53 protein-coding genes, 1 tRNA gene and 1 pseudogene (2 of these 55 running past the window's edge) are annotated in these 57,205 nt (G+C 58.0%); 26 read left to right on the top strand and 29 right to left on the bottom strand.

The genetic code is table 11. The features are described from left to right. The 4 genes from QKB66_RS00815 to QKB66_RS00800 all read right to left on the bottom strand — a co-directional run. Positions 1-417 carry the 5' portion of an N-acetyltransferase family protein gene (locus tag QKB66_RS00815; RefSeq protein WP_311518096.1) on the bottom strand. It extends 144 nt beyond the left edge of the window, so 417 of the gene's 561 nt are visible here — the first part of the coding sequence; the start codon lies at positions 415-417; its stop codon lies off the left edge, out of view. Positions 418-504: 87 nt separating this feature from the next. After that, positions 505-1,863 carry a PhoH family protein gene (locus tag QKB66_RS00810; protein ID WP_061921615.1) on the bottom strand — a complete coding sequence of 453 codons (1,359 nt, stop codon included), beginning with the start codon at positions 1,861-1,863 and terminating at the stop codon, positions 505-507. A gap of 215 nt (positions 1,864-2,078) precedes the next feature. Continuing rightward, positions 2,079-2,741, bottom strand: a complete 663-nt coding sequence (locus tag QKB66_RS00805) for a hypothetical protein (RefSeq protein ID WP_311518094.1) — start codon at positions 2,739-2,741, stop codon at positions 2,079-2,081. Between the two features lie 129 nt (positions 2,742-2,870). Further along, a complete protein-coding gene (locus QKB66_RS00800; protein WP_414252472.1) occupies positions 2,871-3,665 on the bottom strand; it encodes a LysR family transcriptional regulator substrate-binding protein in 795 nt (264 codons plus the stop codon). 101 nt (positions 3,666-3,766) lie between these two features. Here QKB66_RS00800 and QKB66_RS00795 point away from each other — a divergent pair, with 101 nt between their 5' ends. Further along, the gene (locus tag QKB66_RS00795; RefSeq protein WP_399530803.1) at positions 3,767-4,153 is read left to right on the top strand and encodes a DUF5997 family protein; all 387 of its coding nucleotides are present in this window, start codon (positions 3,767-3,769) and stop codon (positions 4,151-4,153) included. A gap of 45 nt (positions 4,154-4,198) precedes the next feature. Here QKB66_RS00795 and QKB66_RS00790 read toward each other — a convergent pair whose 3' ends face one another. Genes QKB66_RS00790 through glyA form a run of 3 tightly spaced genes read right to left on the bottom strand, consistent with a single transcriptional unit; the run spans position 4,199 to position 8,171 of the window. Next, positions 4,199-4,882, bottom strand: coding sequence for an aminotransferase class IV (locus QKB66_RS00790; RefSeq protein ID WP_311518091.1), 684 nt, complete (start codon positions 4,880-4,882; stop codon positions 4,199-4,201). After that, the gene (locus QKB66_RS00785; RefSeq protein ID WP_414252471.1) at positions 4,869-6,821 is read right to left on the bottom strand and encodes a chorismate-binding protein; all 1,953 of its coding nucleotides are present in this window, start codon (positions 6,819-6,821) and stop codon (positions 4,869-4,871) included. Before QKB66_RS00785 ends, QKB66_RS00790 begins: the two co-directional genes overlap by 14 nt. 48 nt (positions 6,822-6,869) lie before the next feature. Then, complete coding sequence (gene glyA / locus QKB66_RS00780) at positions 6,870-8,171, bottom strand: serine hydroxymethyltransferase (protein WP_414252470.1); 1,302 nt, start codon at positions 8,169-8,171, stop codon at positions 6,870-6,872. Between the two features lie 148 nt (positions 8,172-8,319). Here glyA and coaA point away from each other — a divergent pair, with 148 nt between their 5' ends. Beyond that, positions 8,320-9,246, top strand: a complete 927-nt coding sequence (coaA, locus tag QKB66_RS00775) for a type I pantothenate kinase (RefSeq protein ID WP_070518093.1) — start codon at positions 8,320-8,322, stop codon at positions 9,244-9,246. A 33-nt stretch (positions 9,247-9,279) separates the two neighbouring features. Here coaA and QKB66_RS00770 read toward each other — a convergent pair whose 3' ends face one another. Genes QKB66_RS00770 through mca form a run of 3 tightly spaced genes read right to left on the bottom strand, consistent with a single transcriptional unit; the run spans position 9,280 to position 11,312 of the window. After that, positions 9,280-10,050 (bottom strand): isoprenyl transferase, encoded by a 771-nt coding sequence (locus QKB66_RS00770; protein ID WP_062035523.1) that lies wholly within the window; start codon positions 10,048-10,050, stop codon positions 9,280-9,282. A 49-nt stretch (positions 10,051-10,099) separates the two neighbouring features. Further along, positions 10,100-10,414, bottom strand: a complete 315-nt coding sequence (locus QKB66_RS00765; protein ID WP_061921590.1) for a hypothetical protein — start codon at positions 10,412-10,414, stop codon at positions 10,100-10,102. Positions 10,415-10,418: 4 nt separating this feature from the next. Then, positions 10,419-11,312: a mycothiol conjugate amidase Mca gene (gene mca / locus QKB66_RS00760; RefSeq protein ID WP_414252469.1), complete on the bottom strand. Its 894-nt coding sequence runs from the start codon at positions 11,310-11,312 to the stop codon at positions 10,419-10,421. Positions 11,313-11,406: 94 nt separating this feature from the next. Here mca and QKB66_RS00755 point away from each other — a divergent pair, with 94 nt between their 5' ends. From QKB66_RS00755 to QKB66_RS00745, 3 genes are all read left to right on the top strand, one after another. Continuing rightward, positions 11,407-11,892, top strand: coding sequence for a DUF4307 domain-containing protein (locus tag QKB66_RS00755; RefSeq protein WP_062035526.1), 486 nt, complete (start codon positions 11,407-11,409; stop codon positions 11,890-11,892). Positions 11,893-12,270: 378 nt separating this feature from the next. Continuing rightward, positions 12,271-12,792, top strand: a complete 522-nt coding sequence (gene greA, locus QKB66_RS00750) for a transcription elongation factor GreA (RefSeq protein ID WP_061921580.1) — start codon at positions 12,271-12,273, stop codon at positions 12,790-12,792. A 43-nt stretch (positions 12,793-12,835) separates the two neighbouring features. Next, positions 12,836-13,156 (top strand): hypothetical protein, encoded by a 321-nt coding sequence (locus QKB66_RS00745; protein WP_061921577.1) that lies wholly within the window; start codon positions 12,836-12,838, stop codon positions 13,154-13,156. 103 nt (positions 13,157-13,259) lie between these two features. Here the strand turns inward: QKB66_RS00745 and QKB66_RS00740 are convergent, their stop codons facing one another. The 4 genes from QKB66_RS00740 to QKB66_RS00725 all read right to left on the bottom strand — a co-directional run bounded on the left by QKB66_RS00740 (position 13,260) and on the right by QKB66_RS00725 (position 17,707). Then, positions 13,260-14,903, bottom strand: a complete 1,644-nt coding sequence (locus QKB66_RS00740) for a hypothetical protein (RefSeq protein WP_414252468.1) — start codon at positions 14,901-14,903, stop codon at positions 13,260-13,262. A 241-nt stretch (positions 14,904-15,144) separates the two neighbouring features. Next, on the bottom strand, positions 15,145-15,873 hold the full coding sequence (locus QKB66_RS00735; RefSeq protein WP_414252467.1) for a DUF3558 family protein: 729 nt from the start codon (positions 15,871-15,873) through the stop codon (positions 15,145-15,147). A 399-nt stretch (positions 15,874-16,272) separates the two neighbouring features. Beyond that, a complete protein-coding gene (locus QKB66_RS00730) occupies positions 16,273-17,100 on the bottom strand; it encodes a Bax inhibitor-1/YccA family membrane protein (protein WP_248090920.1) in 828 nt (275 codons plus the stop codon). A gap of 232 nt (positions 17,101-17,332) precedes the next feature. After that, the gene (locus QKB66_RS00725) at positions 17,333-17,707 is read right to left on the bottom strand and encodes a PH domain-containing protein (protein ID WP_311518084.1); all 375 of its coding nucleotides are present in this window, start codon (positions 17,705-17,707) and stop codon (positions 17,333-17,335) included. 571 nt (positions 17,708-18,278) lie between these two features. On the opposite strand from QKB66_RS00725, the gene QKB66_RS00720 reads away from it, so the two are divergent. Further along, a complete protein-coding gene (locus QKB66_RS00720; RefSeq protein ID WP_061921560.1) occupies positions 18,279-18,560 on the top strand; it encodes a hypothetical protein in 282 nt (93 codons plus the stop codon). Positions 18,561-18,857: 297 nt separating this feature from the next. Here the strand turns inward: QKB66_RS00720 and QKB66_RS00715 are convergent. The 6 genes from QKB66_RS00715 to QKB66_RS00690 form a co-directional block, all read right to left on the bottom strand. Beyond that, positions 18,858-18,931 (bottom strand) — tRNA-Leu (locus tag QKB66_RS00715). A gap of 69 nt (positions 18,932-19,000) precedes the next feature. Then, entirely contained in the window at positions 19,001-19,957 is a 957-nt protein-coding gene (locus QKB66_RS00710; protein ID WP_284841358.1) for a Ppx/GppA phosphatase family protein, read from the bottom strand. 40 nt (positions 19,958-19,997) lie between these two features. After that, positions 19,998-20,546, bottom strand: a complete 549-nt coding sequence (locus tag QKB66_RS00705; RefSeq protein ID WP_062035532.1) for a DUF501 domain-containing protein — start codon at positions 20,544-20,546, stop codon at positions 19,998-20,000. 93 nt (positions 20,547-20,639) lie between these two features. Next, positions 20,640-21,233 (bottom strand): septum formation initiator family protein, encoded by a 594-nt coding sequence (locus QKB66_RS00700; RefSeq protein WP_414252466.1) that lies wholly within the window; start codon positions 21,231-21,233, stop codon positions 20,640-20,642. Between the two features lie 176 nt (positions 21,234-21,409). After that, positions 21,410-22,687, bottom strand: coding sequence for a phosphopyruvate hydratase (eno, locus tag QKB66_RS00695; RefSeq protein ID WP_061921551.1), 1,278 nt, complete (start codon positions 22,685-22,687; stop codon positions 21,410-21,412). Between the two features lie 142 nt (positions 22,688-22,829). Next, complete coding sequence (locus QKB66_RS00690) at positions 22,830-23,621, bottom strand: hypothetical protein (RefSeq protein WP_248090935.1); 792 nt, start codon at positions 23,619-23,621, stop codon at positions 22,830-22,832. A gap of 202 nt (positions 23,622-23,823) precedes the next feature. On the opposite strand from QKB66_RS00690, the gene QKB66_RS00685 reads away from it, so the two are divergent. Further along, positions 23,824-24,267 (top strand): hypothetical protein, encoded by a 444-nt coding sequence (locus tag QKB66_RS00685; RefSeq protein WP_248090938.1) that lies wholly within the window; start codon positions 23,824-23,826, stop codon positions 24,265-24,267. Positions 24,268-24,289: 22 nt separating this feature from the next. On the opposite strand, the gene QKB66_RS00680 is transcribed toward QKB66_RS00685, so the two are convergent. Further along, entirely contained in the window at positions 24,290-24,916 is a 627-nt protein-coding gene (locus QKB66_RS00680; protein WP_311518080.1) for a MazG nucleotide pyrophosphohydrolase domain-containing protein, read from the bottom strand. 82 nt (positions 24,917-24,998) lie between these two features. On the opposite strand from QKB66_RS00680, the gene QKB66_RS00675 reads away from it, so the two are divergent. From QKB66_RS00675 to efeB, 4 genes are all read left to right on the top strand, one after another. Then, positions 24,999-26,498 carry an amino acid permease gene (locus QKB66_RS00675; RefSeq protein ID WP_248090944.1) on the top strand — a complete coding sequence of 500 codons (1,500 nt, stop codon included), beginning with the start codon at positions 24,999-25,001 and terminating at the stop codon, positions 26,496-26,498. 166 nt (positions 26,499-26,664) lie between these two features. Beyond that, on the top strand, positions 26,665-27,516 hold the full coding sequence (efeU, locus tag QKB66_RS00670) for an iron uptake transporter permease EfeU (protein WP_414252465.1): 852 nt from the start codon (positions 26,665-26,667) through the stop codon (positions 27,514-27,516). 53 nt (positions 27,517-27,569) lie between these two features. Next, positions 27,570-28,700, top strand: coding sequence for an iron uptake system protein EfeO (efeO, locus tag QKB66_RS00665; protein ID WP_248090950.1), 1,131 nt, complete (start codon positions 27,570-27,572; stop codon positions 28,698-28,700). Further along, positions 28,700-29,935, top strand: a complete 1,236-nt coding sequence (gene efeB, locus QKB66_RS00660; RefSeq protein ID WP_248090953.1) for an iron uptake transporter deferrochelatase/peroxidase subunit — start codon at positions 28,700-28,702, stop codon at positions 29,933-29,935. Before efeO ends, efeB begins: the two co-directional genes overlap by 1 nt. Positions 29,936-29,973: 38 nt before the next feature. On the opposite strand, the pseudogene QKB66_RS00655 reads toward efeB, so the two are convergent. From QKB66_RS00655 to QKB66_RS00640, 4 genes and pseudogenes are all read right to left on the bottom strand, one after another. Further along, positions 29,974-30,999 (bottom strand): annotated as a pseudogene (locus tag QKB66_RS00655) (zinc-dependent alcohol dehydrogenase). A 275-nt stretch (positions 31,000-31,274) separates the two neighbouring features. Continuing rightward, positions 31,275-31,463: a hypothetical protein gene (locus QKB66_RS00650; RefSeq protein ID WP_248090957.1), complete on the bottom strand. Its 189-nt coding sequence runs from the start codon at positions 31,461-31,463 to the stop codon at positions 31,275-31,277. Between the two features lie 414 nt (positions 31,464-31,877). Then, entirely contained in the window at positions 31,878-35,528 is a 3,651-nt protein-coding gene (gene mfd, locus QKB66_RS00645) for a transcription-repair coupling factor (protein WP_311518138.1), read from the bottom strand. 12 nt (positions 35,529-35,540) lie between these two features. Beyond that, positions 35,541-36,149, bottom strand: a complete 609-nt coding sequence (locus tag QKB66_RS00640; RefSeq protein WP_311518079.1) for a TetR/AcrR family transcriptional regulator — start codon at positions 36,147-36,149, stop codon at positions 35,541-35,543. Positions 36,150-36,964: 815 nt separating this feature from the next. Here QKB66_RS00640 and QKB66_RS00635 point away from each other — a divergent pair. Next, on the top strand, positions 36,965-37,303 hold the full coding sequence (locus QKB66_RS00635; RefSeq protein WP_248090960.1) for a hypothetical protein: 339 nt from the start codon (positions 36,965-36,967) through the stop codon (positions 37,301-37,303). Between the two features lie 36 nt (positions 37,304-37,339). On the opposite strand, the gene QKB66_RS00630 is transcribed toward QKB66_RS00635, so the two are convergent. Next, positions 37,340-38,974, bottom strand: coding sequence for a multicopper oxidase family protein (locus QKB66_RS00630; RefSeq protein ID WP_248090963.1), 1,635 nt, complete (start codon positions 38,972-38,974; stop codon positions 37,340-37,342). 79 nt (positions 38,975-39,053) lie between these two features. Here QKB66_RS00630 and QKB66_RS00625 point away from each other — a divergent pair, with 79 nt between their 5' ends. The 9 genes from QKB66_RS00625 (at position 39,054) to ppk2 (ending at position 48,239) form a co-directional block, all read left to right on the top strand. Next, positions 39,054-40,298: an MFS transporter gene (locus QKB66_RS00625; RefSeq protein WP_248090966.1), complete on the top strand. Its 1,245-nt coding sequence runs from the start codon at positions 39,054-39,056 to the stop codon at positions 40,296-40,298. Positions 40,299-40,418: 120 nt separating this feature from the next. Then, complete coding sequence (gene glmU, locus QKB66_RS00620) at positions 40,419-41,864, top strand: bifunctional UDP-N-acetylglucosamine diphosphorylase/glucosamine-1-phosphate N-acetyltransferase GlmU (protein ID WP_414252464.1); 1,446 nt, start codon at positions 40,419-40,421, stop codon at positions 41,862-41,864. Between the two features lie 15 nt (positions 41,865-41,879). Next, positions 41,880-42,854 (top strand): ribose-phosphate diphosphokinase, encoded by a 975-nt coding sequence (locus QKB66_RS00615; protein ID WP_414252463.1) that lies wholly within the window; start codon positions 41,880-41,882, stop codon positions 42,852-42,854. A 237-nt stretch (positions 42,855-43,091) separates the two neighbouring features. Next, positions 43,092-43,334 carry a TM2 domain-containing protein gene (locus tag QKB66_RS00610; protein ID WP_061921517.1) on the top strand — a complete coding sequence of 81 codons (243 nt, stop codon included), beginning with the start codon at positions 43,092-43,094 and terminating at the stop codon, positions 43,332-43,334. Between the two features lie 480 nt (positions 43,335-43,814). Next, entirely contained in the window at positions 43,815-44,453 is a 639-nt protein-coding gene (locus QKB66_RS00605) for a 50S ribosomal protein L25/general stress protein Ctc (protein ID WP_311518419.1), read from the top strand. 121 nt (positions 44,454-44,574) lie between these two features. Then, positions 44,575-45,114, top strand: a complete 540-nt coding sequence (gene pth, locus QKB66_RS00600; RefSeq protein ID WP_311518418.1) for an aminoacyl-tRNA hydrolase — start codon at positions 44,575-44,577, stop codon at positions 45,112-45,114. Between the two features lie 102 nt (positions 45,115-45,216). Next, entirely contained in the window at positions 45,217-46,287 is a 1,071-nt protein-coding gene (locus tag QKB66_RS00595) for an HNH endonuclease signature motif containing protein (RefSeq protein ID WP_414252462.1), read from the top strand. A 108-nt stretch (positions 46,288-46,395) separates the two neighbouring features. Next, complete coding sequence (locus QKB66_RS00590; RefSeq protein WP_414252461.1) at positions 46,396-47,262, top strand: fumarylacetoacetate hydrolase family protein; 867 nt, start codon at positions 46,396-46,398, stop codon at positions 47,260-47,262. A 71-nt stretch (positions 47,263-47,333) separates the two neighbouring features. Beyond that, the gene (gene ppk2, locus QKB66_RS00585; protein WP_414252460.1) at positions 47,334-48,239 is read left to right on the top strand and encodes a polyphosphate kinase 2; all 906 of its coding nucleotides are present in this window, start codon (positions 47,334-47,336) and stop codon (positions 48,237-48,239) included. Positions 48,240-48,279: 40 nt separating this feature from the next. On the opposite strand, the gene QKB66_RS00580 is transcribed toward ppk2, so the two are convergent. From QKB66_RS00580 to QKB66_RS00570, 3 genes are all read right to left on the bottom strand, one after another. Next, positions 48,280-49,542, bottom strand: coding sequence for a glycosyltransferase 87 family protein (locus tag QKB66_RS00580; protein ID WP_248090991.1), 1,263 nt, complete (start codon positions 49,540-49,542; stop codon positions 48,280-48,282). A 172-nt stretch (positions 49,543-49,714) separates the two neighbouring features. Then, positions 49,715-51,193, bottom strand: coding sequence for a glyceraldehyde-3-phosphate dehydrogenase (locus QKB66_RS00575; RefSeq protein ID WP_179294291.1), 1,479 nt, complete (start codon positions 51,191-51,193; stop codon positions 49,715-49,717). 36 nt (positions 51,194-51,229) lie between these two features. Beyond that, positions 51,230-52,222 carry a nitronate monooxygenase gene (locus QKB66_RS00570; RefSeq protein WP_414252459.1) on the bottom strand — a complete coding sequence of 331 codons (993 nt, stop codon included), beginning with the start codon at positions 52,220-52,222 and terminating at the stop codon, positions 51,230-51,232. A gap of 65 nt (positions 52,223-52,287) precedes the next feature. Between QKB66_RS00570 and pth (QKB66_RS00565) the strand changes: the two genes are divergently transcribed. The 5 genes from pth (QKB66_RS00565) to kdpA form a co-directional block, all read left to right on the top strand. Then, complete coding sequence (gene pth / locus QKB66_RS00565) at positions 52,288-53,001, top strand: aminoacyl-tRNA hydrolase (RefSeq protein ID WP_414252458.1); 714 nt, start codon at positions 52,288-52,290, stop codon at positions 52,999-53,001. A gap of 38 nt (positions 53,002-53,039) precedes the next feature. Further along, complete coding sequence (locus QKB66_RS00560; RefSeq protein WP_414252457.1) at positions 53,040-53,870, top strand: SDR family NAD(P)-dependent oxidoreductase; 831 nt, start codon at positions 53,040-53,042, stop codon at positions 53,868-53,870. Positions 53,871-53,922: 52 nt separating this feature from the next. Next, positions 53,923-55,563, top strand: a complete 1,641-nt coding sequence (locus tag QKB66_RS00555; protein WP_239240035.1) for a peptide chain release factor 3 — start codon at positions 53,923-53,925, stop codon at positions 55,561-55,563. Between the two features lie 159 nt (positions 55,564-55,722). Next, a complete protein-coding gene (locus QKB66_RS00550) occupies positions 55,723-55,815 on the top strand; it encodes a potassium-transporting ATPase subunit F (protein ID WP_399531010.1) in 93 nt (30 codons plus the stop codon). Further along, positions 55,812-57,205, top strand: the 5' portion of a protein-coding gene (gene kdpA / locus QKB66_RS00545; protein WP_414252456.1) for a potassium-transporting ATPase subunit KdpA. 259 nt of this gene lie beyond the right edge of the window; only the first 1,394 of its 1,653 coding nucleotides appear in the window; it begins with the start codon at positions 55,812-55,814; its stop codon lies off the right edge, out of view. Before QKB66_RS00550 ends, kdpA begins: the two co-directional genes overlap by 4 nt.

Here is a 57,205-nt window from a genome sequence, read left to right as displayed (position 1 = left end):
CTTATGCAGGCCTGCGGAACCCTGGTTTTCTGGGAAGATCCACGCGTGGATTGCCCATTTGTGGAGGTCCTTGCAGGTTTCGATGAGCTTATCGAGCAGGGCACCGGCGATGCCACGGCCTTGAGCCTCCGCGCTGATGTAGATGGAATCTTCCACCACACCATGGAAGACTGAGCGGGAGGAAATCTGCGCTGCAGAAACCCAGCCCAATACCTTGGAATCATCGTCTTCCTCAACCGCAACGAAGACCGAGGACATGATCTTTGCACGGGTAAACTGCTCCAGCGTCAAAGAACGCGTTTCATACGTGGCGTGACCGGTGTTTAGGCCGTCTTCATAAATTGTCCGCATCTGGGGATAGTCGGCCGTGACAAAAGGTCGAATCTTAAAGTTCTTCGCGGGTTTGTTTTCTGCCATGTGATTCATTATTACAAGACAACAACCTGTACGGCTATATAAACCGGAAGAAGTTAGCTAGCCGCGATCGAGGAAGACGGTTTAACCTTAAGCCTCGCTTTCGAGTAAGTCCGTGACAAGCTCGGCGATTGCGGAACGCTCTGAGCGCTGGAGGGTCACGTGTGCAAATAGCTCATGCCCTTTGAGCTTTTCAATGACAGCCTGCACACCGTCATGGCGGCCCACGCGCAGATTGTCACGCTGGGCGACGTCGTGCGTCAACACCACGCGCGAGCCCTTGCCCAACCGAGACAGGACGGTGAGCAAGACGTTGCGCTCAAGCGACTGCGCTTCATCGACGATGACGAAGGAATCATGCAAGCTCCGACCACGGATGTGGGTCAGTGGCAGAACCTCAAGGAGGCCGCGGTCATGGACTTCCTCCATGACGTTGTCAGAGACAAGGCCTTCGAGGGTATCGAAGACGGCCTGGGCCCACGGATTCATCTTCTCGGACTCGCTACCTGGAAGGTATCCCAGCGACTGCCCACCCACTGCATACATAGGGCGGAAAACCACGATGCGGCGGTGCTCACCGCGCTCCAGGACCGCTTCAAGGCCCGCGCACAGCGCCAGCGCAGACTTACCAGTGCCGGCACGGCCGCCCAGAGACATGATGCCCACGGAGGGATCTGACAAAAGGTCAAGTGCCACGCGCTGCTCCGCGGAGCGGCCCTGCAGTCCAAACGCGTTGACGTCACCGCGTACGAGCTGGATGGTGCCCTCCGCCGTCATGCGGCCAAGCGCGGACTGCCCTGCCGCGTCCAGCTTGATGCCGCAGTGAACTGGAAGCTCTTCGATAGCAGTGCCATCTTCAGTCAGTACGCCGTCTACCATGACTTCCCCATCACGGTAGAGAGCATCGATGACTTCAGCAGAAGTATGAACCACAGCCATGCCGGTATAACCGGTAAGAACTACGTCCTGCGCGTGATACTCGTCGGCTTGCAAGCCAACTGCACCAGCCTTGACACGCAGTGGGACATCCTTTGTCACAAGCACGGTGTCTTTGCCCTCGTGCGCCAGGTTGAGTGCGCAAGCGAGAATGCGGTGGTCACCTTCGGGCCCCCGGAAGGAAGATGGCAGCAAAGACTGATCCTGATGATTTAGCTCAACGCGTAAGGTTCCGCCCTCAACGTTGACCGGAACTGCCTGGTCTAGACCGTCGTATGCACCACGCAGGTCCTCCAAAAAGCGAAGAGCTTGGCGGGCGAACCAGCCAAGCTCAGGGTGATGACGTTTTCCTTCCAATTCGGAGATGACGACGATGGGAAGGATGACCTCGTGCTCTGCGAACTTGCGCAGGGCCCATGGGTCAGAAAGGAGGACGGAGGTATCAATAACGTAGGTCTTGGTGGCCACTGCACTGGGGCTCATAGGCTCGGTCAGAACAGAAGGATTGGACATGATTGCGGGGTTCTCCCTTTAGATCGTGTTGCTTGATCTCTTCCCAAGCTAAGCGCCAAAGGTTGAAATTACATGGGTGAAAGATGAACATTGCGAAAACGCAAGGTTCATACCAGCCAAAAGCTCGTGAATTGGTACTGCAACCATGAGGACCACCAGTGATCACAAAAGCCGGCTAGGTAGAAACCTAGCCGGCTTTATTAAATTAGCGAGATTTACTCAACGGTAGCCTCGTACTTACCGGACTCACCCTTCATCCACTTGATGGTGCCGTTGGTGAACTCCTGAACCCAGCCGTTACCTTCAGCCTGCTCTGGAGCGGTAGGCAGGCCAACCTTGTTTGCCAGGCCGCCCTCGCTCTTCCAGGTCTCAGCGATCTTGCCGATGATTGGTTGTGCGCCGGACTCCTCGTTGAAGGCAATCAGCTTGTCCTCAGCGAAGGTAGCCAGGGAACCATTCTCGGAGTTTTCTACATCCTGAACGTCGCCCCACTCAGCGGACTTCTCATCGATTGCGGAAGCCAGAGCGGCCGGAACCTCAACCTCGCCAGCCGGGGTGTTGATCTTCTTCATCTCACCGGAAGCTGCGCCGTCCTTGGAATCATCGGAGCTCATCTTGTCGGAAGCATCAGCGGAAGTATCGCCGGCCTTGTCCTTGGCATCGTTGGCAGCGTCGCCAGCCTTGTCGGTAGCCTCGCCAGCCTTATCCTTGGCGTCATTAGCTGCGTCGCCGGCCTTGTCGGTTGCCTGGCTTGCTGCGTCCTTTGCGGCATCGCCAGCCTTGTTTGCTGCATCCTCAGCGTCGGAGCAAGCAACAACTGCCAGGGATAGGGAAGCTGCGGTCAGGCCAGCGGCGAGACGACGGGAAATCTTGTTCATGATTAGTAATCCTTTTCTAAAAATGTCAATTGCTTCTGCTGCTTCTGCCTTGCGGCAACTCAATCAACGCTATACACGGATCACTCACAGCAGCCACCCAGTTTTCAACAATTTAGGCGGAAAATATCCTTATTTGCGTCGTTTTCCCCGCTGAGAGGATTTCTTACTTTTTGGTAACGGTTTGGTTTTTCGGCCTTGATCAGCCCGCTTGTTACCGGACCGTGACCTAGAACTTGTCGTTTTCTGGGCACTTTGCTGGCCTTTTCCTTGGCCACCTTGGCCCTTGGCCGCGGCTTCCCGGCGCGCTTGCTTCGCCTTAGTTTTCTCGCGGGCGCTAAGCTTCACGGCAGTACCGCGGGAGGAGTTTTTGGTTCGTCCTTTAGCTACCCCGACGAATGCTTGGATGTCCTCGCCGTCGCGGTCCTTACGCCAGACCAAAGCAATGGCAGTGCGCGCCACTGTCGGATCGTTGAACGCCAAAGGCACTACTTGCTTTTTGCTGAGCACCTTCAGCAATGGGCGCGGGGCAATGACAATACCGACGTTGGCGCCCACCACCTGAAGACCTGTACGCACTGCTTCGACGTCGACCTTGGCGTCGTCGCCAATGCGGTAGTTCAGATGCTCCTCAGAAACGTCGAAGGGCTCAATCTCTTCGCCTACTTCCGCATAAACAGAATCCTTGGGAACAGCAATTCCCGGGGCTTCTTCATATAGACGCACTAGATGGAAGGAATCATCGATGCGCGGATCCGCGCCCTCTGCGGGGATTCGGGTCAAGGCAAGATCGGCTTCGCCTCCTAGCAAAGATGCAAAAGCATCATCAGCGTCTAAAGTGACTAGCTCCCCATAATCCGGGTTGGAGCGGTATCGTTCAAACCATTTTCCTGGTTCGGTGCCCGTGGCAAAAACTAGTCGCAGCATGCAGCCAATAGTACTGTCTTGCTTGCTCAGTACTAGTTCCTGCACTTTATGGGCAGTGACACCTACCCTGCCGTGCTGCTACCGTAGGGAGAGTGAATGAGATGAATAAACAGCCTTCTGGCACCGCGATGCGTGCGCAAACCGCAGCGAAGAAGCTCGGCATCTACTTGCCCGCTACCCCGGAGGAATTCCAGAACTCCGCTGTCAGCCATGCAGAGCTACGCGAGCTGCAAGACAACCCACCACAGTGGTTGGTCGACCTGCGCCTGAACGGCCCACACCCACGCCCCGTCGTGGCACAGAAGCTCGGTATCTCCGTTACTTCTCTAAAAAAGAACGAATTTGACCGCCCGATGACCACTCCAGAGATCAAGGAACTCTTGGCAGAAATGCCGGAGTGGCTGTCTGCTGCGCGCAAGGCACATGCCGAAAACCGTGACGGCAATGGGCAGCCTGCTTCTGAAGACTCTCCTGCTAACGAGTCTTAAATCTTAAGGCCCTAGCGCCAACGCAGAACCAAGGGCTAAGAAAATCTAGGAATAGTCTTCTGCCAGTGGCACGGCGGACTGCCACAACTGTTCGTTGAGCTCCGCAGCGCTTTGACTTTGTTTGCCCAATGCTGGGTGCTCTGCTCCGGCAAGCGTTTCACCGCCGATGAGCCACTTCGTTACCGGCGTCCAACCATGCAGTGCACTGGCACACCAGGCTGGCAGCTGAGAAGCTTCCTCCACTGAAAGTTCCACTCGGCGCGGTTGATCAATAAGCCCCGCCTCGACGGTGGCGCGCACGGTGGTCGAGAGCAGAACTGAACCATGTGGGCCCATCACGAGACCCTTCTCATCTTTGAACACGATTGCCGCATTTGCGGCCTCATGGACAACCCCACGGGCCGAATGCAAAACCGCATCATCCGCACCATGGTCGCGAGCCTTTTGTCTTAGCTCCGCGAGCTTAGGCAAATCCGGGCCTTTAAGCAATGGATGCTCCCGCGGATCCACAGTCTCTGGAACCCACAACGTCGAGTGGGTGCGCAGGGCTGGGGCTAGACGCCATTCCACAGCATTTTCTGTAATTCGCGGAAACCATTGCCCCTCCTGCGGGATTTCGCCGAGTACTGGATAACCATCGCCGAAACGTTTGCGGTGGAGGTCGGGGCGGATAGCGCGCCCTTCACGGACCAGAAAAGAATCCACCAGGCAGCAATCAACGTGATTCATCTAAGGTCTCCGAGCTTTCAGCATGTGGTTCCTTCCGCGCGTGAAGATCGCTTGGAGTCATGCCCAATTGATTAAACAGCGGGCGCGCTTTGACCATGGTTTCTTCCCACTCCGCGGAAGGCTCGCTTACAGCCAGCACTGCCCCGCCCACACCGTAATAAGCGCCGCGTTCGTTGCTGACCACTGAGCGAATCACCATGGAAAAATCCGCCGTACCGGTCAGCGAAAGGTAGCCAAAGGCGCCAGAGTAGACGCCGCGCCAGCTGTCCTCAAGCTCGTCAATTATCTGCATCGTGCGTTCTTTAGGCGCGCCGGTCATGGAACCGCCGGGAAACGCGGCCTCAATCGCATCTATGGGGCTAGACTGCTGCTTCAGGCGCCCGGTTACCTCACACATGAGTTGATGCACCGTGGAATAAGAGTGCACCTGAAAACCATGAGGCACTCGCACATCGTCGCAGGCGCGGGCTATGTCGTGGCGGACCATGTCCACCACCATGAGCAGTTCCGACGTGGTCTTTTCGCCCCGGAGACTGCGCGCATTCGCCGCATCTATTTCTGGGTCCGTATCGCGCGGGCTCGTTCCTTTAATTGGCGTCGAGGAAACGTTTCGCCATGCGTCAATGCTTAAGAATTGCTCCGGCGACGTCGATAGCAGCGCGTTGCCGGCAAACCCCAGGAAGCCGGTGCGCTTGCTCGGATTAGCCGCGCGCAGTTGGAGGAAGGTCGCCAAGGGATTTGGCACAGGTTCCAACTCAATGCGATTGGTCAGACACACCTCATAGGACTCGCCGCGCACCATATAGTCCTGAGCGGCAGCGATACGATCTAGATATTCTTGTTCGCCGTGGACCAGCCGGCCGGAGCTTTGCCACGGAGCTTGCGGTGCTGAATCCATGGCGAGCTTAAGCTGCCACTTACAGTCGTCGGCGAAGCTTAAGAGGTGAGTTCTGCGCTGTTCATGGTCCACCACTATCGCCCGGTCGCAGAAAATAAACTCTGCGTCTGGCCCCGGTGGCCTATGTCTTTGGGACTGGGCGAAGCGCTGCTTTTCGACGCCGACTTCATAGCCGAGGTAGCCCACCCACCCTAGGGCGAAGTCGCAACCGGGAATCGGAGCTCCAACGCGCGCGGGGAGAACGTGGCGTTCATACTCGCGTTTAGCCACTTCGAAGAAGTCTTTGCCCGGCTGGCAGTTATAGCGAAGATGCCGGGACCTGTGACCAGAGTCATCGCCAAGAATGCTAAAGCGGCCTAAGTCGAGCCAAAAGGCGTTTCCGGTCAGCGCACGAGCTGCATCTTCGAGTGAGACTTCTTTCTCCACAGTGCGTACGCAGAAATACTGCTGTGCGTAATAGCGTCTGGCAAGGCCGAGGAAATTCTCGATGAGCTGCGGGCCGGAATCGGTAAGCAGTGACTCCGGGTGGAATTGCACGCCCCACTGGGGTTTTGTCCGGTGCGCGATGGCCATTGTGAGCGTCGTGCCAAAAGTGTCGGCGCAGGTGGCGGTCACATCGAAGCATTCAGGAACACGGTGGGCTACCAGCGAGTGGTAACGCACCACGCGATGTGGGCTGGCAAGGGCTTCGAAGAGCCCAGAGCCATCGTGGTCTACTTCGGTAACAATACCGTGTGCCGGGGCGGAAGCCAGGCCCACTTCCCCACCTTCAAGGTGCACCATAGCTTGCATGCCAAGGCACACGCCGAGGATTGGGCCGGTGAATTCACGCAGCACATTGGCACTAATTCCCAAGTCGGCTGGATTGGCCGGGCTACCAGGCCCGGGCGAGATGATAGCGGCGTCGTAAAGCGCCAGATCAATGCGAGCCCACGGGATGTCATTCGGGACAACCGTGGGCTCACACCCGGTTACCCGCCGAACGTAGTCCACGAGATTGAAGGTAAAAGAATCGTGGTTATCTACGATCAGCAGGTTCATAACCGGAATTTTATAGGCGGCAGATGCGCGGGGTAGCGCTTGGCTGCCTTAGACCATCTTCCAATCCTCAAGACCGTCGTAGAGCGGGTACTGCTCAGCGATCTTGGAAACGCGACCGCGCAGGGACTCAACATCAGCGTTCTTGCCCTGTGCGAGTGCGGTACCGATGATGTCAGCGACCTCCTCGAAGGCTGCTGCATCGAGACCGCGGGTGGCCAGCGCAGGGGTTCCGATACGCAGGCCGGAGGTGACCATCGGTGGGCGTGGATCGTTCGGCACAGCGTTGCGGTTGACAGTGATGCCAACCTCGTGCAGCAGATCCTCAGCCTGCTGGCCATCGAGCTCAGAGTTGCGCAGATCTGCCAGAACCAGGTGGACATCGGTGCCGCCGGTCAGCACGTCAACGCCGGCTGACTTGGCATCGGATGCGGCCAGGCGCTCAGCAAGGATGCGTGCGCCCTCGAGGGTGCGCTCCTGACGGTTCTTGAACTCCTCCGAAGCTGCAATCTTCAAAGCGATTGCCTTTGCAGCGATGACGTGCATCAGAGGGCCGCCCTGCTGACCTGGGAAGACGCTGGAGTTGAGCTTCTTAGCGTAGTCCTGCTTCGCCAGGATGAGGCCGGAGCGTGGGCCGCCCAGGGTCTTGTGAACCGTGGTGGAAACGACGTCAGCGTGCGGTACTGGAGAAGGATGCAGACCAGCAGCAACCAGACCTGCAAAGTGAGCCATATCGACCCACAGCTTTGCGCCGACCTCGTCCGCGATGGAGCGGAAAGCAGCGAAGTCGAGAGTACGTGGGTACGCGGACCAACCGGCGATGATGACCTTCGGCTGCTCCTTGATAGCCTGCTCACGCAGCTTATCCATGTCGATACGCATGGTCTCCGGGTCGACCTCGTAGGCCGCGACGTCGTAAAGCTTGCCGGAGAAGTTCAGCTTCATGCCGTGGGTGAGGTGGCCGCCGTGCGCCAGGGACAGTCCCAGAATTTTGTCGCCCGGCTCGGCGAGGCTGGACAGTACCGCAGCGTTAGCCTGAGCGCCGGAGTGTGGCTGCACGTTGGCGAAGTCAGCACCGAAGAGGCTCTTGGCACGCTCACGTGCCAGATCTTCGATGACATCAACGTGCTCGCAGCCACCGTAGTAACGGCGGCCCGGGTAGCCCTCTGCGTACTTGTTGGTCAGAACGGAGCCCTGCGCCTGCAGAACGGCACGCGGAACAAAGTTCTCAGAGGCGATCATCTCGAGAGTCTCGCGCTGACGGGCGATTTCGCCGTTGATGGCGTTAAATACGTCCGGATCCAGCTCGCGCATCTCCTGATAGCGCACGTCTGCGGAATTATTGGCAGTCATGGAAGCGTTGATTCCCTTCTCGGTTGCTTAACTGGTCGTTTCAAACCTGCCCTACATATTAACTGCCACGCCCCCACGCGGGGGACGAAAGTACCATTTCATCCCCCAAGGTTTTCGCCAGGAAGAAATAAGGTGCGACAATGTGGCCATGGCGCGCGCAACCGATTCCAGTCCATACCTTGACTTCGACCGTGAAACCTGGCGCCAAAGGCGCTTGTCGATGCCCCAGGTTCTCACCGCTGCAGAAGTCGAGGCGCTTCGTGGTATCGGTGATCGCATCGACCTAGACGAGGTCGCTGACGTTTACTTGCCATTATCGCGTCTTATCCATCTGCAGGTAGCAGCCCGCCAAGAGCTCACGGCTGCTACGGAGGAATTCCTGGGAAACAGCGCAAACCACGTGCCCTTCGTCATCGGTGTCGCAGGCTCCGTTGCGGTAGGTAAGTCCACCACTGCCCGCGTTCTACAGCTGCTTCTGCAGCGCTGGGAGACCCACCCAAAAGTAGATCTAGTGACCACTGACGGATTCTTGTATCCGGCAAAGGTGCTCCATGAGCGCGGATTGATGCAGCGCAAAGGTTTTCCGGAATCCTACGACCGGCGCAAACTCATGCGTTTTGTCACCGACGTGAAATCAGGCAAAGCGGAAGTCAAAGCGCCGGTCTATTCGCATATTTCCTACGACATCCTGCCTGACGAGCATCAGGTGGTGCAAAGGCCCGACATCCTTATCCTAGAGGGCCTCAACGTCCTCCAGACTGGGCCTACCCTAATGGTCTCTGACCTTTTCGACTTCTCGGTCTACGTCGATGCGCGCGTCGATGACATTGAGCATTGGTACATCGAGCGCTTCCTGCAACTGCGGCATACCGCTTTCCGTGAGCCGGGCGCGCACTTTGCTGCCTATGCAGAGATGAACGATACGGAGGCCCGCGCGCAGGCTCGCGAGATTTGGCAGTCCATCAACCTGCCCAACTTGGTGGAAAACATTTTGCCCACCAAGCCGCGCGCTTCCCTGGTTTTGCGCAAGGGTTCCCACCACTTGGTGGAAAAGGTACGCATGCGCAAGCTCTAGTAAACGGGGGTTTCTAGGCGCGCAGATGAGGCCCTATTTGCCGAAGCGACGCGAACGCTGGGAGTAATCCCGCAGCGCGCGCAGGAAATCCACGCGGCGGAAAGCCGGCCAATAGGTATCGGTGAACCAGATTTCGGAATACGCCGCCTGCCACAGCAAGAAGCCGGAAAGGCGCTGCTCACCAGAGGTACGGATGACAAGATCTGGGTCCGGAAGGCCCTTGGTATACAGGTGGCTCGTGATGGCCTCGGCGGTAACATTGCCCGCGATTTCCTCCGCACTATGGCCTTTCCCGGCCTCGTCACGGATAAGGTTTTGCACCGCGTCGACGATTTCCTGACGCCCGCCATAGCCGACGGCGATGTTAACGATGACGCCCTTATTACCCTCAGTTGCCTGCGCTGCTAGGCGCATGCGCTCGGTGACCTTAGCCGGTAGGAGATCCAGATGGCCCACCAAGCGAATCTGACAGTCCAAGTCGCCCTTGGAAAGATGGGTGACAACGTCCGAGATGATGTCGAAGAGAAGCTGCACCTCTTGGGTGCTGCGCTTCAAGTTCTCCGTGGACAAAAGATAAATGGTGACGACCTCAATATCGGTGTCTTTGCACCATGAGATCATCTCGCTGATCTTCTTCGCACCTTGGCGGTGACCGTGGCTGATATCAGTGAATCCAGCCTCCCGCGCCCAGCGGCGGTTTCCGTCTGCCATGATGGCAACGTGCCGGGGCTGCGGGGTTCCCTTGATAGCGCGCGTCAGGCGAGCCTCATACAGGGGATAAAGCAACTGGCTGAGGAAGTTCACGGTTAGTCCTTAAAACACAATCCAAGACGAGGGACAGGCCGCAATTGACCTACAAGAAGGAGCGCTTGCTCTGGTCGAAGATGCCCGCTTCCTTCATCGCGGCGTCGACAGCCTGGTCATCGAAAGGGTCGATGCCGTGGTCTTGGGCGAACATGGTGCGACGACGAAAGCGCGAGTAACGACGGTGGAAATTCCACCCCGCAAACAAGACGGCTGCACCCATCAACGCCAAGATGAGAAGGCCAATTGGCGAGGCCTTGCCAAACTCAGGCCCCATCGGGCCTTCCTGGGCACCCTGGGCTAGGTAGTTAACTTGTGCGTGGACGTCACCTGCTGCAAGAATCAGCGAATCAAATGCGCTCATGCTTCTAAGACTCCCCTACTTCGGCAATTCCTGCAAATAAATCCGACTCCGGCAGCTCAGTCGCAACGCGGGTCTGCGCGAGCTCGAACTCTTCGGTGGGCCATAAGCGCTGCTGTACATCGACGCTCGTCGCCAAGAATGCTCCTGCCGGATCAATCTGGGTGGCATGCGCGCGCAGGGCATCCTCGCGATTTTGGAAGTAGTCCGCACACTCTACCTGCGTGGTAACGCGCGCCATGATGTCCCCAAAGGCCGTATCCCAGCGTGCCAGCATCGGGCCATAGGGGCTGGTCTTTCCCTCTTCTTCCAAAAGATCATGGAAGAGCTTCATGCGCTGGTAGACAAAACCATGCGAGTAATAGAGCTTTTGCGGCGTATAAGGTTCGCCCAGTTCTGGGTGGTAGGAAGGATCTCCGGCCTTTTCCCAGGCGATGACGGAAGCTCGATGGACCATCAGGTGGTCTGGATGCGGATAGCCGCCAATCTCGTCATAAGTGACGATGACCTGGGGACGGAACTCACGAATGGTTTTCACGAACTCTTGCGCTACTTCATCGTCTGGAATAAGTGCGAAGCAACCTTCCGGCAGCAGATTTTTTAGATCCGGATCGAATGGATCACCGCCTGGCAGGCCGGAATCGACATGCCCCAGCCAGCGGTGCTCTACGCCCAAGGCTGCGGCGGCCTTCGCCATCTCTTCGCGGCGAATCTCGCCCATGTTTTCTTTCACACCCGGCTTATCCATCGCTGGGTTGATGACGTCACCGCGCTCGCCGCCGGTACAGGTCAGCACCAGAACCTCGGCACCTTCAGCCGCGTATTTCGCAGTGGTTGCAGCACCCTTGGAAGATTCATCATCTGGGTGCGCGTGAATGGCTAGTAGGCGCTTGTCGCTCATAGTAGGGTTCATCTCCTCTAGCGCTGATTTTCGGAACAGAGGTCCATCCTAGTGGATAGTTTGAAAACCTTGACTGTTGGTTAAACTAAGATTCATGACTTCCGCCGGTACCCCTCGTTCAGGTGCTCGCTACGGCGCCCGCCCCACGGCAGACAGCTCTGCGAATAATACCTCGAGCATTACAAACAAAGCCATCGTTTTGGTCTTCGCCGCCATGTTTATTGCCGCGATTATCTATGGCGTGCAGTACTTCCAGAAGCAGGAGAAGGTCAACGCGGACATCTCCTACGTCACCCACGAAGTTCTTTCCGACGATTCCACCCGTGTGTGGGCGGATGTCACCCGCAACCACATCGATGAAGACGCATACTGCATCGTGCAGGCCTTCGATTACTCCAAGGCAGAGGTCGGACGCCGCGAGTTCGCGGTCCCGGCCGGCGGCCCGAAAACCCAGCGCATTGCTGTCGACGTCCCCACTAACCACCGCGCAGTAGCCGGTGGCGTTTATGGTTGCTCGGGAAATATTCCTTCCTACTTGGATATGGAACACCCTGACTACGTTGAGCAGTCCAGCAACTAAATAGCTTTATCGATCTATAAAGCTAGGTTCTGCCCAATCACATAGCCCCTCAGGTGCAAGTGTCACGCTATTGGCGATGTCGTCATCTCAGTGATATTCGTCATCGGTTCGGTGCCCGTTTCTATCTAGGTTGATCAAGGTGGGCACCGTCTTCTTCTTACTCAGTAGCGTGGCGATAGCCGCCCGCCCCGCAATTCGCCTGCGAATTCACCCCTTAAGTGCGGAGCCCTACGCGCTAGTCGACGCCGTGGCAGACGCAGCGCATGTGCTAGGATTTGTAGCGCTTAGGACAGGTCGCGGCTGCAAATCGCAGCTTTGGAGCTGACCTTATCCATATAATTTTCATTTCTTCACCCCCGCTTTACGGAAGGTTGCACTATGGCTGAGCAGCAGAAGCAATACATCACCCCGGAGACCAAGGCCAAGCTTGAAGCTGAGCTGCAGGCTCTCATCGACCACCGCCCGGTCGTTGCTGCCGAGATTAACGAGCGCCGCGAAGAGGGTGACCTGAAGGAGAACGCAGGCTACGACGCAGCCCGCGAGATGCAGGACCAGGAAGAGGCCCGCATCAAGCAAATCTCTGAGGTCCTGGCTAACTCCACCACTGAGCGCACTGCCGTTCAGGAGGGCGTTGCAACCGTCGGCTCCGTTGTTCACGTTTACTACAACGGCGATAAGGAAGATAAGGAAACCTTCCTTATCGGTACCCGCGCTGCCGCTTCCGATAACAAGGACCTGGAGACCTACTCTGAGCAGTCCCCGCTGGGCGCTGCACTGATTGGTGCTCAGGAGGGTGAGACCCGCGAGTACACCGCACCTAATGGCAAGACCATTTCGGTCACGGTGGAATCCGCAGCGCCGTATGATTCAGCTAAGGCCGCAACTCCGCGCGAGTCCTAATTTCTTTTCTTTTATTTCAATTCATTCTGGAGAAAGAGCACCCATGAAGAAGTTCTCCCGCTTCGCAACTGCTGGTTTGGTTTTCGCTGCAGGCCTGTCCCTGGCAGCTTGCCACCCACCGAACCAGCAGGATTCCACCAGCGAGAAGATCGACAACGCCTCCACCTACACTGGCAAGGCTCCGAAGCCAGCAGAGTCCGGCTCCCAGTCCGAGGCTTCCGCTACCCAGGCTCCTGAGGCTGAGGCTACCGGCGCAGAAGCAACCGGTGCTGAGGCTACTGGTGCTGAGGCCGCCAGCTCCGAGGCTCCTGCCGCTGGCGACCCGAACGTAGTTGTTGAGACCCAGGTAGTTCCGGCTCAGTAAACATCCCGGCAGATGCTGCACACCAAGCAGCAGCTAGCAATCACTAGCAGTAAAGCGCCTAGGCATTCCACCTGGGCGCTTTACTCATTCTTCGACAATCGACTTAACTTTCTTCGCGGGCCCACGCCCCAATGACACCCGGCAATGCTGCCGGTGGCTCACCAAGCAGATCACGACGGTTGGGATCGCGTTCGACTTTGCTGGTCACCGATTTGATGCGCCGGTCTTGCCCGCCGCCCCGGCCGGCTCCTGCCATCAACGGCATCATTCGGCCACCCATCGCACCGCGTGTATTGCCCGCACCCCGGGCCGAATTAACGCCCGCTGCGGCGGTACCTGCAGTATTACCCGGACCGCCAACTCCGCCAGCACCCAATGCGCCTGTGCGTGCACTCGGCGCCGCGGTTGCCCCTGCGGAGCCCGCCAGCCCGGCGCCGCCAATGCCTCCCGTGCCGCCAACTCCACCGGCGCTAAAAGCTCCGCCCGGCCCAACAGGGCCAAGACGTCCCGCTCCACGGCCGCCGGCGTTAGATGCTCCGAGGCCCAGCCCTTGCCCGCGGCTATGCCCTTGCCCGTTTACCGACGCACTACCTGCTAGCGCCGGTACGCCTCCAAAGGCACCCATCATCGGACCAGTACCTGCACCAGAACCAAGACCACCGGTAGCTCCCGCACCTGCGGTCATAGTCGCTGGGCTAAAGGTCGCACCGCTACCGGAAGTCGGCGATGGCGCCCCGCCAAGAGCACCTGCTCCTACACCAGGGCCCATGCCCATACCGGCGCCCGCACCTCCTGTTGCGACAGGAGCAAGATTGGCACTTGCTCCCCTAGTTCCGACATCACCGGCAGCGATCGGGTTGAAGCCTCCCGCGCCTAGTTCCGCAAGTGTATTCCGACCATTGGTGACCAAGTCATTATTGAACTTCTGAATGTCAGCATCGCTCATGCCTAAGCCCTCAAGGCCTTCGACCTTGCCATTTACAATCCCGAAAGAACCCGGCCCCAATTCTCCCCGTGAGATCGCTTCAGCGATATGCTTCGGCCACGCTACGTTGGCAGTGCTATAACGCTGCCCGCTCCCGCTTACTCCGCCAAAGTTGGTGCTCACGTCGCCGCCGCCTGAAGGCGGCATCGTGGTCATCAGTGGATGCTGGAACGGCATCGCGGCGACCACTTGGGTTTGGAGTGCGCTTTGCATGAAGGCCAAACCTGCCTGCTCGGCGGCCTTGCGTGCTGCTGGAGCAGGAATCGCCATCGCGGACATGGCCAAGCCCATCGCCTTCGGCTGGGAAGCCATCAGATTGGCTTGGAAGCCGAAAAGCTTCTGGCTCATCACCTCAGCATTAGCGATGAAGTGATTACCCGATTCCGCCACAGTTCGGATCTTTTGTGCTGCCCGCGCGGTTGCTTCACTATCATTTTCGGATTCCAGCGAAGAAGCCGCCTCATTCAATCCGTCCACAATCGCCGCGACTTCAGTAGACAACGTCCGCCACCGCGAGTTCGTCTCCGAAACACTCCAGATCTTGGTATTCAACAAGTCCATCGCCAGTCCCAACAAGTCAGGCCCAACGTTGACCACCGGCATCACGAAGCCGAAAGGACTGTAACCTGGATCAGGCTGGTTCATCACCGGCATCGCCTCACCCGCTACAGAACCGCCCGCGTCAGCAATGTCTAGACCTCGGCTGTTAGCTGCGTCTTGTGATTCAAAGCCGTGAGCTTCAGCCATAAGCGTCTTAGCCAACCACTGAATTTGTTCGTTAAAGCTGCGAAGCGAATTGCTGGCGGATCCAGGATCTGTAGCAATCACTCGTCGGTGGATAGTCCCAACGTCACCGACTCCACTAACACTTGAAAAGCTTCCATCAATTGGCGAAGTCGCTTTTGCAGCAAGCTGTTGCATTTGGCGTGACAACTTACTGATTTGGAATTGAGTCGACATCATATTTTCAATCGAAATACGCACTGGTCCCCCTGATTCAGAGCTAATCGATAAGCTTTTTAAGTACTAATTCTGCTTGTCTACAATTTTCCCGATTGTCTTCTTGCAATTTGGTATTGCCAAAGCCCACACTAATCATCCCTCGCACAGTGTTGATGTTCACTGTGCAAATCAAGTCACCTTCGAATTCATCTTCAAAAGCTACTACTGGTAATTCATTCCCCCGATATATCTCTCGCTTTCCTAACGGAATTTCAACGTCAGTGTAAGATTTCGTGCTTGAAGCGATTGAAATCATTGCCGGATTTCCAGACGAGCTTTGTCCGAAAAAGCTACAGGTGCTCATGTCGGAGAAAATGAGGCGGCGCTCGCCCCTATCTTCGAGTCCAGCCTCCTTTAACTTCTCCTCTGGAATTTCTGTGCAAGGATCAAATAGATCAAAATCTGGGTCGGTGCGATCGAAACTGCCGAATGGTGGCAGAACGCCGTTCCCCTCCCCCTCTGCGGTGATGCTGGAATCCGCACCAGCATCACCGCTGTCGCTCGTATCATTGGAATCCTTGAAGCCCCCATCCCCGGTAGCCTCCACAGCATCCCCCGGATTGTCGGCATCTTCTGCCGCCTTTTCCATACTTGTGCCGACGGTATCCCCAGCCTCCTGAACGGAATCTGGCTGGTTTTCCTTCGCGCTCCATGGAACAAGGTCAATAGCGCAGGCCGTCAGCACCCCCATGCTGACAATCAGCGCTACAACAATCCCCTGCTGCTTCATGACTACCCTTCATCAGACTTCAATGACGAGCCGGAGGCCGCTGTTATGGCTGCTAGCCGCTGGCTGCCTCCCGCAAATAGGATGCACGAATCTGCGCGACCTGTCGCGCCAAGATGTGAATTGGGTCAACTTCGGGGCGTCTTCTACGGCATAAAGATGCCTTGCCTAAACCTCACAATGGGAAAATATTTCCTGCTCAAATCATATGAAAAGGCTGTAAAAGAGTTAGAAGAACCATAAACTCTCAACCATTTATCGATTCCCCCATTTCTACACCCGAATTACAAAAGTGTGAGTTATCAAACTTAAGCCTCCAGTTGCGCATAAAAGAACCCCCAGCCGTCAAGGACTCACCTTGGAGGCTGGGGGCTAAGTAAAGCTGTTTAATCCAGAACGTCGTTAGCGGTTCTGGAAGTAGGACAGCAGGCGCAGAATCTCGGTGTAGAGCCAGACCAGGGTCACGGTCAGGCCAAGGGCTACACCCCAAGCGGTCTTGCTCGGTGCACCCATGCGGATCAGACGATCAGCATGGTCAAAGTCCGTCAAGAAGGACATTGCAGCCAAGACAATGCAGACCAGGGAGAAGATGATGGAGATAATGCCACCATCGCGCAGCGGGTTGAAGTCGAAGAAAATTGCGGTCAGGAAGTTGCCCAGTGCCAGAACAGCCACGCCTGCAATCAGACCAAACATAATCTTGTTGAACTTCGGAGTGACCTTAACCGCGCCGATCTTGTAAACAACGAGCATGCCGATGAAGACGCCAACGGTACCCATGATTGCCTGACCGATCAGAGCCATGCCATCGGAGCCAGCAACATTGACACCAGCGAAAAGCAGCGAGAAACCGCCGACGAACAGTCCGTCGAGAACCGCGTAGGAGATGGTCAGAGGCGCAGAGCCAAACTTCTTACTGAAAGCTGCGATTAGGGTTACGACGAAGCTGCCGATGCCGCCCACGATGGTCAGAATCAGCGAAAGACCGTAGCTCACCTGAACACCAATGAAGAAGTTGACGACGGCCATGACGATCAGCACAGCAAGCGTGATGCCCGTCTTCGTAACGACGTCGTCAACAGTCATCGGACGCTCGGCAGACTGGCCACTGGCCTGCTGATCAAACGGGTTTACGTTTTGGTTGGCAGCATACGGATTGTTTCCGCCGTACTGCGAGGTCGAACCCTGACTCTTAGTCAGGGTGTTCATTACCGGATTGCTAGAACGCATTAAATTCCCGATTCCTTTCACTGGATTAGTCGCTGGGGTCAACGGGCCCAGCCTAACAGCATCAACTAATTGATGGGCTGGAGGACTATTTGAAGATTTCACTAAGTTCAACGCTTTTTGTTCGAATTAAGTTCCCGACGCAAAGCCTTTCGCTGAACTATTCAAAAATCAGCTGCTTTCGAGGCACCCAGCGGCTATCTCTCCAGATGCGGTGGAATTTGGGCTCCTCCGCTTAATACGAGCTATTTAGAACGCAATGCGCAATTAGATTATCGATACGTCGGACATCAATCTTCTTGCCCAACTTAATCTTGAGATGCCCCGCTCGCGTCCACAGCTCGACTTCCGCATTGAAATCAATTCTTCCCGCGTTTTCAGTGGACCACATGTTGATAGCAGAGTAAGGAATTGAGTAGATTTCTACCTTCTTGCCGGTCAACCCCTGCGAATCGCGGATAATAAGGCGCTTTGAGGTAAAGATCGCAGAGTCGCGGAAAGTCTTATACGCAGCATGCGGCTGTTCACCCGCAATCAGCAATTCCGTAACATCGTTTGGAATTGGGACTTCTTCAAAGAAAGTCCACTCAGTAATAGGAGCGGTCTCCATTTTCTTCCTTGCTTTTGAAAGGACCAATAATTTGTGAATCGGCGGAGCTATCCCCATAAAAGGTCACGTAACCGCCTCGTCTAACTCTAATAGCGGTTACATGACATTTTCCGAGAAAACTAGTTCACCCACCGCAATTTCGTTTCCATAGCGGCACACTTGTCCCGGTGGTGACAGTCAGACAGCAAAAAGCCTATAAACGAGTCCAGCAATGCCGCGGCTGACCATCGAAATTTCGAACCAGGCGATACGCGAAATCTTCTCAAAAGTAGATGATGCGCCATATATTTTTGGCCACTACTCCTCTTTCGTGACGCCAACGTTTTCAATTGTTCTTGGCAACTAATCGCGACCGTTTCTCGCGGTCTCATTCGGGTTCACTCAAGGACTTGAGACCTTGGTTTTCTTTCTCACCCTTCTCTCCAAAGGAGTCTTGCAATGACTACTCCCGCCACTGGTCCAGAAAACACTGGATCCCAGAACAGCCCTCAGATGGCGTACCCAGCGCAAAGCGCGGCGACGCCTGCCGAGGCTCCCAAAGGCCGCAACACTCGGCATCATCGCGGTAATCATGTTCATCGCAGCGATTGGCTCCAGCATCAATGAGGCAACCGGCGGCGACACCACTGTCTCCAACAATGCGGATGGCGAGTCCGCAGATGACCGCACCGTCAACACATTCGACACCATGGCTGTTTTGGAAAACCGCTTCGACAACACCAGCCCCCTGTACCAAGGTGGCACCGCTACCGGCGATCTTGCATTCGCTGTTCCGGCTGACACGGCAGACCAGGGCGTTCTCGCAGTTCGCCCGGACATGCTCGCAGGCAAGGAATTCATCGCACTGCAGTAGTGTCCATACCGTCACGGGTTTGAGTGAACCCTAGCTTTAGGCTCGGCCTTTCAAGGCTGGGCCTTTCGCGTTCTTTCTGGGATTCCAGATGGCAAATCCGCTTGTTATGAACTGTGACAGCTGTAAACGTCGCTGCCAGCTGAGGAATGGAGTTTGCCATCTAGTTTTACCGTCTGGGTATGTGCCGTCAGCGGCCCTTGAGCGTGTGTCTGCAGCTGCCGCAAGCCCACGACCAAGGCATAAATAAAAGCCTCAAGCCACCATCCAAAAGGAATGCTGCCTCGAGACTTCACACGGTGCCCCCACTGGGACTCGAACCCAGACTGAATTGATTTTAAGTCAACTGCCTCTGCCGATTGGGCTATGGGGGCTTGGTGCGGTTCTATTTTAAGCCACCCCGTCAGCACTGCTGCGCAATGGGGTGGCTTCAATGCGAATCGCTAGAGGTCAGCGGCGATGCCTGCGACGATTCCGTCGAGGATATCTTTCTCGCTGATAAAGAATGAAGAGGCGTCGCTGTTGCGCTCAATCATCTTGATGATGCCCTCGACAGCCACCGAGCCACCGCCGATAACGTCAGCGCGGCCTGGGTGGATGACTGGATTGAGCGCACGGGTGGCCGAAGGCTTCCCCATCAGCTGGCGCGTGAGCACTCGCAGCGCATCAAAACGCAGCTCGGAGCCATGGATTGCATCGGGGTCATAGCTTTCCAGGCCTTGTGCCAAAGCAGACAGCGTGGTGAAGGTACCCGCGCAGCCAACGAAAGTCTTGGCCGAGGAAATCGGCACAATCTTTTCAACTTCCTGCATGCGCTCTTCCACGTAGTCTTCCGCGATTTCGATCTCAGAATCCGTTGGAGGATCTGTGCGCATGATGCGCTCTGTCAGGCGCACGCAGCCCATCTGCGCGGAATGCGCGCCGAGAATGTCACCGTCGATAGTTCCGACGACGAATTCCGTCGAGCCGCCGCCCAAGTCGATAACGCAGTATGGCCCGCGCTCAGAACGCAGGTCCGCCACTGCCCCCTTGAAGGACAGCAGAGCTTCTTCTTCACCGGTGATGACCTCAGCCTTGGCACCGGATTCGATCTGGCTCAGCAACTGCGCCGTCATTTCGAAGAACTCGTCCTGGTTCTTCGCATCGCGGGTAGCAGACGTTGCCACCATGCGCACGTGCTGAACCTTCTCAAACTTCATCTGCTTTACGTAGCCCTCCAGCGCCACGCGGGTGCGCTCAAGGGCCTCTGGTGCAAACTCGCCCGTGGCATCTACGCCCTGCCCCAGACGCACGATTTCCATGGTGCGGACGATATCGCGAATCTTGCCGTCAGCTTGTACTTCACTAATGAGCAAACGAATCGAGTTGGTGCCGCAATCCACCGCAGCGACGCGAGTCATGTAATACCTACCTTCTTGGTCTCAGCCTTACCTGGAAATACTATTCAGCGTTAGAGAAATCGAATTGGCTCAGATCAATGCCTAGGTCGTTGACGCTCGGCCAATCCTCCGGAATTGCGGTACCGCGCAAGCGACCATGGTCTGCAGCCATCGCCACCGCTTCGGTGCCTAGACGGAAATGCTGTGGCCCTTCAGCCAGCGCATAAGCAATCAGCACGTGCAGGCACTTCACGCGATCTGGCATACCACCACCTGAGAAAGTGGTACCTAGGTCTTCAATAGCGTTGCGCTTTTCCAAGAAGTACTCATGGGCACGCTCGTAATCTTCTGCCAGCTCTTTATCTTCAGCGAGGCGGGCCTCCATCCACTTCATCACGTGCGCGACCTCAAGGCGGGAAGCCTCAGCGGTAAGACGTGGGTCGGTCAGGTAGTACAACGTAGGAAATGGAGTTCCATCCGGTAGCTTCGGCGCCGTCTTCACCACAGCCGGCTGGCCATCTGGAGTGCGGTAAGCGATGTCGAGCACGCCGCGGGGCGCGCGGCCGAGTTGCTCTTTAACGATTTCTAGGTCTGCATCATTGACGGTCATGGCAGCTATTGTCTCATGCCGCAGCGCATTTGCGGTGCATAGGATTCACCGCGCCTTCATCAAGGCTATTAGCCGGGCTAATTACGGTACGCGTTACTGGGCAGCTGGCGGGTTTTCAGGGCCCGCGCTTGGCGACGCCGGGGTTACCGGCAGGCTGCCCGGGTCTGAGTTGGTCGAGCCCGTGGCGCTGACGTCTTCATCTTCTGCGATGGAGCCCCACAGGATTTCGTACCACGGACGCTCATCGACGTCGTCAAGCTTGTTCGTGGTGACCGTGCTGTCCGGATTCATTCGGCGATCCATGATGCGATAAGCCGTCTCGCCCTCCGCAATAACGCCGAAGCGGCGGCGCGCTTCCTGCTCGAGGTAATCCTCCGACTTGTATTTATCAATCTCGTTGAGAAGCTCTTCTTTTTGGGCCTGCTTAGCAGCGATGGAATGTTGCAGGCGCGCAGTTTCAGAGCGCACGTGGTAGTAATTGCGCAGCGGCACCGCGATGGTCAGCAACACGATGAGGACCACCACGAGGATGACGCTGAGACCAACAATGTCCATGCGGCCCATGCGTTCGCCGCGTGCCTTCTGCGTTTTCTTGGCTTTGGCTGCAGCCTCTCGCTGGGTAGCAGCACGCGAGACCACGGGGACGGTGGTCCGGGATTTCTTTGAAGGGTGGTTCTCGCGTGCCATAGGGTTTCTATCCTAGCGGCGCGAGCTTATTGAAACGGGTGACGCGCGTGTGAATGAAGTAAATTCTCACAAATTAAAAGGCCGCCTTCCCAAAGCCCTGCTGCCTTCCTTTGAAAACCAAGGGTAGGTAGCGAGGGACCTTGAAGAGGCGACCTAACTAAAACCAGCGCGGGGGTTTAGCCCTGGAAACGCGGGAACGCGGAGCGGCCTGCGTAGACTGCGCCGGAGCCCAGCTCCTGCTCGATGCGCAGCAGCTGGTTGTACTTAGCAACGCGCTCGGAACGAGCCGGAGCACCGGTCTTGATCTGGCCACAGTTCAGAGCAACTGCGAGGTCAGCAATCGTGGTGTCCTCGGTCTCGCCGGAGCGGTGGGACATCATGGTGCGGTAGCCGTTGCGGTGCGCGAGCTCGACTGCGTCGAAGGTCTCGGTCAGAGTACCGATCTGGTTGACCTTAACGAGCAGTGCGTTAGCAGCCTTCTTCTCGATACCCTCAGCCAGGCGTGCCGGGTTGGTGACGAAGAAGTCATCGCCAACAATCTGGACCTTGTCACCGATGGTCTCGGTGAGCTTGGTGTAGCCCTCCCAGTCATCTTCCTGCAGCGGATCCTCGATGGAGACGATTGGGTACTCGGAGATGAGCTCCTCGTAGACCTTGGCCATCTCCTCGGCGGTGTGCTCGCCGCCTTCGAAGTGGTACTTGCCATCCTTGAAGAACTCAGAGGAAGCAACGTCAAGAGCCAGGGCGATATCCTTGCCTGGCTCGAAGCCAGCCTTCTTGATTGCCTCGACGATGAGATCGAGTGCAGCCTTGGTGGACTCAGCCTCCGGAGCGAAGCCGCCCTCGTCGCCCAGGCCGGTGGATAGGCCCTTGGACTTAATAACGGACTTCAGGGAGTGGTAAACCTCAGCACCCATGCGCAGTGCCTCAGCGAAGGACTCGGCGCCGATAGGTGCAATCATGAACTCCTGTACGTCAACACCGGAGTCAGCGTGTGCGCCGCCGTTGACGATGTTCATCATCGGAACCGGCAGGACGTGTGCGTTCGGGCCGCCGATGTAGCGGTAGAGCGGCAGGCCGGCGGACTCTGCAGCTGCCTTCGCGGTAGCGATGGAAACACCGAGGATTGCGTTTGCACCAAGGCGGGACTTGTTTTCGGTTCCATCGAGCGCGATAAGCGCCTGGTCGAGCAGGCGCTGATCGTCTGCCTCGAAGCCGGCGATCTCATCGACGATTTCCTCGTTGATGTTTTCAACGGCCTTGAGAACGCCCTTGCCTAGGTAGCGGTCACCACCATCTCGAAGCTCATGAGCCTCGTGCACACCGGTGGAAGCACCGGAAGGAACGCCGGCTACGCCGCGTGCTCCGTCATCAAGGAAAACCTCGGCCTCGACGGTAGGGTTACCGCGAGAATCAAGAATCTCTCGAGCAAATACGTGGATGATGTCAGCCATGCTGCTTTCACTCCTATTGAGCCAAATTGATTTGATATGAGATTCGGGTTCCTTGCCCCAAATCACCTGAAGACAATTGTTCCAGAAAACTTCGGGCTGTGTCGGGCACTATGTCACACACTTGCCTAAAAAGTTGGCTTTTCTAAGAAGAAGCAGGCTGCGGAATCGAATATGAGTTGGCAGCAGCGGCAACGCGTTCCAGATAGTCCCTGGACTGGTTGTAATTGAGGATGCCAGCCTCCCAGTCTTCAGACTTGTCCATGTTGCGCCCGCCGAAGCAAAGCAAGGCCGCCGCACCGAGGGCAGCATCATCGATCTGGTTGGGATCTGCTACTCCATCACCGTTGGCATCGCGGCCCACGTGGGACCACGAGGAAGGAATAAACTGCAACGGCCCGACGGCGCGATCAAACTCAGCGTCGCCATCGAATTGGCCGCCATCCGTGTCAGGGGTATGTGCGGTACCGTTCGAGCCGTCGAGAGCAATGCCGGTAATCTGCGGATCTGGGTACCCATTTTCATCCAGCTTGGAGGGGCGCAGCCAATTGCCGTTGTAGGTGCCATGGCGGGTTTCTACCCAACCCAGACCGGCCAAAGTATTCCATCGCAGGTTGCATTCGGGCCACGCATCGCGGGCGATGAGCTCGGCATTGCCATAAGCACGTAGCGCCTGGCCAGAGATGCCCGTCTGCGATTCCAGCTGCGAGGACCAGTAGGTCAGCTTGTCCGCGGTGCGCCCTTCCGAATGAACGTCGATATTCGGCACTTCTACGCCGGCGATGGGCGGCATGGCTTGCGGAACGGGCTGCAGCGGCTTCAAGGCTGCAGGCTTGCCTAGGGCGGATAGCACCCAGCCCACAAGGGAAACCACAACGACGACAGCGAGGACTGCGGCCAGGCCGCAGCCCCCGAGTTTCCGCAGCCGCTTAGTCATGAATGCCAATCATAATGACTCTCCTAGCCACTTCCCGAACTGACACTACGGCCCGCACTTCCCTTTCAGAGAATTAACAGTAAGCAACAAGAAGTTATGTCAGAGCTTTCACTACTGCACCATATTTAACATTTTGCGCTACAGTAACGAGGTCAGGTTTCACGCCTGTCCTGCACCGCACATCTTAAAAAGGAGCCTTTCCATGTCCCTTCGCCGTTACGCCGCTGCCGCCGTCGCAGCGCTTAGCCTTTCCCTTGCCGCCCCAGCTGCCGCACAGGCTCAAGACCTCAGTTTCTTGGGCGACCTTAACAATGTCGCCACGCAGCTCATTAGCGGCGCCGACTGCGGCACCGTTCGCACCACGCTGACTGTCATCGATCAAAACACCGAAGGCGTACTCTTTAACGAGAACACCACCCGCAACCAGCTCGCTCACAACCTGCAGAACCTTGGCGGCAACGCGAACGCACAGGTCTCCCCGCTGACCATCGCTGCCGTGAAGTACTCCGGGCTAACCGCAGACCGCGCCCTGGCCTGCGGCATCGTCAAGCAGGACAACATCCTCACTGGCGGGACTGGATTGTCCTCCAAGATCTCCGACTATGCTCCGATGCTCTCATCCATGCTGAACCTGCCGAAGCTCTAAGGAACTCCAGAAGAATTTCCTACTAGTCCAAGGCCTGCGACTTTTCGCGGGCCTTTCCTTCTGCCCACAGCTGCTCCTGCCGCTCAATCGCAACAAGCTCATTCGTTCCATCAAAGAGATAGGGCGCGCGGGAGCGCAGCTTCGCCACGAAGGAATCCGCGACGTCGTCAAGCGTGAATGCTCCGCGCCGCGAGGCTAGCTCGGCGTGGAAGAGAACTTGTAGCAGGACGTCGCCAAGCTCGCCGCGCATATGCTCATCGCCGGCCTGGGAGCGCACCGATTCGGCAAATTCTGCGGATTCTTCGGCGAGATAAGGCAACAGACTTTCGTGAGTTTGGGCACGTTCCCACTCGCCAATCCGCACCGCCTGGGCCATTGCAGTACGCGCCTGAAACATCGGATCTTTGCGCGACTCTGCTTCGATGAGACGCTCGCCAGCTTCCAGCCTTGCAACGACTTCCGGCTCGTGCGGATCAGTGGAAACCAGCAGGCCAACGCCCATTGGGTCCTCTCCTTTTAGGAGATCGCTAAAGTTCCATCGCACGCGCACTGGAACCTCACCGGTGAAGCTAACAGGGCCCAAAAGCGCCCCATGTGCCTCCATCGGAATCAGCGTGGGCCAGCGTTCATCGAGCAACAGAACAGTCATGGCCACAAAGTATAGGGCAGTTTAGTAATCAGGTTTTAAATGCTGACTTCGCTCCGTGGCTTTTGCGGGGTATTTTAGTCGCATGACTTCCACTACTTCCTCCCCGGCGAACGCCGAGTCATCGAGTACTCACAAGGTGACTCTGTGGACTCTCGTCGCCTTGATTATCGGCTCCACCGTGGGCAGTGGAATATTCTCGCTTCCTCAAAACATCGCCTCGGTTGCAGGTCCCGGCGCAATGCTTATCGGTTGGCTCATCGCCGGCGTGGGCATGCTCTCTGTCGCGTTCGTGTTCCAGTACTTGGCGCACCGCAAGCCGCACCTCGACTCCGGCGTGTACTCCTACGCCCGCGCGGGCCTAGGTGATTTCATCGGTTTTACCGCAGGCTGGGGCTACTGGATTGGCTCCGTAATCGCGCAAGTGGGGTATGCCACGCTCTTTTTTAATACTTTGGGCCACTATGTGCCGCTTTTCGACGCCGATCATCGCTGGGCCTCCGCCATCGCAGTGTCGGTAATGTCTTGGGCCATTTTTGCAGTTTTGACGCGCGGCATTAAGCAGGCCGCTGTGATGAACATGGTGACCTCGATTGCCAAGATCGTCCCTATTTTGGCTTTCATAGTCTTCATCGTGTTCCTCGGCTTTAGCTGGGACAAATTCACTTTTGATTTCTGGGGCAAGGACTCCGGCTCAACCGTCTTTGAGCAGATTCAGGGCATCATGCTCTACACCGTGTGGGTATTCATCGGTGTGGAGGGCGCCTCCGTCTACTCCAAGCAGGCTCGCTCCCGCAACGACGTCGGCCGTGCCACCGTGATCGGTTTCTTCTCCGTGCTGGCGCTTTTGGTTTCGGTCTCCTCCTTGTCATTCGGTGTGCTCTCCCAAGCTGAACTGGCAGCATTACCGGATAACTCCATGGCTTCCGTATTAGAAGCTGTCGTCGGCCCATGGGGCGCGGCTTTTATCTCCATCGGCCTCTGTCTTTCGGTGCTGGGCGCTTACGTGTCTTGGCAGATGCTGTGTGCTGAGCCCATCGTAATGATGGCTACCGACGGCCTGCTGCCTCGCAAGATTGGCACCATCAACGTAGCCGGCGCCCCATGGGTAGCGCAGCTTATTTCTACCTCTGTTATCCAGGTCTTCATCATCGTCTTCTTCTTGGATGAGACTTCATATAACGCCATGGTGCAGCTGGCCACCATCATGTACCTGCTGCCTTATATCTTCACCTCGCTCTACCTGCTTTTACTGGGTATCCGCGGCACGGGCCTTTCGCACCCGCACGCAGGTGTGAAGTTCGATCTTTCGGGCCCGAAAATCTCAAAGCGGGAAAACCGCCGTCATATCGTCATCGGCGCCATCGCGTTCGCTTACTCGCTGTGGCTTATCTACGCCGCCGACCTGGTTTATGTCTTGCTCGGTGCGCTCGCTGTTATTCCAGGTCTTATCCCTTACGTGGGAACGCGCCTATATAAGAAGGAGCGCGTCTTCAACTCCTTCGAGTGGTGCGTCGTAGCCATCGTCTTCATCGGCGCTATCACTGCGATTTGGGGCCTGAGCACCGGCAGCCTGACACTCTAAGCTTTAAGCTTCTTAACTCCTAAAAGGGGTAGCCACACGTCGTGTGAGCTGCCTCTTTTCTTTTTGTACCAAATCACGCCAAATAAATTTCAAGTTAGCCTTACCTTGGTTGGATAATTCAAGTGGCGGAACACCGTCCCTACGTCACTGCCCTGAAAGAATTCGCATGCTTTTTGCTAACTTGCTCATCGGCCTGCGCGAAGGCCTTGAAGCAGCCATGGTCGTTATGATCCTCGCCGCCTACCTAGCCAAGTCCGGCCGTCAGGACCTGATGCGGTGGGTGTGGGTCGGCGTCGCAAGTGCCATTGCCGTCACAATTGCTACCTTCTGCATCATCTACTTCGGTACGAAGACATTGACCACCGTGGGCCAAGAAATCATCGGCGGCATCGGCAGCCTGATCGCAGTGGCGTTGGTCAGCTACATGCTGCTGTGGATGCGCGGTGCTTCGAAGAACATGAAGGCTGAACTCGAGGGAAAACTGGAAGCGGCCATCGCAGTGGGCGCGGGTTCCGTCTTCGTCCTGGCATTCATGGCCGTGGTCCGCGAGGGCATCGAGACAGCGCTGCTGGTGTTCGATACCTTTGCCTACGGCTCCACCATGACGCCGACGCTCGGCCTTTCCCTAGGCATCCTCATCGCCGTAGCCGTAGCCGTAGCGATGTACTACGGCGCAGTGCGCATCAACCTCGGCACCTTCTTTAAAGTCACCGGCATCTTGCTGGTCGTCGTGGCCGCGGGCATCCTGCGCTATGGCATCACGGACTTGCAGGAAGCTGGCCTGCTGCCGGGCCTGCACACACTCGCCTTCGACATCTCTAACTTCATTGCGCCTGGCACTGCACTTGCGACCTTCATCGAAGGAATCTTCAACCTCGTGCCGGCGCCGACCTTGCTGTCCATGATCGCATGGGCGGTCTATCTCGTCGTCGCCATGTATCTCTTCCTCCGCCCTGCCCCAGCGCCAAAGCCGGCTAAGCAGGAGCAGCAAGCAGACACGCAAAGCATGGCACACTAACACTTTTCTAACTCTTCGCCTCACAACTTTTTGAACCAAGGAGAACAAACCCAATGAAGCGCATCCTCGCTGCCGTCGCCGGCACCGCTGCCGTACTGAGCCTTTCCGCGTGTGCGGACAAGGTCGACGAGGCAGAGTCCACCAACTTCACCGTCACCGCCTCCGACGAGTCCTGTGAGGTCTCAGGAACCGAGGCCACCACTGGTACCTCCACGTTCGACGTGACGAACACCGGCAAGAAAACCACTGAGTTCTACGTCTACACCTCTGGCGGCCGCGTGGTTGGTGAGGTCGAGAACATCGGCCCGGGTGCTACCCGCAAGCTGGTTGTGCAGATCACCGATCCGGGCGAGTACACCCTGACCTGCAAGCCAGGCATGGTGGGCGACGGCATTTCCCAGAAGCTCAATGTCACGGGCGAGGCAGTTGCCGCCACCGAGGATGAGGTTCTGACCCAGGCTGTTGACGGCTACATCTCCTACGTCCGCTCCCAAACCAATAACTTGCAGGGCCAGGTAGACGAGTTCGTCGCCGCCATCGAGGCAGGCGACCTTGAAAAATCCAAGGAACTCTTCGCGCTTGCCCGCACCCCATACGAGCGCATCGAACCCGTGGCGGAGTCCTTCCCGGATGACCTCGATCCGCGCATCGACCTGCGCGAGGCCGACGTTGAGGAAGGCGACGCATGGACCGGCTTCCACAAGATTGAGAAGGATCTGTGGGTGAACAAGAAGATCACCGACGAGACCAAGAAGGATGCCGCCCAGCTCAAGAAGGACATCGCTGAGCTTGTCGACGGCGTCGCAGCCGACGATTACACTCTCACTCCGGTTCAGATTGCCTCCGGCGCCCAAGGCCTGTTGGACGAGATTGCAACCTCGAAGATCACCGGTGAAGAAGACATCTTCTCCCACACCGACCTCTATGACTTCCAGGCCAACCTGGACGGCTCGAAAGCAGCCATCGCCTCCCTGGAGAAGGCTCTCAATGAGCGCGATCCACAGCTGCTGACTGACATCAATGAGCGCTTCGAGAAGGTGCAAACTCTGCTGGACAAGTACAAGGAGGGCGAGGGCTTTGTCTCCTATGACAAGGTTTCACAGGAGGAGCGCAAGGAGCTTTCCGACGCCCTCGATGTGCTGACTGAGAAGGTCTCCACCGTCCAGGAAGTTGTGGCTAAATAATGTCATTCGCATTCAGCCGCCGCGCATTTCTGACGGGCGCATCCGCTTTGGGCGCCACCACGCTGGTGGCTGGATGCGCGACTAATTCTGCGGGTACCTCTTCTGGCGACGCTGCCATCAAGTTCGACGGCGAGCACCAGGCGGGCATCACAACGGCCCAGCAGGACCGCATGCACTTTGCGGCTTTTAACGTGGTGACCAAGGAGCGCTCTGAGTTGGAGGAGCTACTCAAAAAGTGGACCGCTATGGCGCGCCGCATGACCCGCGGCGAGACCACAGTGGATGAGGCGATTGAGGACGTGGGCCAGCATTCGGTGCCGAAGGACACCGGCGAGGCCTACGACTTGGAGCCTGCGAACCTCACAATCACCATTGGGTTTGGGCCTTCGCTTTTCGACAATCGCTTTGGCCTGGCGTCGGCGCGTCCGAAAGAGCTCAAAGACTTGCCAAAGTTCTCCGGCGACATGCTGGTGGACAAGCTTTGTGGCGGCGACATCGCCATCCAGGCGTGCTCTGACAACCCGCAGGTGGCTTTCCACGCCATCCGCAACCTGGCGCGCGCTGGCAGCGGAGTCGTGGAATACAAGTGGTCCCAGCTAGGATTCGGCCACGCCACTGCCACCACGCGCGGCCAGCAAACGCCGCGCAACCTCTTTGGATTCAAAGACGGTACGAACAACATCAAGGCTGAAGATGAGAACATCGTCAACGAACACGTGTGGGTCTCTGGGACCGACTCGTGGTTTGACGGCGGTACCTTCCTCATTGCGCGCCGCATCCGCATGCTCTTGGAAAACTGGGACCGCCAGGTCCTTGCCGACCAAGAGGAGACCTTTGGACGCTCCAAGGGCAGCGGCGCTCCCCTGGGCCGCAGCGACGAATTCGACGAGCTGCCATTGGACGAATACCACGGCACTTCTGGCCCGGTGATTCCGCTGACGGCACACTCGCGCTTAGCGAGCCACCAGGAAAACCAGGGCGCGCGCATGCTGCGCCGCGCGTACAACTTCACGGATGGAATCGACGACTTCGGCCACCTCGATGCGGGCCTATTCTTCGTGGCCATCGTGAACTCGCCCGAGCAACGCTTCATCCCGATCCAGTCCAAGCTGGCAAAGTCGGACAAGATGAACGAATACGTGCGCTACGAGTCCTCCTCCATCTTCGCCTGCCCGCCGGGCACCACCGGCGAAGACGACTGGTGGGGCCGCGGGCTTTTCGAGGCCACGGCCTAGATGCGCCCGCGCCGCGTGTGTGCGGCGCGGACTCCGCCCTAATAGCGAATGACGCGGCGGCCTTCGATGCCGCCCTTGATAAGCCCCTCGAAGACCTCGTTGACATCGTCGAGCTTGACCTCCTCGACCGACGGCTTAATCATACCGCGGGCGTAGAAGTCGAGCGCCTCCTCGAGATCCTGGCGTGTACCCACGAGCGAGCCGCGGATGGTGAGGCCCTTGAAGACGATGTCGAAGATGGGCGCGGGGAAATCTCCCGGCGGCAGGCCGTTGAAGACGATAGTGCCGCCCTTGCGCGCCATGCCGATGGCCTGGCCGAACGCCTGCGGGTGGACGGCCGTGACGAGCACGCCGTGGGCGCCGCCCTTGGTGTACTCAGTAACGGCCTCGGCCGGGTCCGCATCCTTGGCGTTGACGGTGTACTCGGCGCCGTGCTTCTTCGCCAGCGCTAGCTTCTCTTCTGAGATATCCACCGCGATGACGCGCATGCCCATGGCGACGGCGTATTGCACCGCGATGTGGCCCAGTCCACCGATGCCGGAGATAACCATGAACTGGCCCGGGCGCGTCTCTGAGACCTTGAGTCCCTTGTAGACCGTGACGCCAGCGCAGAGAATCGGTGCGACCTCGATCGGGTCCGAGCCTTCCGGGATGCACGCGCAGTAGCGGGTGTCCACGAGCATGTACTCGCCGAACGAGCCGTCCACGGTGTAGCCGCCATACTCCGCCTCGTCACACAATGTTTCCCAGCCGGTGCGGCACTTCTAGCACACACCGCACGCGGACCACAGCCAGACGTTGCCCACGATGTCGCCGACCTCTACGGTGTGCTCGCCCGGCCCCAGCTTGACCACTTCGCCCACGCCCTCGTGGCCTGGGATGAACGGTGGCTCCGGCTTCACCGGCCAGTCGCCTTCCGCTGCGTGGACGTCCGTATGGCAGATGCCCGACGCAAGGTTACGCACGAGTGCTTGGTTGCGACCCGGTTCCGGAAGATCCGCCTCGCGGATATTCAAGGAAGGCCCGAATTCTTCGACGACAGCAGCGGTGAATGTATCACTCATTATGTACTCCTTTACTACGGGTCAATGACGTCACCCAGACTAAAAATCTCGCCCACGCGCGCGAATCGCCCTACCCCGCTGCAAACTCCGCAAACTGTGACCTAACACGAAACCTACGCGAAGAATGACGTAGCGCATTCAGTCTGCGAAGATCGCATTTTTACCCCCGACCTGCATAATTGAATACTCGTTTCATTAACCTCGGTCGTTTTCCCCCATACCGCACGACGGCATGCCGAATGTCCCCAGCCTTGGCTGGGGTTTCCTTGCGGTGGTTAGTCCACGGTGCAGAGGTAACGTTTGCCGTAGGGCGTGACGTACCAGTAGACGGCAGCCCACGGTTGGACGAACTTGGCATCGGCAAGCGACAAGCCACGCTCGCGCAGCTGGGCCACGGTGAGGCCTGCGGCTTCCTTGAGTGAATCAACGCCGAGAGCAAGAGCATCGAAGACCGAGACGGTCATGCAACGGAGGTTAAAGACGCGGCAGGGACCCGGCAACTGTTCGACAAATACATTTGTCGAACAGGGGTAATGAGGGGATAAACGTGCAGTTCCGCACGTTTCGGCGCGAGCGTGCCGGTCGCATCGAGAGGCGGACACCCCTACCAGTTTCGTGGGGCCTCGGTTAGCCTGAAGGCCTACTATCAATCGACGGACCGAAAGGATAACGTTATGGATTCCCTCTTCGCCACGGCCAGCAAGGCCGGGCTTGGCCCGCTGCTCCAGCTCGCAATGCTCCCGATCGTGTTGAGCTCCGTGCCGATTCTCGCTATCACGACCTAGACGCCCCTACTACGAAAGGAAGACGCTATGAAACTGTCATCACCGATGGACTTTGGCCAGTCGCTGCCGTTCCTGCGCAACTCCTAGAAAGCGCTACTCGCTCACGGAAATAACGTTGCCCATCTTCCGCGGGGTCTTGCCGCCGGTGACGTCCACCTGATCGATGTCGAACATCTGCGACAGGAAGTCCGCCATCCACTGCAGCAGCTCGACGTCGCGTAGCTTCGGGTCCGTGACGTTGCGGCCCGCCTTGGGGAACCCCAGCTGAATAGCCTTTGCCGCGGCGCGGTAGTTCGATCCGGGGAACAGGCGCTTGAGACGAACCTGCTTGGAGTCCGGCAGCTCCACTGGGTGGACCTTGATGCGCGTGCCTTGCACGGCAATGTCGCCCACCCCGGCGCGCCGGGCCTGGTGGCGCAAGCGCGCTACTGCAAGCAGACGAGTAACCGGCTGCGGCAGCGGGCCGTAGCGGTCCTCCATCTCCTCCACTGCCAGCTGCAGATCGTTATTGTCCTTCGAGGCCGCGAGCTTGCGGTAGACCTCCAGGCGCAGGCGCTCGGAGTTGATGTAATCCTCAGGGATGTGGGCGTCGACTGGCAGGTCGATGCGGATCTCCTTCGGTCCCTCGTCGGTGGCCTTCGGGACCTCACCACGGGCAAGGGCCTTGAAGGTCTCCACTGCCTCCCCGACCAAGCGGACATAAAGGTCGAAGCCGACACCCGCGATATGACCGGACTGCTGCGCACCCAAGACGTTGCCGGCGCCGCGCATCTCCAAGTCCTTCATCGCCACGGCCATGCCGGCTCCCAGATCATTGTTCTGGGCGATGGTAGCCAGGCGGTCATAGGAGGTCTCGGTCAGCGTGGCGCCCTTCGGGTACAGGAAGTAGGCATAGCCGCGCTCACGGGAACGACCCACGCGCCCGCGCAGCTGGTGGAGCTGAGACAAGCCCATGTGGTGCGCGTTTTCCACGATGAGCGTATTCGCATTAGCGATGTCCAGGCCGGTTTCCACGATCGTGGTACAAACCAGGACGTCGTACTCGCGGTCCCAGAAGCCCTGCACTGTCTGTTCGAGGGCTTCCTCGTTCATCTGGCCATGCGCCACGACGATGCGCGCCTCCGGCACGAGATCGCGGAGCTCGCGGGCCTTCTTTTCAATGTCAGAGACCTTGTTGTGGATGAAGAAGGTCTGGCCGTCTCGCAGCAGCTCGCGGCGGATCGCCGCAGCAATCTGCTTGTCCTCATAAGCACCCACGTAAGTCAGGACCGGATGGCGGTCTTCCGGCGGGGTCAGGATGGTAGACATCTCGCGGATGCCCGCCATGGACATCTCGAGGGTACGCGGAATTGGGGTCGCAGACATCGTCAGCACGTCAACGGAGGCTTTAAGCGCCTTGATATGTTCCTTATGCTCCACGCCAAAGCGCTGCTCCTCGTCTACAACGATTAGACCTAGGTTCTTCCAATGCACACCTGTTTGCAGCAAGCGATGCGTTCCGATGACGATATCGACAGAACCGTCTGCCAGGCCGGAGACAATCTCCTTGGCTTCCTTGGTAGAAGTAAAGCGCGAAAGCACCTGAATATTGACCGGGAAACCGGTCATGCGCTCGCGGAAGGTATCGGCATGCTGTTGCGCCAGCAAGGTGGTCGGCACCAAAACCGCCACCTGCATTCCGTCCTGCACTGCCTTGAAGGCTGCGCGCACCGCTACCTCGGTCTTGCCATAGCCCACATCGCCGACGACGACGCGGTCCATCGGCACGCTGGATTCCATATCCTGCTTCACAGAGTCGATGGCCATCATCTGATCTTCAGTCTCGACATATGGGAAGTTATCTTCCATCTCCGCCTGCCACGGGTTATCCGGCGCAAACTGGTGTCCCGGCGCGGCTTGGCGCTTGGCATAAAGTTCCACCAGCTCGCCCGCGATTTCGCGGACTGCGGCGCGGGCCTTCTTTTTGGTGTTCTTCCAGTCCGAGCCGCCCATCTTGGACAGCGTCGGCTTCTCGCCGCCGGTGTACTTGGAGAGCAGATCCAGCGAGTCCATCGGGACCCAGAGCTGATCGGCCGGCTGACCGCGCTTCGAGGAGGCGTACTCCAGCACGATGTACTCACGTCGGGAGGTCTCATCACCCGACTGAATCGTGCGCTCGGCCATCTTAAGGAAGCGGCCGATGCCGTGGGTTTCATGCACCACGTGGTCGCCCTGTTTGAGCGCCAGCGGATCGACGCGGTTGCGGCGCTTAGCTGGGCGTCGCTTAGCGCCGGCGATATCGCCCACGCGATTACCAGTCAGGTCGGTCTCCGTAATGACAACCAACGGGAGCTGTTCCTTTTGCGAGCCACCGGCGCTGCGGGCCTTCGGGAATACCAAGCCCGCATGTGAAAGCGCCTGATACAAAGTGACCTCGCCAGGCGTCGGCTCCCAGCCAGGAGTCGCGACCTTGGTGCGAATGCCCTTTTCCGCAAAACGCTCAACCATGCGCTTGATGGCACCCTGAGCCGGCGCGATAAACGCCGCACGGCCTCCGTCGCGGGTATGCGCGAGCAACTGGGCCATCATGGCGTCGATTTCCTTAATGTCACCACGCGGCGTCGGGCCGGGCTCGTATTCCAGCGGCAGGGTCTGCGCCTCATCCGCCATGAACATTCCAGGAGGCGCAAAGGTCCACAGCGGCAAATTCGCGTTAGCGCACGTTACTTCCAAAGACTCGTAGGAACGGTAGCTAGCGGCCTCGGTATCCAGGCCTTCAGCGGTCAAAGGACCATCCGCCCCCATGGCAGCGGCTTCCCAACCAGCAGCCAAGAATTCCGCGTCCGTGGACTCTAGATCCGCAATACGGGTGCGAATCTTTTCCGGCGCGACCAGCAGCACGTGGGTACCCTCCGGCATGAATTCGGGAAGGGTGACCAGCGGGGCGTCGCTAAGCACCGCCAGCAGCGCCTCCATGCCGTCGGCCGGAATATGCTCACCTACCTTGGTCAAAAGCTCCACGAGGGCAGCATTGCCCGGGTGCTGCAGGGCAAGGTCTTGGGCACGCTTGGCGACGTCGTCAGTAATCGGAAGCTCACGCGCCGGGAAGATGTCCACCGCGCCGACCTCAATCTCTGGAATCGCGCGCTGATCTGCGACGGAAAATTGCCTGATATCGGTAATTTCATCGCCCCAGAACTCCACACGAACCGGGTAATCGAGCGTCGTGGGAAAGACGTCCAAGATGCCGCCGCGAACGGCATACTCGCCGCGCTTGGCCACCATGTCCACGTGCTTGTAGGCACGAAACTCCAGCTGGGAGACGATGGCCTCGAGCTCGATTTCCATGTCCTCGGCCAGGCTGATCGGACCGCGGCCTTCCACGTTTTTCAAGATCGGTTGGCTATATCCACGCGCTGCCGTGACGACGACGCGCAGCTTGCCTTCTGCAATGCGGTGCAGCACCTGCGCGCGGCGGCCCACGATATCTGCGCCGGGCGAAAGGCGTTCGTGTGGAAGGGTTTCCCACGCCGGGAACTGGGCGACCTTGTCCCCCATCATCGCGGTTAGCTCCGCGGTGAGGTCCTCGGCCTCACGGCCGGTGGCGGTAACGACGAGAATGGGCGCCTGATTCGCCAGCGTGCCGATAGCCCACGGGCGAGCTTGATCGATGCCGGTGATGTGCAGGTGTGGCTCGCCTACCTGGGTGGCAAGCCCTTTGAGTTTCGGGTCGGAAGCCGCGACCTTGAGTAGTCCGGCGAGCATCGGCGTTGCCACTTAGTTAGTTCCTCTCAATTTTGGCTTAGCTTCCATTCCAGACAGCCCATTCCAGCACAAGTTTACGATGTGCGCAGCCACCACTTCCTTTGCCGGCTGGCGGGTATCCAACCACCATTGGGCGGTCATCGAGACCATGCCGACTAGAGCTTGGGCATAAAGTCCTGCCAGTTTCGCGTCGAGGCCGCGGCGCTCGAAGGCGGCGCCCAAGATATAAGAGACCTGCCCCACAGAGAAATTAAGCAAAGTGGAATAAGAGCGTTCGTCGCCGGGCTTGGAGTCACGTACGAGGATTAAGAATCCATCGGTTTCTTGCTCCACGTAGTTTAAAAGTGCGACAGTGGCTTTCTCGATGCGCTCGCGCCAGGTGCCTTCGCTAAGCGAATGCGTGATCACCTTCTCCAGGGCGAGCATCTCACGGTCCACGATGACCGCATAAAGGCCTTCCTTTCCCCCGAAGTGCTCATAGACCACGGGCTTGGACACGCCAGCTCGCGCCGCAATCTCCTCCACGCTGGCTCCGTCGAACCCCAGCTCGGCAAAAGCCGCTCGGCCAATCACGATCAATTGCTCGCGGCGTTCGCGTCCAGTCATCCTCTGTCGAACCATGCGATCAAGCTTAGTGGGTGGCATTTGTAATTAAGGCATATGCGTCAGGTACTATTAGCAACGCACGCCTTGAGCGCGCGGTTATTCCCCATGGTGTAATCGGCAACACTACGGTTTTTGGTACCGTCATTCTAGGTTCGAGTCCTGGTGGGGAAGCTTTTTCTAACCCTCGCCGACCATTAAAAATGCTGGTCGGTGGGGGTTTCTAGCTTTGACAATAAGTCCCAAGGCCTAAGTAGGCCTAAGTAGCAAAAGGGCATGCGGACGAAATCTTGGAGGACTTCCCGTCTTTCTAGGTTGAGCCGTTGCTCTCGGTAGATTTCTCCTTAGCCGGCGCAAATACCGCAGCCAAAGCAACAACATCGATTCCTACAAGGAATCCAGCAATCCACGTTTTGTCCAAATACGCGCACCAACCAGCCAGGAGCAGCACTGCAACTACGCTGAAGGCGCCGATTAGCTGACCTCTCCTAGCAAGTTTAAATGAACCATCAACCGTTTTTCTGCGGGCATAGTTCTCCGGCTCAATTGAGTCCCGAGTCGTCGCAATCCAAGTTTCATAAACCTCGGGAGCTTTGACCTTTAACGACTCAGCTACATCAGGAACTGGGTAGTACTGCTTAAACTCTTGATGATTTAAAGGAATTAGAGCTTAGACGAGAGTGCGCTCTGAAATTGCCTGTCATTTTCACCTCGGAAACATCAAATATTACACATCGTGCCAAGCCTAGTTTTGAAACAGATACTAAACTCTCTTGCGCGACAGCTCCGAACCTGTAGTTGACCGCTAACGCTAAACCTAAACAGGACAAAATATGCTGGAAACTCTTTACCTGCACGCCACGGCCACGGATGCCGAGCGCCTGCTGCCCTGCTTGGAAAGTCACTTGCAGGATCAGCTCACCGGAGCCACTGCGATATCCGTAGTTCTAGATATGGATCCGCAAGAAGATTTTGAAATACCACCAGAGGATCCAAGTGGCCAGTGGCAAAAGAGCAATTGTCAGGTGCGCATCGAGCTGCGGCCGACAGACGGGCAAGCGCTCACTGAAGACTACCTAGATCAACTCGGTGAACGACTGCTCGAAATCTTCTTCGCCGTAATGACGGACTTTCCGGAAGTTTACTTCTTCAGCATCTTGGCGCCTTACTAGATCATCTGCACCGCCACAATAAAGGGCACTTAAGCGCTAGGAAGCCTCCGAGCTCGGCGTCGCGTACGGGCTACGGGATGAGTCCACGACTTGCCCAGCATGTGCGCTATGCGACGCCCCAGCAGACTTCTCGAATACAAGCGCCGCCGGCTTGACGCGCACGTCAGGTTTTTCGCCCTTGTTCACCACAACCATCTGGCCCATCATGCCCTTGTCCTCGTGCAGGAGCATGTGGCAGTGGTACATGTACGGAATGGTCTTATCCGGGAAGTAGCCCAACTCCACGAGCAGCTTGGCGGTTGCCTTGGGCGGAAGATTGACGATGTCCTTCCAGCCCATCGTCGGAACCGCGATGTCCTTGCCATCGCCATAGTCATAAGACAAGACCTTGAAACGCGAATTGTGGATGTGGAAGTTGTGCGGCCAATCGCTATTTTCGTTGGTCACAGTCCATACCTCAGGCTTGTCTTCCTCGATCACGGTGTCCACGCGGGCCATGTCCATGGACTCACCGTTAATCATGAAGGTATTGAGCACGAACTCGCGCTCGGTCAGCCCCTCGGCAGACGGGACGTCGGCAGCCGCGGGATCCAAGGTTTGCGGCAGAGCTGGCACTGCAGGCGCATCCTCCCCCGGCGCGGTGATATGCAGGATGTCAAAGCTGTCCTTGAAGCCAAAGTCCGCAGAGTACTCATCTTCGGGGATGCTGAAGTTGTCCTTGCGCGGCACCGACTGCAACACCACGTCCTTGCCGGGCTCCAAGTCCACGAGGACCTCGATGCGCTCGCCTGGTCCGATGAGCAGCTCGTCGACCTCGACGGGGGCGTCGAGAAGCCCAGAGTCAGTGGCGATGACCTTAAACGGCGTCCCATTATCCAGGGCCAGCGTGTAGAAACGCATCGAAGCGCCGTTGAGCAAGCGCAGGCGAACCCGGCGCGTGGTCGCGGCGAAAGAAGCATTCGTGATGCCGTTAACCACAGGAGTAGTGCCCATGAGACCGAGCGTGCCGTCAACCTGGTGATCGAACTGGCCGTCCTCAGTGAACTTCGCATCCATAATGACCACCGGAATGTCATCCACGCCGTACTCAGAAGGAATGTCGAGCTTATCCGATACGTCGTCATCCAAGATAAACATGCCAGCAAGTCCGCGGTAGGCATGGGTTGCCGTGGCCATATGCGGGTGCGGGTGGTACCAGACGGTGGCGGCGGGTTGGGAAATCTCCCACTGTGGCTTCCAGGTCTTGCCCACCTCAATCGGCGAGTGTGGTCCACCATCGGAATAGGCCGGAAGCTTCATTCCATGCCAGTGCACGGTGGTCATTTCCACCAGGTTATTGGTGATTTCCGCGCGGACTTTTTCACCTTTGTGCGCCCGCAGCGTAGGCCCTAGGAAGGCGCCGTTGAATCCCCAAGTGCGGGTGTTGCTATTGCCAGAGATAACCTCCGAATGACCGTCTTGGGCCGTGAGCTTAAAGACCCTTGTACCGCCATCCATCTCACCTTCTAAAAGTGGCGGGATAGGAAGGGGCCGCGGTGCTGCGTCATAGCCCACCGGGGCCGGCTGATCCTTATTTTTCGAATTGGCACAAGCCGTGATGGCCGCACCCGCCGCAGCGGCAGAAGCAGTAAACAAAGCACCTTTGAAAAAGACACGACGCGTAAAATCCATAAATTCCAGAATATTTTAGTTGGATACTAAGCTAAACCTATTTCGGCCAATTCAGGTATTAATCACATACGCTTGATTTATGCCGATCCCAGACCAAGAAGCTCGTCCCGCCCGCCTTTTCGCATCTTCAAACGCCCTACAAGGCATCGGTGACCAATTAGTCTCCGGAAAGACCGTCCTGCCCTGGCTCTTTGCGCAGCTGGGCGTCCCGCACTTTTTTACCGCACTCCTGGTGCCTATCCGAGAGTCTGGCTCCATGCTCCCGCAGGCCGCACTGACCCCGTGGGTAACTTCCCGTCCGACCCGCAAGAAGCTATGGGTGTGGGGCTCGGTCGTTCAAGGCATCAGTGCCCTCGTGATTGCAGGTGCCGCAGCGGTATTTGAAGGTTGGATTCTCGGCACGATAACCATCGCCGCGCTTGCCGTGCTTTCTGTTTTCCGCGCTCTGTGCTCGCTGACGGGAAAAGACGTCCAAGGCCGGACCATTTCTAAAGGCAGCCGCGGTGAGGTTACGGGGCTTGCTGCTCAAGCATCGGGCGCGGTAACCCTACTCGTAGGCCTTGTGCTCGCGTTCTTGGGCCAGCTTCCGCCGCTGGGGCTTGCCGCAGTTCTCGGTGGCGGTGCGCTGAGTTGGTTCGTTGCGGCAGCGATATTCTCCTCCATCGATGAGCCCGTTCCGGATGAAGCAGAAACCGCGGCCGCCAAAAAGAATGCATCCGACGGCCCCCACTGGTGGAGCGATACCTGGAAGCTATATACCTCCGACGAAGATTTCCGCCGCTTTGTTAACGTGCGCGCCCTTTTGCTGGTGACTGCGCTATCAACCACCTTCATCGTCACGCTTTCCCATCAAAGCGGCACCACCGTGCTCAGCGGACTCGCGGGCTTCGTGCTTGCTTCTGGCCTTGCCAACCTGGTGGGTGGAAAGATTTCCGGCATCTGGTCGGATCGCTCTTCCCGATTGGTGATGTCGTGGGCGTCGGTTGCGGCATCGCTGACCCTAATGCTCGTGGTCGCTTGTGCGCATTGGGCGCCAACCTGGGTTTGTGCTTGGGCTTTGCCGCTGGGGTTCTTTTTGGTCAACCTCGCGCACACGGGCATCCGCGTCGCGCGTAAGACTTACATCGTGGACATGGCAGGTGGCGATAAGCGCACCTTTTATGTCGGTGCGGCCAACACGATGATGGGCGCAATCTTGCTTGTTGTAGGCGCAATCTCCGCAGTCATTTCCCTTGCCGGACCTACCGCTGCCCTGCTCTTCTTGGCTGCACTCGGCTTCATCGGAGCTTGGCGCGCCAGGATGCTGCGTGAGGTCTCTGCCTAGTTCGTAGCAAAGCCAGCGCCGAACTGGGGTGCGCATTATCCCCCAATATCTACGTGGGGCGTTAAGATGTGGGACATTACTCCCTAAATAAGACTCGACGACAGGAGAACGAAGAAACTCGTGGCAGATACAACTAAGTGCGCCATTGTTGTTCTAGCAGCGGGCGCTGGCACCCGAATGAAATCCGCAAAGCAAAAGACTTTGCACGAAATCGGCGGCCGCCCGCTCATCGGGCACGCGCTGCATGCTGCGGCTGGTATGCACCCGGAGCACCTCGTCGCCGTCGTCGGCCACCAGCGCGAGCAGGTCTCTCCTGCCATTGAGGCCATCGCCGCAGAACTGGGAACCGAGGTCTCCCAGGCAGTGCAGGAAGAACAAAACGGCACCGGCCACGCAGTGCAGTGCGGTCTCGAGCCACTCCCCGACTTCGATGGCACCGTCATCGTCACCAACGGTGACGTACCCCTTCTTCGCACTGAGACCATCCGCGGGCTTTTCGACGCCCACGTTACCGCCGGCAACGCCGTGACGGTTCTGTCGATGCAGCTTGCTGACCCAACCGGTTATGGCCGCATCGTCCGCGGCGCAGATGGCAATGTCGAAGCCATCGTTGAGCAGAAGGATGCAGCAAGCGAGCAGCTTTCCATCGACGAGGTCAACTCCGGCGTATTCGCTTTCGACGGCGCAATTCTGCGCGACGCCCTCACCAAGCTCGATTCCAACAACGCCCAGGGCGAGCTCTACATCACTGACGTTTTGGAAATCGCCCGCACCGCAGGCCACAACGTCGGCGCGCACATTGCTGCCGACGCCGGCGAGCTGGCAGGCGTCAATGACCGCGTCCAGCTCGCCGCAGCTGGCCGCGAGCTCAACCGCCGCACGGTGGAAGCCGCCATGCGCGGCGGTGCCACCATCGTCGACCCTGCCACCACCTGGATTGGCGTTGACGTCGCCATTGGCTGCGACGTTCTCATCCACCCGGGCACCCAGCTGTGGGGCAAGACCCACATCGCTGATGGCGCGGAAATCGGCCCGGACACCACCCTGACCGATATGCAGGTCGGCGAAGGCGCCAAGGTCATCCGCACCCACGGTTCCGAGTCTGTGATTGGCGCTAACGCCAATGTCGGCCCGTTTACCTTCATCCGCCCGAAGACCGAGCTCGGCGAAGGCGGCAAGCTCGGCGGCTTCGTCGAGGCGAAGAATGCCCAGATCGGGCGCGGTTCCAAGGTGCCGCACCTGACCTACATCGGCGATGCCACCGTGGGCGAGGAATCCAACATCGGCGCCTCCTCCGTATTCGTCAACTACGACGGTGTTAACAAGCATCACACCGTAATCGGCAGCCATGTGCGCACCGGATCTGACACGATGTTTATCGCACCAGTCAATGTCGGTGACGGCGCTTATTCCGGGGCGGGTACAGTTATCAAGGAAGATGTTCCTGCGGGAGCACTCGTGGTCTCCGGTGGCAAGCAGCGCAACATCGAAGGCTGGGTTCAAAAGAAGCGTCCGGGCACTCCGGCAGCAGAAGCTGCCGCCCGCGCACAGGACAACAACAAGTAAGGGGAATTACCGTCCATGACTGGCAAGGTAACCGGCAGCAGCAAGAATATGAAGCTTTTTTCTGGGCGTGCACACCCAGAATTGGCTGAGGCTGTGGCCAAGGAACTGAAGACGGACCTCGTTCCAACCACCGCTCGTGACTTTGCAAACGGTGAGATCTTCATCCGCTTCGAAGAGTCTGTCCGTGGTGCAGACTGCTTCGTGATGCAGTCCCACACCCAGCCGCTGAACAAGTGGCTGGTGGAGCAGCTCATCATGATCGATGCGCTCAAGCGCGGCTCTGCCAAGCGCATCACCGCTATCCTGCCGTTCTACCCATACGCACGTCAGGATAAGAAGCACCGCGGCCGCGAGCCGATCTCCGCTCGCCTGGTTGCAGATCTACTGCAGGCTGCCGGCGCTGACCGCATCGTTTCTGTTGACCTGCACACTGACCAGATCCAGGGCTTCTTCGACGGCCCGGTCGATCACATGCACGCAATGCCGATCCTGGTTGACTACATCAAGTCCAAGTATCCCTTGGACAACCTCGCAGTGGTCTCCCCGGATGCTGGCCGCGTCAAGGTCGCTGAGAAATGGGCACACGAGCTAGGCGACGCCCCACTGTCCTTCGTTCACAAGACTCGTTCCACCGAGGTTGCAAACGAAACCGTCTCCAACCGCGTTGTCGGTGAGGTCGAGGGCAAGGACTGCATCCTTCTGGATGACATGATCGATACCGGCGGAACCATCGCTGGCGCAGTTCGCGTGCTGAAGGAAGCAGGCGCGAAGTCCGTCGTCATCGCTTGTACCCACGGCGTCTTCTCCAATCCGGCACGTGAGCGCCTGTCCGAGTGCGGCGCTGAGGAAGTCATCACCACCGATACCCTTCCGCAGTCCACCGAGGGCTGGTCCAACCTGACCGTTCTTTCGATTGCTCCGTTGCTGGCTCGTACCATCCACGAGATTTTCGAAAACGGCTCCGTAACCACGCTCTTCGAGTCAAACTAAGCGCTTAAAAAGCAGCACGTAAAAGGACCGTCCAGCACACGGCTGGGCGGTCTTTTCATTTCCCCCCAAAAACAGAAATGAACTTGACTAATATTTACTCGGAGGCTTGACGAGGCGCTTTCCTTGGGTTTTCCCTGCCTTGCGCTAGACGCCACATAAGATGCAGCCATCATGAACCTGTGCTACGACTTGCACGTCGGCAACGGATACCGCACCACAATGAAAGGACATAATGATATGACCTACAATGCGAACTATTTCTCCGGAGAAAGCAAATACAGCAAAGGTGTCGCAGCTGTGCTGTGCGTCCTTGGTCTCTTCCTTGTGGCTGGTCTTCACCGCATATATGTGGGAAAGATCGGAACTGGTCTGCTCTGGCTCTTCACAGGGGGACTCTTCTTAGTGGGAACCATCGTGGATCTCATCATGATCGCCTCAGGGGAATTCAAAGACAAGAGCGGATACAAGCTACTCTCCTAAACAGAACACAAGGAACCTCCGCCTGAATTGATCCAGGTGGAGGTTCCTTGTGTTGTTGTTCTGCTTGTTACATCTTAAGGTATTTCCGCCTGCGCAATTGGACAGCCTGCATGAGCTTCTCTCCATGAAGAGCTGGTGGGATAGCGTCGATAGCCTCGCTAAGGTGGTAGGCAGCGCGCTTAGCGAGGCCGATGATTCCAATGACTTTTCGGCCGAGGACTACGAAGCTGACGAAGGCTAGGGAGTTGTCGGCGAAGAAGAGCAGAAGTAACTTGCCTGCTCTCGGCGCTGCGTGTTAGTATTCTCGCTGTCTCGGCGAGGGCTGCCCAGAATTGGAAAGCCGTTATCGACGCGATTAGAAGTTATTTCACACGTTTTAAGCCTGCGATGACTCGACCAAGACGACCATCGGCAGGCTTTCGCCGTTTTCGAACTCGCTAAAGTCTCGCCGCACCAATCTTTGACACTAGGAGTTTTACTATGGCAAACACCCGCCCAGTATTGAAGGCAGAAGTACGTAACGAGTTCGGCAAGGGCTTCGCTCGCCGCCTGCGCGTTGCTGGCAAGGTCCCAGGCGTTGTCTACGGCCACGGCGTTGACGTTCTGCACTTCGCTGTTGACCGTCTCGAGCTGACTGCACTGGTTCGCGCACACGGCGTCAACGCTGTTTTCGAGCTCGAGCTCGAGGGCGAGCAGCACCTCGTCATGGTCAAGCACGTTGACCAGAACGTTCTGACCCTGGACATCGACCACGTCGACCTGCTTTCCATCAAGCGCGGCGAGAAGGTTGAGGTTGAGGTTCCGGTTGTTCTCGAGGGCGAGAGCGCACCGGGCACCATGTCCGTTCAGGATGCTGACGTCCTCCTCGTTGAGGCAGACGTTCTGAACATCCCAGAGGAGATCTCCGTTTCCATCGAGGGCCTCGAGGACGGCGCTGTCGTCACCGCTGGCGACGTCACCCTGCCAGAAGGCACCACCCTGGTTGCAGATGCAGAGACCGTCATCGCTTCCATCTCCCTGCCTGAGGTTGACGAAGAGCTCGAGGCAGCCGCTGAGGCTGCTGAGGAAGGCGGCGCTGAGGCTGGCGCTGAGTCCGCTGAGGAAGAATCCGCAGAGTAATTCAGAGTTTCACGCTCTTTTTACGCACATTCGCCCGCACTGGCCATCGTGGCCGGCGCGGGCGTTTGCCCGTTTTCACACCAAGAGCCGCTCTTTCGCACCGGCATGAGACAATGACTTAGTGACTGATTATCTCATCGTCGGCCTGGGCAACCCGGGCCCCAAATATGCCGGAACCCGCCACAACATCGGTTTCGATGTTGTCGATGAATTAGCTAATGACAACTTCACCAGCTTTTCAGTACATAAGAAGACCAACACCGAAGTTGCCGAAGTTCGCCTTGGCTCGACCAAGTTATTCCTTGCCAAACCGCGTTCTTTCATGAACCTCTCTGGTGGCCCTATCAAGGCACTCCTCCAGTACTTTTCGCTATCCCCTGCAAACCTCATCGTGGTCCATGATGAGCTGGAGCTGGAATTCGGCGTCGTCAAGCACCGCGTCGGTGGTGGCGACCACGGGCACAATGGTCTGCGCTCCACTACCAAGTCTCTGGGTACCAAGGATTATCAGCGGCTTTCCATAGGCATCGGACGCCCGCCTGGTCGAATGGATCCCGCAAGCTTCGTGCTTAAACCGTGGGCAAAGAAAGAGCAAGCGGACATCCCCATCATCTGCGCAGACGCAGCGCAAGAAATCACCCGCATCGCGTCCGCGAGTTAGCTGTGCTTGCCGACGCCGCTCCAGTTGCGGGGTGGCATAAGCTGCTTTAGGGTCTGGGCTATGACAGTTTTGGGGGAACTGGCCAGCACGTTAAGTCGGGGCATGGATATTGTCGAAGAAGCCGTAGGCAAGACAGCGAGTGAAATCGCTAGTCTCGGGGTGCCCGATGCTCTGGCAATAGACCTTGCAGCCCTCGCTGAGCCTTTCGCGCCCAGGAACTCTTTTCAGCGCTTGCGTCGCGAAACCATGGAACGCGGGCGTGCGCACTCCCTTACTACGCTCCTTGCGGTGGAAAAGCAGGCCCGCAAGCTGCGCACGGAGGCCGAACGGTGGCGCGTGCGCCATACGGCTTTGGCCACGGCCGGTGATACGAGAGTCGTCGAGAAGAAGGCCCGCGAATTGGTTGCTGCGCGCTCGCCTCGCCGCGAACGCAAGCCTGGGATACGCCTGGCCCAGCATCCCGATGGTCAAGCTACCCTGACTATTTGCGGCCCCTCCGCCGACCTCACCGATATGCGCGACAGCCTTGACTGCAGCAGCGCTGAATCTGCACTCGCAGGGCTAAAGCAACGCTGGTTCGGCGAAGGAAACCCTAGTCAGCCAACAATTTCTGTCATGTTGGTGACAAACATGGAAAACTACGCGCGGGCCTTGGAAGGCCACGAAGTCTGGTTCCAATTAAGCAATGGCGCGCTCATCTCCTCAACTGAACTGGCTACCCGGAACATCCTTGATCACGGCTTCCACGTACTCATGCATCCTGTGCATGGGCCTGTGAACCTACACCGCGTCTCGCGTTTTGCCTCCACCAAGCAGCGGCTTATGGCTACTGCGGAAAACCCGCGCTGTGCCTGGCTCGGCTGCAAAAAGGGCGCGAACGATTGCCAAGTCCACCATCTAAAGGCCTGGCGCCATGGCGGCGAAACATCCGCGGAAAACCTCACCATGGCCTGCCAGTATCACAATGCCGTCAATGACGACGAGACCGCCGGTGGACGCGGATGGCTCGAGCGGCATGGCACAGTCTATTGGGTTCCGCCCAGCGGCTGGTACATCCCACCTTGGACGGATAAATCTCCGCCGCCGCTTAACTCGCCGCTGCCGGATTGGTTAGAAGAAGAACGCACCTACCTCGACGAAGAGCTGAGCAGTTTCTCAGAACACGCTACTTAGCTCGCGAAGCAAGTTGTCTAGCCCGCCCACGGGCCAGATTCGCATGCCTTAAAACTTCTCCCCGGCTTGTGCGCCACGCTGCCTGCAACTCCGCGTAGAATTTCCGACATGAAACTTGCCACCTTGCGAACTCAGTTTGGCACCACTGCGATCCGCATCGACGGCCCCGGCGTGGGCGTGGAGCTCGACTTTGACGACGTCGGCCAGCTCCTGCAGGCTGAGGATTGGTGCAAGTCCGCGCAACTTTCTGGCGAGCCGATTGCTTTCCGCGAACAGGACTTAGCGCCCGTCATCCCGACGCCGTCGAAGATTATCTGCGTGGGCGTCAATTACGCCAAACATGCGCGTGAGATGGGTCGTGAGCTGCCTGAGCAGCCTACCTTGTTCATTAAGTTTCCGGAGGCGCTCACCGGCCCCTACGACGATATCTATGTCCCCGACTGGGCCACGAGCAAGCTCGACTATGAGGGCGAACTCGCCGTGGTTATCGGCTCTCGTGCGCACAATGTTGCGATGGCAGACGCGCTCGAACACGCCGCAGGCTACGCCGTGATGAATGACTACACGCTGCGGGATTTCCAGCGGCGTACCACTCAATTCCATGCCGGCAAATCTTTCTACCGCACTGCTGGATTCGGTCCATGGCTGACCACTTCTGATGAGTGGGCGCCCGGCGGCAACGCGCGCATTACCACCACCGTTGATGGCGAGGTGCGCCAGGCAGATAACACCGATGACCTGATTTTCTCCGTCGCGGAGCTCATCGCGTTCTGCTCAAAGCTGTACCCGCTTAACCCCGGCGATGTCATCGTGACCGGCACGCCCGAGGGCGTGGGATTTGCGCGTAAGCCACAGGCCTTTATTCAGGACGGCCAAACCGTCCGCATTGAGGTCGAAGGCTTGGGCGCTATCGAAAACACCACGCACTACGGCGAAGCGCCTTCTGCCTGCGGGCCCGAGTGCACGTGTGGCTAATTACTATGCTTGTGCATAATTGCCCTGGACTTATTGCAAATCTTCGCAGCTAGCGGGCTAAAATTAAATACATGAGCAAGAAATCCAAAACCGCCCCTGCCAAGCTCGATAAGGAAGCTTACGAGGAAGAACTCAAGCGCCTGCAGGCCGAACTCGTCGAGATGCAGCAGTGGGTTGTAGAAACCGGTGCCCGCATCGTCATTATCATGGAAGGTCGCGACGCTGCAGGTAAGGGCTCTGCCATCAAGCGCATCACCCAGTACCTCAACCCCCGCACCTGCCGCATCGAAGCTCTGCCTAAACCCACCGACCGTGAGGCCGGCCAGTGGTACTTCCAGCGCTACATCGAAAAGCTTCCGACCGCGGGCGAAATAGTCATTTTTGACCGCTCCTGGTACAACCGCGCCGGTGTCGAGCGAGTCATGGGCTTTTGCTCCCAACAAGAATATGTCCGCTTCCTGCACCAGGCGCCCCAGCTCGAAAGCATGCTCGTTGAAGACGGCATTATTCTGCTGAAGTACTGGTTCTCCGTCTCTGACGAGGAGCAGATCGCGCGCTTTAAGTCCCGCCGCAACGATCCGCTGCGTCGCTGGAAGCTCTCTCCCATGGATCTGCAGTCCATCACCCGCTGGGAGGACTACTCCCGTGCAAAGGACGAGATGTTCGTCCACACCGATACCCCGAACGCTCCGTGGTACACCGTTGAATCTGAAGACAAGAAACGCTCTCGTATCAACGTCATCAACCGCATCCTAAAGACGGTTCCGTATCAGCACGTCGAGCAGGTGGTTCCGGAGATTCCGGAGCGCCCGGCTGAAAGCGGCGAGGAATACCAGCGTCCGCCGCGCGATGAGTTCGCCTACGTCCCCGATGTGGCCGCCGAACTTGAGCGCGACAAGGTTGCTGCACACAAGTCCGAAAGCAAAAAGCACAAGGGCAAGAAGAAAAAGAAGACCGGGAAGCACAAGGCAGACTAGTAGTCATCCCACCAACTGCTGAGCCTTGCCGCCCCGCCCGCTAAGAATTAACCCGCGGCCGCGGGGCGCGCACGGCAAGCACGAGGTATGCCACTGCGATGAGGACGAAGTCTGCTGCGCATATCGCTGCCCACCACTGCGTGGTATCCAAACCATCAACGAACCAGTGCGGCCCAATGAAGGTAAGCAGCATCGTCGCAATCGACACGAGTGTAGCGCCCGGCACCCCACCGCGGGCCCAGCGCACGAGCTGCGGGAGTAGCAGCACCGGCAGCCAGACCCAGTGGTGTGACCAGCTCACCGGGGAGATCAGAAGCGCCACGAGGGAGTTGAGTCCCAGCAGCGCCACCATGTCACCGCGGTGTCGCCACATGGTCACCGCGATGACGCAGAAGGCCACCAGCGACGCGCCTACCCACAGGCCGTGGCCCTCCCCTGGCCCGAGGGCGCGCTCAACGACGCCGCGGAGGGATTGATTGCCCACGAAATCGATTCCACCGATCCGGGTCGGATCGCCCAAGGTTTGCGTCCAGTATTCGCGGGAGTCAGCCGGCAAGACGAGTGCCGCCAACAGCGTCGCTGCAATTCCGGTCGCTACGGACATCGCCGCAGCCTTAAATTGCCGGGTGATAAGGAAATACAGGCCAAATACCGCAGGGGTAAGCTTGATGGCCGCCGCAAGCCCCACGCCCCACCCACGGAGGCTGCGGCGACCGAAGACATCGGCGAACACGAGAAACATCAGCACGATGTTGATCTGGCCAAACATGAGGGTCTGCCGCACGGGTTCTGTCACCAATGCCAACGCAAGCAGCCCGGTGCTCAGCCACCCTTTGCTGCCACCGAGATACTCAGCAAGACCCAGCGTGTCCACGATACGGTGAATGCACCACCAGAGCGCCGCGGTTGATACTGCGAGCATGGTAACCGCTGCGACCGAGTGCGGCAGAAGCGACAACGGGGCAAAAAGCATTGCGGCCAACGGCGGATATGTAAAAGGCAAATGCGCCCCACGCACATCGAAGCCGTCTTCATAGAGCGACTGGCCTGTCAGCACCGCGCGACCGCCTGCAGCGTAGACATCAAGATCGATGTAATACCGGAGGTGAAAACCTCGTAATACTGATGGTGCCAGCGCCGCGCACAACGCAATAATAATGACAAGCCTTCCCCAAGGCGTACCGATCAGCCATCGCCCGGCGTTTATCCACCGAGACGCAGTAGATTGATTGCTACCAGCATCTTCAGCTATTTCAGCGCTTTGGGCACGGTGTGGCTGCGAATGCTTGGGATTAGATTTCACATCGAAACATCCTAAAACTCAGCCGTGGATACACATAGTCGAACAACCCACTCAGGGGTACGTGCGCTTAGCATTACAACCCGTCCCCATGCCTGCCTAAACAAAGACCCCTGGAGCCACACCGAAAATGTGGCCCCAGGGGGTGGGTAGCGCTTAAGCTGCGCGAAGAGGCTTAGAGCTCGTGCGCCTCAACGCGAGCCGGGAATACGCGAGGACGTGCGCCTGCGATGTCCTCGACGATGCGAATTACCTGGTTGGAGTAGCCGAACTCGTTGTCGTACCAGACATAGAGAACCAGGTGCTTGCCGGAAGCGATGGTTGCCAGGCCGTCGACAATGCCGGCGTGGGTGGAGCCGACGAAGTCAGAGGAGACAACCTCCGGAGAAGCAATGTAGGAAATCTGCTGGCGCAGGTCAGAGTGCAGGGAGACGTTGCGCAGGAAGTCGTTGACCTCATCGCGCTCGACTTCCTTCTCCAGCTCCAGGTTCAGCACTGCCATGGAAACGTCCGGGGTAGGAACGCGGATAGCGTTACCGGTCAGCTTGCCCTCAAACTCCGGAACAGCCTTGGAGACTGCCTTCGCAGCACCGGTCTCGGTGAGAACCATGTTGAGACCAGCTGCGCGGCCACGACGGTCACCCTTGTGGAAGTTATCAATCAGGTTCTGGTCATTGGTAAAGGAGTGAGCGGTCTCCACGTGGCCGTGGACAACGCCGTAACGATCATTGATGACCTTGAGAACAGGGGTGATGCCGTTGGTGGTGCAGGATGCGGCAGACAGGATCTTGTCAGAATCCTCGATGGTGTCATCGTTGATGCCGTAGACGATGTTCTTCAGATCGCCCTTGCCCGGTGCGGTCAGCAGCACGCGGTCGATGCCCTTGGACTGCAGGTGCTGCTCCAGGCCAGCGCGGTCACGCCATACGCCGGTGTTATCAACCAGGATGGCATTGTTGATGCCGTAAGCGGTGTAGTCGATATCAGCCGGGTCGTTGGCGTAGATCATCTGAATCTTGGTGCCGTTTGCCCAGATAACGTCATTTTCTTCATCCACAGCGATGGTGCCGTTGAAAGCACCATGAACGGAGTCGCGGCGCAGCAAGGAGGCACGCTTGAAGATATCGCCGTCGCCTTTCTTGCGGGCAACGATGGCGCGCAGACGGACGCCGCCGTATGCAGCCTCACGAGCGATCAGGATGCGGGCCAGAAGACGGCCGATGCGGCCAAAGCCGTAGAGCACAACGTCGGTGCATTCCTTATCAACAGCAGCGCCAACCAGGTCGCAGAGTTCCTGCTCCAGGTAGTCGCGCAGGTTGTTGGCGTCAGACTCAGAGTAGCCAGAAGCCAGGCGGCCCAGGTCGATGGAGGCAGAGCCCAGGTTCATGTCGCACAGTTCCTTCAGGATAGGAAGGGTCTCTGCGGTGGAAAGTTCGCGCTTTGCAATACGGCGTGCGTAGCGGTGCGCCTTCATGATGTCGATGTCCGTTACGCCATTCAAGTTGCGGCCGTAGATAGTGGCAACAACGTTGTTGGTGCGGTGCAGTTGGTGGATCAGCGGGATCATTTCCTGAGCAAGCTCAAGGCGCTCGTTCCAGTCAGCGTGTCCAACCTGTGCGTTCGCAGTCACGTGTTCTTTTCCTTTACTCGTCATGGGGGTAAACCAACATTCAACCGTAAATATTAACTCCTAGTGTTGCCCGTTTTGGCATAGACGCCACAGGATTTCCGCCACACTACCCCCGTTTATTTTCTCCACCTGCTCCCCCACCAGGCAATAGACCACTGCAGCATCCTTTTCTTGGCGGCGTGGTTTCAAAATCGGATTCAAGAAGGGGTACATCGGGGGCAATTTTGGGTGGGCCCGAGTGAACTCAGTTTCCAGCCCGCGGGCAAAGCGGCCGGAAAACGCACGAGTGGATACGCTTTTGCCACCGCCTGCGAGAAGCTCGCGATTAAAGGCGCTGGTTCCAGCCTCCTCAGCCAGCAAGAAGGCCGAACCACAGCTGACCGCTTCAACGCCTGGCCATGAAAGGGCTCGCGCAACGTCTTCGGCTGTACGCAGTCCACCTGCGACAATCAGAGGAAGAGGGGCGTCGCTAAGCGCGGCGTAAACTGCCGCCACCAGCTCCGGCAGCGGGCGCCAATCCGGCTCCGCTTCGGCATCCCAGACCCCGCGGTGCCCGCCAGCCTCAGGACCCTGCACACACAACGCATCTACCCCAGCTTTTGCAGCAGCGATAGCTTCTTCCGGCGAAGTAACCGTGGTCCAAGCCTCCGCTCCCGCAGCGTGGATACGGCTAATCTCGCCAGGACTAAAGGTACCGAACATGGACCACAGCACCGCCGCGCCGCCATCTAGCGCTAGCTGGAGCTTGTCCTCCCATCCGTTGGAATAGTCGACGCTAGGAACCTCCACGCCTTCTGATTCCGCCATAGCGCGCACCGCCGCCATCGAGTCTTCACCCAGCGGCTTCTGCGGGCAGAAAAGATTGACCCCAAAATGCTCCCCCTCGCAGGCCGCAATCTGTTCCCGCGCCGCTTCGAGGGAAGCAGTCCCCAGTGCCAAAGCACCAAAGGAGCCGGCTGCCGATGCCGCCAGAACGCTGCGCGGGGTCGTGGGTCCCCCAGCCATGGGGGCGGGAAGTACTCTGGTCTTTAAGCTTTCAAGTAGTGCGCTCATCTCGCCCATGCTAGGCAAAGGATGCGCGCAAGCTATTCTTTACTCCCCACATTAAGGTGTGTTCTATGTCTTCCCTCGGCGCAACCATCAAGGAATTTTTGCAGCAGCTTCGCTCTTCGGCGGGTTCTAAAGCAAGTACTGTGAAGAAGGGGCTTCACCGGAACACAGCACGCCAGAAGCAGGCTCCCCTGCTGGAAGTTTCTGACCTTTCAGGCCAATGGCTCGTGGTGGGCCTTGGCAACCCCGGCGCGCAGTACGCCGCGACGCGCCACAACGTGGGCTACATGGCAGTCGATGACCTTTTAGCCGATTCCGGAGATATCCTGCAGCCGGTTAAGGACCATAAATTGTCCGCGGCGCAGGTAATGGTGGGCGATATTGCCGTAGTCGTTGCCCGTTGCGCAACTTTTATGAACTTGTCTGGTGACCCGATCGCTCCCTTCGCAGAGGAATTACAGATTCCAGCGGAGCGCATCATCGTAATTCATGATGAGCTCGATTTGCCAGCGCATAAGATTCGCATCAAGGTAGGCGGCAATGAAAACGGCCACAACGGGTTGAAGTCCTTGAGCGAACGCTTGGGAACCCGCGAGTACCCTCGCATTCGCATCGGTATTGCCCGCCCGCCGAAGGGCACATCCATTCCGGATTATGTCCTGGGGCCGGTGGATTCCGGTACTGGTTTCGACGCCGCAATCGCCAAGGCTGCCGACGCCGTGGGGCTCATCGTTTCCCGCGGCATTCAATTCGCGCAGAATGAGATTCATTCCCGCAAGTAACCCACCAGAGAAAGCTCATAGCCCCTAAGCTTAAATTCATGAGCCACGACCCACAAACCATCGTCATCACTGGTGCCTCTGACGGCATCGGCGCTGCAGCAGCCCGCGTGCTCCACGCCCAACGCCCGCAGGATCGCCTGGTGCTGGTTGGCCGTAATCCCGAAAAGACCAAGGCTGTGGCAGAAAGCGTGGGGGCTTCCTTCCACCTGGCGGACTTTGAGTCTTTGGGCCAGGTGCGCCGCTTGGCAGAAGAATTAGGTGAGCTCGAGGAGATTCACGCGTTGGGAAACAATGCAGGCGGGATCTTCGATGGCCCCTTCACCACGGCAGATGGATTTGAACGCACGTGGCAGGTTAACGTGGTGGCGCCTTTCCTGCTGACTTCCTTGCTGCGGGAGAAGCTGCGCAAAACGGATGCCACCATCGTGCAAACCGCTTCGGTGGCTAACTTCTTGATGTCTGCATTCGATCCGGGCGATCCAAATACCTTCCAGAAGTTCACCGCAGAGCGTGCCTACGGCAACGCCAAGCTGGGCGATATTTTGCTTACGCAGTATCTCCACGCTCATGGGATGACTTCCGTGGCCTTCCACCCCGGCGTCTTGGCAACCAACTTTGCGCTGTCATCGCAGACCCGCACGAGCAAGTTCTACACCGGCGCAATCTCCAAGTACTTTGGAAAAGCCCAGGCCGGCGGCGAGAGCCTTGCTTATTACCTCACTGGCACGCCGGGCATGCACTTTGAGTCTGGCCAGTATTTCAACAGCAAGCGCAAGCCGGGCATGCGTCGACCGATGGCCAAGAAGGCAAGCGTTGCTCGCCGCATCTTCGATGACTTGGGCGAGCAACTTGGCGTGGACTGGAATTAATCGCTGCGGCGCGATTCCAGCACTTTAGGTCAAGACCGCTAAACTTACGCGCATGAGTATTGCCTCCGAAGCCACCCGCCGTCGTACATTTGCCGTCATCGCCCACCCGGACGCCGGTAAATCCACCCTTACGGAGGCGCTGGCGTTGCATGCGCACATCATTAATGAAGCAGGTGCCGTGCACGGCAAGGGAAACCGTAAAGCCACGGTCTCTGACTGGATGGAGATGGAAAAGGACCGCGGTATCTCCGTAGCTTCTTCTGCCCTCCAGTTCGAGTACGCCCCGGAGGGCCATACGGGTGAGCCTTACATGATCAACCTGGTCGATACCCCGGGCCACGCGGACTTCTCGGAGGATACCTATCGCGTTCTTACTGCGGTTGATGCCGCAGTCATGCTTATCGACGCCGCGAAGGGCCTGGAGCCACAGACCCTCAAGCTCTTCCGTGTGTGCAAGGCCCGCGGTTTGCCGATTGTTACGGTTATCAATAAGTGGGACCGTGTCGGCCGCGAACCGCTGGAGCTCGTGGACGAGATCGTCAACGAGATTCAGCTACAGCCCACCCCGCTGTACTGGCCGGTCGGCATCGCTGGTGACTTCCGTGGCTTGGCGCACATCAATGAAGACGGCGAGGCGGATAACTACATCCACTTCATCCGTACTGCGGGTGGCTCGACCATCGCACCAGAGGAGCATTACGATCCGAGCGGCGCTGAGGCCAAAGAAGGTGATGCCTGGGAGACCGCCGTCGAGGAGGCAGAGCTACTGGCTGCCGACGGCGCGCTGCATGACCAGGAGCTATTCGAGCAGTGCGTTACTTCCCCGCTGATCTTTGCCTCCGCAATGTTGAACTTCGGCGTGCACCAGATTCTCGATACCTTGTGCGCCATCGCCCCGGCCCCGCGCTCGCGCGATTCCGATCCGAAGGCAATCGAGGCGTCCGGCGGCGCCAACGCAGCCATCGACGAGGTCCGCGAGGTCACCGATGACTTCGCTGGCGTCATCTTCAAAGTGCAGGCGGGCATGGACCGCAAGCACCGCGATAACTTGGCATTCATGCGCGTCGTCTCCGGCGAGTTCGACCGCGGCATGCAGGTCACCCACGCCCAATCCGGCCGCAGCTTCTCTACCAAGTACGCGCTGACTGTCTTCGGCCGCACGCGCGACACCATCGACACCGCCTACCCGGGCGACATCGTGGGCCTCGTCAACGCCGGTTCCCTGGCACCTGGCGATACCATCTACTCTGGCAAGAAGGTGCAGTTCAAGCCGATGCCGCAGTTCGCACCGGAGGCATTCCGCATTCTGCGTGCGAAGTCTTTGGGCGATTACAAGGCCTTCCGTAAGGGCTTGGATCAGTTGGCTGCTGAGGGCGTCGTCCAGATCCTGCGCAATGAGGCCCGTGGCGACGCCGCACCTGTCATGGCTGCGGTGGGTCCCATGCAGTTCGAGGTCATGCAGGCGCGCATGGAAGTGGAATACAACGTGGAAACCGTCACGGAGCCCATCCCGTATTCCGTTGCCCGTCGCACCGACGCCGAGTCCGCCTCTGAGCTCGGCCGCCAGCGCGGCGTGGAAATCTTTACCCGCACTGACGGCGAACTAATCGCCCTCTTCGGCGATAAGTGGAAGCTAGCTTTCATTGAGAAGGAGCACCCGGAGCTGACCATGGAGCCACTCGTCGCAGACTAGCTCTTCCCTCAGCGTAGATGTCAAAATCTCGTTAAGACCCAGATGTAGCGGTGCCGATGGGTGCTTTTATGAATCCATGGCATTCGACATAATTTTGACGCTTGCCACCATTGTGCTGTTCGTTATCATTCAATGGATAGCTCAGGTGGTGGATAAGCTATGACCTGGGAACTTACTGTAGGCATGATTCTAGGAATCGCGGCCGTCATCTACTTGCTCATCGCTCTGTTACACCCTGAGGACTTCTCATGACCGGGGTTATCGGCGGGTATATCCCGTTCGTCGCGGTATTCACGCTCCTCGCCATACTGTACGTCCCACTGGGCGGGTACATGGCAAAGGTTTTCACAGGAGCCAACGATCTCAAGATAGAGAAGGCCATCTACAAGGTGTTGGGGGTAGATTCTTCCGCCCGGCAAACCTGGCGCCGCTACGCCGGTAGCCTCTTGGCCTTCTCCATGTTTTCGATCATTGTCTTGTACCTACTGCAACGCCTCCAGCAGTACTTGCCGTGGGCGCACGGCATGGGCCCAGTAGATCCGGACCAAGCGTGGAATACTGCGGTCTCGTTTACAACCAATACCAACTGGCAGTCCTACTCCGGTGAAACTGCGATGTCGCAGCTGACGCAGATGCTCGGCATGACGGTCCAAAACTTCGTCTCCGGTGCCGTAGGCATTTCCGTCGCTGCTGCGCTTATCCGAGGGTTCGCGGCCCGTAACGGCGACGGGCGCATCGGTAACTTTTGGGTGGATCTTACCCGCATCTGTCTGCGCATCCTCCTGCCCATGGCAACCTTGGGCGCGCTGTTTCTCATGACCCAGGGAGTCATCCAAAACCTGCAACCCCCGGTGACTTTTACCACAGTTACCGGCGCTACCCAGACCATCCCCGGCGGCGCTGTGGCCTCCCAAGAGGTCATCAAGGAACTGGGTACCAACGGTGGCGGATACTTCAATGCGAACTCGGCCCACCCGTTCGAGAACCCGACCGTGTGGTCCAACGCCCTGGAAATCTTCCTCATCCTTGTCATTCCGGTGTCTCTCACTCGCACATTCGGTCTCATGGTCCGCGATACCCGCCAAGGCTACGCCATTCTTTCCGCCATGGCGGTGTTGTACTTCCTGTCACTCGCTTCCGTCACCGCCCTCGAGGCCACTGCTTCCGGCGCTATCGGCGGCGGCATGGAAGGTCGCGAAATGCGGCTTGGTACCATCCCGTCTGCGCTGTTCGCGGTGACAACGACAATGACGTCGACCGGCGCAGTTGATTCATTCCACTCGAGTTACACTCCTCTCGGCGGCGGCCTTCTCATCTTAAATATGCTGCTCGGCGAAGTCTCTCCAGGCGGTGTCGGCACTGGGTTGTACGGCATGCTGGTCATGGCCATTCTGTCGGTGTTCATCGCCGGCCTTATTGTCGGGCGCACACCGGAATACCTGGGAAAGCGCATTGGCGTCGGCGAAATGATCAAGGTCTGCCTGTACGTCCTCGTGATGCCAACCCTCGTGCTGGGCGGAGTGGCACTATCCGTCCTTCTGCCAAGCACCCCAGACTCTCTATCCGCGGCGGGACCGCACGGTTTTAGCGACCTGGTCTACGCATTCACCTCCGCATCCAACAACAACGGTTCGGCATTCGC

Origin of the sequence: Corynebacterium sp. c25Ua_89, from assembly GCF_047459735.1 — a bacterium.
Lineage (GTDB): Bacteria > Actinomycetota > Actinomycetes > Mycobacteriales > Mycobacteriaceae > Corynebacterium > Corynebacterium simulans.
Note: the sequence above shows the minus strand (reverse complement) of the source record. Positions and strands in the feature narration are given on the sequence as shown.

Coding starts and splice junctions, on each gene's coding strand:
- QKB66_RS00710 (WP_284841358.1), bottom strand. CDS start 19,957: ATGACTCGCGTCGCTGCGGTGGATTGCGGCACCAACTCGATTCGTTTG.
- QKB66_RS00675 (WP_248090944.1), top strand. CDS start 24,999: ATGACTTCCACTACTTCCTCCCCGGCGAACGCCGAGTCATCGAGTACT.
- QKB66_RS00690 (WP_248090935.1), bottom strand. CDS start 23,621: ATGACTAAGCGGCTGCGGAAACTCGGGGGCTGCGGCCTGGCCGCAGTC.
- eno (WP_061921551.1), bottom strand. CDS start 22,687: ATGGCTGACATCATCCACGTATTTGCTCGAGAGATTCTTGATTCTCGC.
- QKB66_RS00650 (WP_248090957.1), bottom strand. CDS start 31,463: ATGACCGTCTCGGTCTTCGATGCTCTTGCTCTCGGCGTTGATTCACTC.
- glyA (WP_414252470.1), bottom strand. CDS start 8,171: ATGACTGCCAATAATTCCGCAGACGTGCGCTATCAGGAGATGCGCGAG.
- QKB66_RS00605 (WP_311518419.1), top strand. CDS start 43,815: ATGGCAAACACCCGCCCAGTATTGAAGGCAGAAGTACGTAACGAGTTC.
- QKB66_RS00625 (WP_248090966.1), top strand. CDS start 39,054: ATGCCGATCCCAGACCAAGAAGCTCGTCCCGCCCGCCTTTTCGCATCT.
- efeB (WP_248090953.1), top strand. CDS start 28,700: ATGTCATTCGCATTCAGCCGCCGCGCATTTCTGACGGGCGCATCCGCT.
- efeU (WP_414252465.1), top strand. CDS start 26,665: ATGCTTTTTGCTAACTTGCTCATCGGCCTGCGCGAAGGCCTTGAAGCA.
- QKB66_RS00735 (WP_414252467.1), bottom strand. CDS start 15,873: ATGAAGCAGCAGGGGATTGTTGTAGCGCTGATTGTCAGCATGGGGGTG.
- QKB66_RS00575 (WP_179294291.1), bottom strand. CDS start 51,193: ATGACGAGTAAAGGAAAAGAACACGTGACTGCGAACGCACAGGTTGGA.
- QKB66_RS00805 (WP_311518094.1), bottom strand. CDS start 2,741: ATGAACAAGATTTCCCGTCGTCTCGCCGCTGGCCTGACCGCAGCTTCC.
- QKB66_RS00705 (WP_062035532.1), bottom strand. CDS start 20,546: ATGACCGTCAATGATGCAGACCTAGAAATCGTTAAAGAGCAACTCGGC.
- QKB66_RS00555 (WP_239240035.1), top strand. CDS start 53,923: ATGAGTATTGCCTCCGAAGCCACCCGCCGTCGTACATTTGCCGTCATC.
- QKB66_RS00810 (WP_061921615.1), bottom strand. CDS start 1,863: ATGTCCAATCCTTCTGTTCTGACCGAGCCTATGAGCCCCAGTGCAGTG.
- greA (WP_061921580.1), top strand. CDS start 12,271: ATGGCTGAGCAGCAGAAGCAATACATCACCCCGGAGACCAAGGCCAAG.
- QKB66_RS00570 (WP_414252459.1), bottom strand. CDS start 52,222: ATGAGCGCACTACTTGAAAGCTTAAAGACCAGAGTACTTCCCGCCCCC.
- QKB66_RS00730 (WP_248090920.1), bottom strand. CDS start 17,100: ATGCGTTCTAGCAATCCGGTAATGAACACCCTGACTAAGAGTCAGGGT.
- QKB66_RS00615 (WP_414252463.1), top strand. CDS start 41,880: ATGACTGGCAAGGTAACCGGCAGCAGCAAGAATATGAAGCTTTTTTCT.
- pth (WP_414252458.1), top strand. CDS start 52,288: ATGTCTTCCCTCGGCGCAACCATCAAGGAATTTTTGCAGCAGCTTCGC.
- QKB66_RS00755 (WP_062035526.1), top strand. CDS start 11,407: ATGACTTCCGCCGGTACCCCTCGTTCAGGTGCTCGCTACGGCGCCCGC.
- QKB66_RS00725 (WP_311518084.1), bottom strand. CDS start 17,707: ATGGAGACCGCTCCTATTACTGAGTGGACTTTCTTTGAAGAAGTCCCA.
- QKB66_RS00635 (WP_248090960.1), top strand. CDS start 36,965: ATGCTGGAAACTCTTTACCTGCACGCCACGGCCACGGATGCCGAGCGC.
- ppk2 (WP_414252460.1), top strand. CDS start 47,334: ATGAGCAAGAAATCCAAAACCGCCCCTGCCAAGCTCGATAAGGAAGCT.
- QKB66_RS00590 (WP_414252461.1), top strand. CDS start 46,396: ATGAAACTTGCCACCTTGCGAACTCAGTTTGGCACCACTGCGATCCGC.
- coaA (WP_070518093.1), top strand. CDS start 8,320: ATGGCGCGCGCAACCGATTCCAGTCCATACCTTGACTTCGACCGTGAA.
- QKB66_RS00795 (WP_399530803.1), top strand. CDS start 3,767: ATGAATAAACAGCCTTCTGGCACCGCGATGCGTGCGCAAACCGCAGCG.
- QKB66_RS00680 (WP_311518080.1), bottom strand. CDS start 24,916: ATGACTGTTCTGTTGCTCGATGAACGCTGGCCCACGCTGATTCCGATG.
- QKB66_RS00800 (WP_414252472.1), bottom strand. CDS start 3,665: ATGCTGCGACTAGTTTTTGCCACGGGCACCGAACCAGGAAAATGGTTT.
- QKB66_RS00630 (WP_248090963.1), bottom strand. CDS start 38,974: ATGGATTTTACGCGTCGTGTCTTTTTCAAAGGTGCTTTGTTTACTGCT.
- mca (WP_414252469.1), bottom strand. CDS start 11,312: ATGAGCGACAAGCGCCTACTAGCCATTCACGCGCACCCAGATGATGAA.
- QKB66_RS00550 (WP_399531010.1), top strand. CDS start 55,723: ATGACCTGGGAACTTACTGTAGGCATGATTCTAGGAATCGCGGCCGTC.
- QKB66_RS00745 (WP_061921577.1), top strand. CDS start 12,836: ATGAAGAAGTTCTCCCGCTTCGCAACTGCTGGTTTGGTTTTCGCTGCA.
- QKB66_RS00640 (WP_311518079.1), bottom strand. CDS start 36,149: ATGGTTCGACAGAGGATGACTGGACGCGAACGCCGCGAGCAATTGATC.
- QKB66_RS00790 (WP_311518091.1), bottom strand. CDS start 4,882: ATGAATCACGTTGATTGCTGCCTGGTGGATTCTTTTCTGGTCCGTGAA.
- QKB66_RS00685 (WP_248090938.1), top strand. CDS start 23,824: ATGTCCCTTCGCCGTTACGCCGCTGCCGCCGTCGCAGCGCTTAGCCTT.
- QKB66_RS00720 (WP_061921560.1), top strand. CDS start 18,279: ATGTTCATCGCAGCGATTGGCTCCAGCATCAATGAGGCAACCGGCGGC.
- QKB66_RS00785 (WP_414252471.1), bottom strand. CDS start 6,821: ATGAACCTGCTGATCGTAGATAACCACGATTCTTTTACCTTCAATCTC.
- mfd (WP_311518138.1), bottom strand. CDS start 35,528: ATGCTCGCCGGACTACTCAAGGTCGCGGCTTCCGACCCGAAACTCAAA.
- QKB66_RS00595 (WP_414252462.1), top strand. CDS start 45,217: ATGGATATTGTCGAAGAAGCCGTAGGCAAGACAGCGAGTGAAATCGCT.
- efeO (WP_248090950.1), top strand. CDS start 27,570: ATGAAGCGCATCCTCGCTGCCGTCGCCGGCACCGCTGCCGTACTGAGC.
- QKB66_RS00610 (WP_061921517.1), top strand. CDS start 43,092: ATGACCTACAATGCGAACTATTTCTCCGGAGAAAGCAAATACAGCAAA.
- QKB66_RS00560 (WP_414252457.1), top strand. CDS start 53,040: ATGAGCCACGACCCACAAACCATCGTCATCACTGGTGCCTCTGACGGC.
- QKB66_RS00700 (WP_414252466.1), bottom strand. CDS start 21,233: ATGGCACGCGAGAACCACCCTTCAAAGAAATCCCGGACCACCGTCCCC.
- QKB66_RS00765 (WP_061921590.1), bottom strand. CDS start 10,414: ATGAGCGCATTTGATTCGCTGATTCTTGCAGCAGGTGACGTCCACGCA.